A 56552-nucleotide genomic window follows, 5' to 3' on the forward strand; every position below is an offset into this window, starting at 1 on the left:
TGGCCCCATCCATGGCGCCAACGGTCCTGCCCACCCACACCGCCCCACCTCTGACAGTTGGCCGGTGGCTGTTGGTGGGTGCCGACCGTTGGTCGGCACATCTGTCAGATATCGAGTGAATTCATCCACGCATGGCGTGGCTCTACTGGGACGACTCCGACAGGCTGTTGGTAGGGGTCGACCGTTGGTCGACACATCTGTCAGACATCGATATCCGACCCCGTGCCGACCAACGGTCGGCACCTACCATCAGCAGCAGGTTCCATCAGCAGCAGGTTCCGACAGCTCGCGAGAAACTGTCGAAGGCGGGGTGGGTCCGGTTGAGGGGGTGTGAGCGCCATGGATGGCGCGACCAAGCCCCCATGGACGGGTTCACGGCGTCCCCCTCGACCGGACCCACCCCGCCATCCCACGGATAGCCCGCTGTTGCTGTTGCTTCGGCTTCGGCTTCGGCAGGTGCAGGGCGCAGCCCTGCCGAAGACTACTCCGCCTCGCGCTGGACCTGGCGCCAGAGCTCGGCCGCGAGCGCGCGCACCGCATCATCCGCATCCGGGCGATGCAGCAGCCCGATCTCGTAGTTGTCCACCACCGGCAGGCCACGCTCGCCATCGATGACCCGGTGCTCGCGGCCCACCGCGCGCCGCGGCAGCAGGCTGATGCCGATGCCATCGGCGACTGCGCCCTGGATGCCACTCAGCGAGGAACTGGTGAACGCGATGCGCCAGCGCAGGCCCAGGGCCTCCACCGCCTGGATCATCTCGTCGCGGTACAGGCCGCGTGGCGGGAAGGTCACCAGGGGCAATGGATCCTGCAGCAGGCTGCTGCTGCGCAGGCTGTCGATCCAGTGCATCGGCTCGCGCCGGCAATGCACCGCCTGGCGGCTGTTGCGGCGCTGCTTGACCAGCACCAGGTCCAACTCGCCGTGGTCGAAGCCATGCGCCAGATCGCGGCTCAGGCCGCTGCTGATCTCCAGCTTTACCTGCGGGTGGCGGCGGCTGAAGGCGGCCAGCATGCGCGTGGTCTGCGCGTTGACGAAATCCTCCGGCACGCCGATGCGCACCGCGGTTTCCACTGTGGCGCCAGCCAGGGCCTGGGCCATTTCCTCGTTCAGGTCGAGCATGCGCCGTGCGTAGCCCAGCAGGGTGTGCCCCGCATCGGTGGGGTGCACGTCGCGGTGGCCGCGCTCGAGCAGGCGGTGCCCGGCCAGCTCCTCCAGCCGCCGGACCTTCTGGCTGACCGTGGACTGGGTGGAATGCAGGCGGGTGGCGGCGGTGGTGAAACTGCCGCAGTCGGCCACCATCACCAGCGCACGCAGCAGGTCCAGTTCGAACAGCGTTCTATTCGATTTGGCACTGTCTTGCATTTGAACATTTCACTTCTGGATGCACGTGGCGACTTCTACCATGCAGGGCAGGGGGCGGCAAGCATGGCGCCCCGTTGCACCGGAGAACCGCAGATGCGAATCCATCGTCGCCGTCGCTGGCCCCGTCCGCTGGGCCGCCTGTTGCTGCTGTGCCTGCTGGCGGTGGTGGTGCCGGCCTGTTCTGCGACCGCCGGCCCGGCCGATGTGCGACTGCGTGATGCCGCCACGCGCGGTGATGCCGATGCCGTGCGTGTGGCGCTGGAAGACGGTGCCGACCTGGAGTCGCGCGATGGGCAGGGCCGCACCGCACTGCTGTTGGCGACCCACGGCAACAACCTCGATGCGGCGCGCGAACTGATCGAAGCCGGTGCCGACGTCAACGCCAAGGATGCGCTGCAGGACAGTGCCTATCTGTATGCCGGCGCGCGCGGCCTGGATGACATCCTCGCGCTGACCCTCGCCCACGGTGCGGATGTGCGCAGCACCAACCGCTACGGCGGCACTGCCTTGATTCCCGCCGCCGAGCGCGGCCATGTCGCTACGGTCCGCACGCTGCTGCGTGCAGGCGCGGCGGTGGACCATGTCAACCGCCTGCACTGGACCGCGCTGCTGGAAGCGATCCTGCTGGGCGACGGTGGTCCGCGCCATGTGCAGATCGTGCAGTTGCTGCTCGACGCCGGTGCGAATCCCGAACTGGCCGATGGCGATGGCGTGACGCCGCTGGCGCATGCACGCCAGCGTGGCTACACGCAGATGGAAACCCTGCTGCGCCGCGCCGGCGCCCGCCGCTGAACCCCGCACCCCTTCCACCCCGCGCGCCACGCGCGCCCACCAGGATGCTGTCCATGTTCCGTTCCCGTCCGTTGTCCCTCGCGATCCTTCTTGCCGTCGCGCCGCTGTCGGTGTCTGCCGCCGAGCGCGCCGACCTGCTGATCCGCAACGCCACCGTGGTTGATGTCGAGCACGCACGCAGCGTGCCGGGGCAGAGCGTGGTGATCCGTGGCGATGACATCGTCGCGGTGGGCCCCGATGCGCAGCTGCGCAGCCAGTGGACCGCCAGCCGCCAGGTCGACGCCAAGGGCAAGTACCTCATCCCCGGCCTGTGGGACATGCACGTGCACTTCGGCGGCGGCCCTGCGTTGATCGAAGAGAACAAGGCGCTGCTGCCGCTGTACATCGCGCACGGCATCACCACCGTGCGTGACTGCTCCGGCGACCTGCCCGAGCAGGTACTGCAGTGGCGTGGCGAGATCGCCAACGGCACGCTGTTCGGGCCGCGGCTGCTCAGCTCGGGCGCGAAGATCGAAGGCATCAAGCCGGTCTGGAAGGGCACGATCGAAGTGGGCAGCGAGGCGGACGTCGACCAGGCGATCGTCCGCCTGCAGCACGACAAGGTCGATTTCGTGAAGATCACCGACAGCACGCTGAAGCCGGAACTGTTCCTGTACTCGGCCAGTGCCGCGCGCAAGGCGGGTTTCAAGGCATCCGGCCATATCCCGATGGCGCTGACCGTGGAGCAGGCCGTCGACGCCGGCCTCGCTTCGATCGAACATCTCGATTACGCGTTCAAGGCCGGCAGCAAGGATGAAGCGCAGATCGCCGCTGATTTCGGTGCGGGCCGCATCGATCGCGCCGAGGCCAACCGCCGCCTGGATGCCAGCTTCGACCACGATACGGCGATGCACGCCTACCGCGACTTCGCCAAGCGCGGCGTGTTCGTCACCCCGACCCTCAATGGTGGCCGCATCCTCGATTTCCTCGACCAGGATGACCACGCCAACGATCCATACCTGGCCTACATCGGCCCGGGCCTGCGCGCGACCTACCAGTGGCGCGTGGACCGCGCGGCCAAGGCCAGCCCGGCGCAGATCGAGGCACGCCATGCGCAGTACCACCAGGTGGCATCGGTGCTGCCGCTGCTGCAGGAAGCGGGCGTGACGATCATTGCCGGTACCGATGCCGGTTTCCTCAACTCGTACAACTTCCCGGGCATTGCCCTGCACCAGGAACTGCAGTTGTTCGTGAAGGAAGGCCTGAGCGCGCCGCAGGCACTCTCGGCCGCCACCCGTTCCGGCCCGGCCTGGTTCGGGCAGATGGATCGCTATGGTGGCGTGGCCACCGGCAAGGCAGCCGATCTGGTGCTGCTGACCGCCAACCCGCTGCAGGACATCGCCGCGACGGAGAAGATCGACAGCGTGATCCTGCGCGGCACCGTGTATGACCGTGCGGCGCTGGACAAGATGCTGGCCGGCACCAAGGCCAAGGTGGCGGCGTGGAATGCCGAGGCCGCGAAGCAGGAATGACCCTTCCGGGGTTCAGCGCGCTGCCGGCCGCATGCCGTGCAGCTGCGGCAGCGCTTCCTTCATCGCGTCGATGAAGGCGCGCAGCCGCAGGGGCTGCTGGCGCGCGGCCGGGAAGACCAGATGCACCGGCAGCGGTGGAGCCTGCCACTGCGGCAGCAGCTGCACCAGGCGGCCTTCGGCCAGATCCTCAGCCACCAGCCATGCCGAAACGACCGCCGCGCCCAGGCCGGCCACGGCCGCACGCTGCACCACGAACAGGTTGTCAGTGAGCAGGCGAGGCGCGATCGACAGCGTGTGCGCGCGCCCCTGCGCGTCGTGCAGCAGCAGGCGTTCGCGGTAGTAGGTGGCCAGTGCGATCCATGGCAGGGCCTGCGCCTGTTCGGGGGTGCGGATGCGCGACGGATCGGCCAGGGTGGGCGCGGCCACCACGATACGCGGCACCTCGGCCAGCGGCAGGGCCACCATGCGCGGCTCGTCCACCGGGCCGACGCGCACGGCGCAATCGATGCCGTCGGCGACGAAGTCCGGACGATGGTCTTCGAGTATCCATTCCAGGCTCAGCTGAGGATGCTGGGCGAGGAAGTCCAGCATGGTCGGCAGCAGCTGCGCCTGGCCGAACGCGTGCGGCACCATCACCCGCAGGCGCCCGCGCAGGACCTGCGCTTCGCCATGCAGCTCGGCCTGCAGCGCTTCCCATTCGTCGATGACCCGCTGCGCGTGGCGCTGGCAACGCTGGCCGTCCTCGGTCAGCTGCAGGCCGTGGGTGGAGCGCTGCAGCAGGCGCAGGCCCAGTTGCCGTTCCAGTGCCTGCAGGCGCCGGCTCACCGTGGGCTGGGTGGTGCCCAGCTGGGTGGCAGCGGCCGAGAGGCTGCCGGCATCGACGATGCGCAGGAAGGTTCTCAGCAGATCAAGGCGGTCGGCGCCGGCGGGCAGGTCGTTCATGCGTGTGGCGTATAAATGATATGTGGATGAGCCTACTACAGACGCGCGGCGAATATCGGCAGGCTATGCACCATTCCTCCCCCGGAGTTCCCGAATGTCCACCTCCTCTGTTTCCGTGACCGCCACGCCGACGGCCGCTCCTTCGGCCCCGTTGGTACTGGCGATGGCCGCCGGCGCCGGTTTCTCGGTCGCATCGCTGTACTACAGCCAGCCGATGCTGGGCCTGATCGCCCAGGACCTGGGTGCCAGCGAGCGTGGCGTCGGCCTGGTGCCGACCCTGACCCAGCTTGGCTATGCGCTGGGCATCCTGCTGCTGGCCCCGCTGGGTGACCGCTTCGATCGTCGCCACCTGATCCTGCTGAAGTCGGTGCTGCTGTCCGTGGCGCTGGCCGCTGCCGCGTGGGCCGGGCAACTGCCGGGGCTGCTGGTGGCCAGCCTGCTGGTGGGCCTGATGGCCACGCTGGCCCAGGACATCGTGCCGGCGGCTGCGGTGCTGGCCCCGGACGCGCACCGCGGGCAGATCGTCGGCCGGGTGATGACCGGGCTGCTGCTGGGCATCCTGTTGTCGCGCGTGGTCAGTGGCGTGGTGGCCGAAGCCTGGGGCTGGCGCACGCAGTTCGTGCTGGCTGCGGTGTCGGTGGCAGCGATGGGCGCGGTGATGGCCAAGGCGCTGCCGCGCTTCGCACCGACCAGCACGCTGCGCTATCCCGCGCTGCTGGGGTCGCTGCTGCAGTTGTGGCGCGAGCAGCCGCAGTTGCGACGCGCGGTGGCCAGCCAGTCGCTGCTGGCGGTGGGTTTCAGTGCGTTCTGGTCGACCCTGGCGCTGATGCTGCACGCGACGCTGGGGCTGGGCAGCGCCGCGGCCGGTGCGTTCGGTATTGCCGGTGCGGCGGGTGCGTTGGCGGCACCGTTCGCCGGTCGTTACGCCGACCGGCTGGGCAGCCATGCGGTGGCGCGCCTGGCGATTGCCGTGGCGCTGGTGGGGTTTGGCCTGCTGCTGGCCGACAGCTGGCTGCCGGCTGCGGCGCTGCTGCCGCTGCTGGTGGTGAGCGCGCTGCTGTTCGACTTCGGTTTCCAGTCGGCGCTGGTGGCGCACCAGACCCTGGTCTATGGCCTGGTGCCGCCGGCGCGCAGCCGCCTCAACGCGCTGTTGTTCACGGGCATGTTCATCGGCATGGCCGCGGGTGGCGCGCTGGGCAGCCTTGCGCTGGCGCAGTGGGGTTGGCACGGCGTGGCGTGGCTGGCGGTGGTGTGCGCGGGCAGCAGCCTGCTGGTGCGGTTGAGGTAGTTCTTTTTGCAGGGCTTGCAGCCCTGCACCTGCCTAAAGCCACAGCAACGTCAAAGGCCGGCTATCCGTGGGATGGCGGGGTGGGTCCGGTTGAGGGGGACGCTGCAAGTACGTCCATGTAAGCTCGGTCGCGCCATCCATGGCGCTCACACCCCCTCAACCGGACCCACCCCGCCTTCGACAGTTCTCCGCGATCTGTCGGAACCTGCTGCTGATGGATACTGCTGCTGCTGATGGTGGTGGGTGCCGACCGTTGGTCGGCACGGGGTCGGATATTGATGTCTGAAAGATGTGTCGACCAACGGTCGACACCTACCAACAGCCGGCCGGGGTAGATCCACGCCATGCGTGGATGCGTTCATTCGATATCTGACAGATGTGCCGACCAACGGTCGGCACCTACCAACCGCCGCGTGAACCTGTCGAAGGCGGGGCACTGTGGGTTTGCGGGGTGTGAGCCGCATGGATGCGGCGACCAAGCCCCCATGGATGGGTTTACGGCGTCCCCGCACACCCACAGTGCCCCGCCATCCCGCGGAATGCCGCTCTGGCTTTTGACGTTGACGTTGATTCTGCAGGTGCAGGGCTGCAAGCCCTGCAGAAAACCCCCGCCTTCAATCGTGGCCGGTGTCATCCAGGCTGATGATCCCGCGACGCAACGCCTGCGTCACCGCATGCGTGCGATCACCGACGCCCAGCTTGTCCATCAAGCTCTTCATGTGCGCCTTCACCGTCTGCTCGGATATCTGCATCCGCTCGCCAATGCGCTTGTTCGACAGGCCGCCGGCCACGTGCCGCAGTACCTCCGTCTCGCGCGGCGACAGCCGGTCCTCCACCACGTGCGCGGCGATGCTCGCTGCCACGGCCGGTGGAATCGCGGCGCGCCGGCCGCCAGCCACCGTGCGGATCGTGTCCACCAGCTCGTGGCGCAGCATGTCCTTGAGCAGGTAGGCGCTGGCACCGGCCTGCAGCGCACGTACTGCGCGCACATCGCCGCGGTAGGTGGTCAGCACGATGATGCGTGCGCGCGGATCCAGCGCACGGATCCGCACGATCGCTTCCACGCCGTCCAGGCGCGGCATCTGCAGGTCCATCAGCACCACGTCCGGCTGCAGTTCCTGGTAGCGCGCGATCGCTTCTTCGCCATCGGCGGCTTCACCCAGCAGGCGCAGGTCCGGTTGCGCGCCGAGCAGGGCGGCCAGGCCGTCGCGCAGCAGGGGGTGGTCATCGACCACCAGCACGCCGATCAGAGAAGGGGATTCAGTCATCGCGTTTTCTGCTCCAGGGCCAGCGCCAACGCGGCGGCCGGCGGTGATACAGGCGCCGTGCGGGAACCGCCAGCGCCACTTCGGTGCCCAGTCCCGGGCGGGTCCACAGCTGCAGTTCGGCACCCAGGCGCTGTGCGCGTTCGCGCATGCCCTGCAGGCCCCAGTGGCCATGGCCGGCATCGTCGTCGGCGATGCCCACGCCGTCATCGCGCACGTGCAGCAGGAAACAACGGCTGCCGTAGGACAGTTCCACTTCGATGGCGCTGGCCTCGGCATGGCGCAGTGCGTTGCGGATCGCTTCGCGGCCGATCAGGAACACCTCTTCCACCGCGTCGGGTTGCAGTTGCGGCGGTGTGCCCTCCACGGTCAGCCGCAGCGGGTTGGTGCCCTGGCCGGCGTATTCGGCGTGCACGTCGGCCAGCGCGGTGGCCAGGTCACGGCCGGCGAACGGACCATCCCGCAGGGCGTTGACCCGTTCGCGCCCTTCGGCGAGGTTGCGCTCGGCCAGTTGCATTGCCGATTCCAGCTGGGTGCGCACGCTGTCCGGCGTCTGCGCCGATTGGCTGATGGCGTGCAGGCGCAGGATCAGCCCCTGGCTGCCTTGCAGCAGGGTGTCGTGCAGGTCGCGCGCAATGCGTTCGCGCTCTCCATGGCGTTCCTGCAGGCGGGCACGGAACAGCGCGGCCAGCTGGCCGCTGCGGATGCGCACGGCCACCACCAGCGCCGCCAGCACCAGCGCAGCGCACAGCAGCTTGAACCAGACTGTCTGCACGAAGGTGGCGGCGATGCTGAAGGTGCGGCTGGCCGGCACCGTACTCCAGACGCCGTCCTCGTTGGCGGCTTCCACATCGAAGCGGTAACTGCCGGGGGCCAGGTTGGTGTAGTAGGCACGGGTGCTGCTGCCGGCGTCCTGCCAGCCCTCGTCCACGCCGGTCAGCCGGTAGCGGTAGCGGTTGCGTTCGGGGCGGGCCAGCGACAGCGCCACATAGTCGATCTGCAGCTGGGTGGTGCCGGCTGGCAGGCGCAGTCCTTCCTGCAGTGGTGCCTGAGTGGCGCCGTACAGCACATCGCCGATGCGGACGCCGGGTGCCAAGGTGTTGCGGTGCGCGGCGTTGGTGTCCAGCCATGCCAAGCCCTGGTTGGTGGCCAGCCACAGCAGGCCGTCGGCGGCCTGGACGGCGGTAGGGATCGGGCCGCTCTGCAGGGCGATGCCAGGCATGCCGTCCACGGCATCGAACAGCCGCGGTGCTACCGGTTGATGGCTGCGCACGGCATCGCGCAGGGCCGTGCGGTCCAGTCGCACAAGCCCGCGGCTGCCATTGAGCCAGAGCCGCCCATGTGCATCGGCCACCATGCCGGTGATGCCTTCCAGCACGCCCGCCATATCCGTGCGCACCTCGCTGAAGGGGGTCTCGCCGATGCGCGCGGCCAGCCCGGCTTCGCCGGCCACCAGCAGCATGTCCTGGTCCTGCAGCAGGGCGGTCACCGGCCCGACGGCGAGGCCCTGGCGCGCATCGAAGGTCGCCACGCCGCTGGCATCCATGCGCCGCAGGCGCCCATCGGCATAGCCCAGCAGCAGGGCACCAGCGCTGCCCATCGCCATCGTCGAACATGCCTGCTCGGGCAGGCGCGCCTGGCGGTACCACTGCGCATGCTGGTAGTGCAGGACGCCACGCTCGCCGACACAGGCCCAGGCTTCCTCGTCGTTGGGGAACAGCACCGCCTGCAGGGATTGACCGGTGTACGGGGCTGGCGACGGAATGCGGGTCGCGTGACCGTTGACGGTGCGGACCAGGTTGATCCAGTCGAACTGCCACAGCGGTGTCGGCGCCTGGCGCGCGGCCTCCTGCAGCTGCGCGGCGCGCTCGCCCAGCAGTGAGCGGCGCAGGTCGTAGGGTTTCAGATCCTCGCCATAGCCGTACACGCGCCCGTCGCTGGCACGTACCAGCGAGCGGTAGGGATCGGTGGGGCCGGCCGCCAGGGCCTGCACGCTGCGCGCGCGGAAGCGGTTGAGGCCGAGGTTGGTGCCGACCCAGAGATTGCCTTCGCGGTCGAGGAGGACCGGCACCGCCGACGTCGCAGTCAGGCCCTGCGGCGTATCGAAGCGCTCCATGTGCGTGGCCTGGTCACCTTCGAAAGTGACCCTTGCTACGCCGCCGTGCGGGCTCATGGTGGCCCACAGCGCGCCATCGGCAGTGAACTGCAGGCGCGCTGCGACCAGCTCGGGCAGGCGCCGCGCCTCGCGCTCGGCGGCAGGCAGCAGGCCCTGCGCGTTGGCCAGTGGCGAGGTACCGCGGTTGCGGTCGGCCAGCCAGATCTCGCCGCGCGGGCTTTCCGCCAGCGAGGCCATCTGCGAGACGGCAATCCCGGTGTCCTCGAACGTGCTGGCATCGGCTGGCCGTCGCCAGACCTTCAGGTCGGCCAGCACCCAGAACGTGCCGTGGCGGTCATGCAGCAGCCACTGCACGCGGCGCTCGGGAACGCCGCTGCCAAGGGGTAATGCACGCCAGTGCACGCCATCGAACCAGCGCAGGCCACCGTTGATGGCCGCCCACAGGTGGCCATCGCGGTCACGGCTGAAGTGCGGCACCACGCCCGTTGGCACGCCCTGGCCACGGCCGAAGCTGTGCAGGTGCGCCGCGGAGAGCTGGCTGATGCCGGCCTGGAAGTAGCCGATCCACAGGCTGTCGTCGGCATCCAGGGCCAGGCTGACCATGTTGGTGGACGGGAACGCGGAACCGGCCGGTGCGGACTGTCGCTCGAAGCGACGGCCGTCGAAGCGGTACAACCCCGAACCGGTCGCAAGCCACAGCATGCCCTGGTGGTCCTGGGCGATGTCCCAGATATCGCCGGGCGCCCCTTGGCCCACCCGCCATGCCGTGTGCTGGTAGCCGGGCATGCCGTTGGCCACGGCCGGGCGCTGCTCGGCGAAGGCGGGCAGGGCGATCAGCAGCAGGCACGTCAGCAGCGCCGGCAGGCGACGCAGGAAGGGGAAGGGGCGGCCACGCATGGGCAGCATTCTGGCAGGTGCGGGTCAGGCCAGGGTGACCCGAACGGGGTAGGCGCGATGGCCGCCGGATCAGCTATCACGCCGGCAATGGAGTGATGGAGGCTGAGGATGCAGCGGCTGTTCGTGATGTTCCCCGATCGCGGGCCCGGGCTGGGCCTGCTCTGGCTGCGCCTGTGCCTGGCCGGTGCATTGTGCGCGCCAGGCCTGCATGACGGCGGGCTGGTGGTGCTGTGCGCGCTCGGCGTGGCACTGCTGGTACTGGGCTGGCTGACCCCGCTGTCGGCCGGGCTGGCCTGTGCCGGGCTGTGGCTGCAGGGCGCGGCATTGCCGCTGCTGGCGCTGCCGCTGGCCTTGCTGCTGCTGGGGCCGGGCGCCTATTCGCTGGATGCGCGGCAGATCGGCCGGCGCCGGCTGGGCCGGCGGCCTCCCCCGAATGGGTGAGTGGCAGCCACGACCGACGGGGGTACGGCGCCAGCGCCGTCCACCGCACCATGGGACACCCCGTCGCGGTGCTCTGTCATGGCCGAAGCTACACCGCCCGTCGTCCTTGCCGCCGCGCTGGCGCCGCACCAGGCTGCCGCCCTGCAGCGCGCACTGCATTACATCGATGCGCACCTGTCGCAGCCGCTGCGGGTGACCGAGCTGGCCGAAGTTGCGTGCGTGAGCCGTTTCCACCTGGTGCGGCTGTTCCGCACCGGCACCGGTGCGAGCCCGCTGCGCTATCTGCGCCGCCGCCGCATCGAACGCGCGCGGCAGCTGCTGCCGGCCGCGGACCAGCCGATGTCCCGCCTGGCCCAGCACCTGGGCTTCTTCGACCAGAGCCATTTCGTCCGCAGCTTCCGTGCCGAGACCGGGTGCAGCCCCGGCCAGTACCTCGCCGGTGACGCCGCGCTGCACCTGCCCGCTGCCCATCCCTCTTCTGTTGCCCCGCCCACTACTGGAACCCACCCATGACCACCGCTACCGCCACGCCTGCCAAGGGCCTGCTTTCCCCGACCGACCACGCCCTGGTGCTGATCGACTTCCAGTCGCAGATGGCGTTCGCCACCCACACCATCGATATCTCCGCGCTGCGCAACAACGTGTCGCTGATCAGCAAGGGGGCCAAGGGCTTCAACGTGCCGGTGGTGCTGACCACGGTTGCCGAGCAGTCGTTCTCCGGCCCGATGTTCCCGGAACTGCCGCAGATCTTCCCCGGCCAGGCCGTGTTCGACCGCACCTCGATGAATACCTGGGAAGACCAGCCGGTGATCGATGAGATCAACCGCATCGGCAAGCAGCGCCTGGTGCTGGCGGGCCTGTGGACCAGCGTGTGCATCGTCGGCCCGACCCTGTCGGCGCTGGAGCAGGGCTTCGAGGTCTACGTGATCACCGATGCCTGCGGTGATGTCAGTGACGAAGCACATGAGCGTGCCATCACCCGCATGGTGCAGGCCGGCGCGCGCCCGATCACCAGCGTGCAGTACCTGCTGGAGCTGCAGCGCGACTGGGCACGCGGCGAGACCTATGGCCTGACCACCGGCATCGCCCGCGACCACGCCGGTGGCTATGGCATCGGCATCCAGTACGCCAAGACCATGTTCGGCGCGCAGGAAGGCGGCCACTGAACATGGACAGCGGGCACGGCCTGGACCTTGCCCTGCTGATCCTGCGCGTGGCAGCGGGAGGTTTCCTGCTGCCACATGCGCTGGGCAAATTGTTCGGCTGGTTCGGTGGCCCTGGCCTGGCCGGGTTTGCCGGAGAACTGCGTGGCTTCGGCCTGCCAGCGGTGGCCCCGCTGCCGCTGTTGCTGGCCTTGCTGCAGGTCGCGTCCGGGCTGGCTGTGCTGCTGGGCTGGCAGACCCGTGGCGCGGCGCTGCTCGCGGCCGCGTTCATTGCCTTCACCGCGCTGCTGGCCCTGCCCAAGGGCTGGTTCTGGATGCGCGGCGGCACCGAATACCCGTTGATGTGGACGCTGGCACTGCTGGCGATCGCCTTGGCCGGTCCGGGCGCCTGGGCGCTCGATGGCCTGGCACGTGCTGGAGACATTGCATGAGTTCTTCCCCCCTCGACCCTGGCCGACGCAACGTCGTGCTGGCCAGCGGCGCCGCGATGGCGCTGGGGCTGGCCGGCGGTGCCGCTGCGGCCATCGATTCCATACCGAAGGAGCGTCGCATGAGCACGCTGGTCATCAGAAACGCCCGCATCACCACCCTTGACCCGCAGCAGCCGCATGCGCAGGCGTTGGCCGTGCAGAACGGCCGCATTGCCGCTGTCGGCAGCGACGAGCAGATCATGCGCGAGTGGGGCAACGAGGCCACCATCCTCGACGCGCAGGGCCGCCGCATTGTGCCGGGTCTCAATGACAGCCACACCCACCTGATCCGCGGTGGCCTGAACTACAACCTGGAGCTGCGCTGGGACGGCCTGCGCTCGCTGGCCGATGCCATGGCCATGCTGAAGGCCCAGGTCGACCGCACCCCGGCACCGCAATGGGTGCGCGTGGTCGGTGGTTTCACTGCCGCACAGTTCACCGAGAAGCGCCTGCCGACGCTGCAGGAGCTCAACGACATCGCACCGGACACGCCGGTGTTCCTGCTGCACCTGTACGACCGCGCGCTGCTCAACCGCGCGGCGCTGCGTGCCTGTGGCTACACCAAGGAAACACCGGACCCGCCGGGCGGCCAGATCGTGCGTGACTCGCTGGGCAACCCGACCGGCCTGCTGCTGGCCAAGCCCAACGCGCTCATCCTGTACGCAACCCTGGCCAAGGGTCCGCGCCTGCCGATCGAGTACCAGGCCAATTCCACCCGTCACTTCATGCGCGAGCTGAACCGGCTGGGCATCACTTCGGTGATCGACGCTGGCGGCGGCTTCCAGAATTACCCCGAGGACTACCAGGTCATCGAACAGCTGCACCGCGATGACCAGCTGACCGTGCGCATCGCCTACAACCTGTTCACCCAGAACAAGGGCAACGAGGTCAACGATTTCCGCGGATGGAGCGAAATCCTGCAGCCGCGCCAGGGCGATGACCTGCTGCGCCACAACGGCGCAGGCGAAATGCTGGTGTTCTCGGCGGCCGACTTCGAGCTGTTCAGCGAGCCACGCCCGGAACTGCCGCCGGAGCTGGAGCCGGAACTGCACGATGTGGTCAAGCTGCTGGTCGAGAAGCGCTGGCCGTTCCGCATCCACGCGACCTATGACGAGAGCATCACCCGCATCCTGGATGTGTACGAGCAGGTGAACCGCGAGGTGCCGTTCGATGGCCTGCACTGGTTCATCGACCACGCCGAAACCATCACCCCGCGCAACATCGAGCGCATCCGTGCGCTGGGCGGCGGCATCGCCGTGCAGCACCGCATGGCCTACCAGGGCGAGGCGTTCGTCGAGCGCTACGGCGTGCAGGCCGCGCGGCACACGCCGCCGGTCAAGCGCATGCTGGCCGAAGGCGTGCCGGTCGGTGCCGGTACCGATGCCACCCGCGTGGCCAGCTACAACCCCTGGGTAGCGCTGTCCTGGCTGGTGACCGGACGTACCGTCGGTGGCCTGGCGCTGTATGGCGACGAGAACCTGCTGGAGCGCGAACAGGCCCTGCGCCTGTGGACGCAGGGCAGTGCCTGGTTCTCCGGCGACGAAGCCGTGAAGGGCACGCTGAAGCAAGGCCAGCTGGCCGACTTCATCCTGCTGTCGGCCGATTTCTTCCGTGTCGATGACGCGCAGATCGCCGACATCACCAGCCTGCTGACCGTGGTCGGTGGCCGCATCGTGCATGCCGATGGTGACTACGCTGGCCTGGCCCCGCAGCTGCCGCCGGCGATGCCGGACTGGTCGCCGGTCAACAGATTCGGTGGCTACCATGTCGGCGGCACCGCCACCGGCCTGGCCGCCGCCCACCGTCATCACCACGGCGTGGCCTGCAGCACCCACGGCGCGCACGGCCATGCCGCAGAGCACGCCGCCCCCACCGATGACCTGACCGCGTTCTGGGGTTCGATGGGATGCTCATGTTTCGCGTTCTGAACCACGCCGGTGCCGCGGGCACGGTGGACGCATCGATCGTTGGAGCAAGTCCATGGTGAACGCAAGCCCGTCGCAGGCACCCGCACAGACTGCCGGTGCCTGGTCCCCGCTGAAGATCCGCATGTTCCGCGCCCTGTGGCTGGCCATCCTGGCCAGCAACATCGGCACGTGGGTCAATGATGTTGCCGCCGCCTGGGTGATGGCCGAACGCACCGGTTCGCCGCTGATGGTGGCCCTGGTGCAGTCGGCCACCACGGTGCCCATCGTGCTGCTGGCGCTGGTTGCCGGCACGCTGGCCGACATCGTCGACCGCCGCAGGTACCTGTTGTTCACCCAGGGCTGGATGCTGCTGGTGGCGGCGGTGATGGCAGCGCTGACCGCCAGCGGCCACCTGAGCCCGAACCTGCTGGTGGTGCTGACCTTCTGCATGGGCTGCGGCGCGGCGATGGCGATGCCCGCACAGGCCGCCATCGTCTCCGAGCTGGTGCCGCAACCGATGCTGGCCTCGGCGGTGGCGCTGAACTCGATCGGCATCAACATCGCGCGGTCGATCGGACCGGCCATCGGCGGCGTCATCGTGGCGCAGCTGGGCGCGGTCTGGGCATTCGGCTTCAATGCCATCAAGTTCGCGGCGATGTTGTTCGTGGTGTGGGGCTGGAAGCGCGACCCGAAGGCCTCGAGCCTGCCGCCTGAAGGGTTCGGCGCGGGCCTGAAGGCCGGCCTGCGCTATGCCAGCCGTGCCGGGCGCCTGCAGGCAGTGCTGATCAAATCGGTTGGCTTCTTCTTCTTTGCTGCAGCGATGAACGCGATGCTGCCGGTGGTGGTCCGTGGCCAGATGCACGGCGGGGCAGGGCAGTACGGCATCCTGTTGGGCTGCATCGGCATTGGTGCAGTGGGCGGCGCGCTGCTGCTGCCCAAGCTGCGTGCGAAGCTCGACCGCGACCTGCTGGTGCTGTTGGCGACCCTGGCGCTGGCGGCAAGCCTGGTCGGCCTGGCGTTGACCCGCAGCTGGTACGTGCTGCCGCTGGTGATGCTGGTCAATGGCTTTGCCTGGATCACCGTGCTGTCCTCGCTGCAGATTGCTGCGCAGACTGCGGTGCCGGCATGGGTGCGCGCGCGTGCATTGGCCCTTTACATCATGGTGTTCTCGGCCGGCATGGCTGCCGGTGGCCTGAGCTGGGGCGCGCTGGCGCAGCGCACCTCGCCGGAGCTTGCGCTGCTGGTGGCTGCTGCGGGTGCAGTGATCGGTGGCCTGCTGGTCTGGCGCGTGCGCATTGCCGGTACCGAGGAACTGAACCTGCGCCCGGCCGGGCACTGGCCCGCACCCGAGCTGTCGGTGCCGGTGTCGCATGACCGTGGACCGGTGCTGGTGACGGTGGAGTACCGCATCGATGCCGCCGACCGCGCTGCCTTCCTCGCACAGATGCGCGCGCTGGGTACGATCCGCCGCCGCGATGGCGCAGTGGTCTGGGGCGTGGTGGAGGATGTGGCGACGCCGGGCATCCACCTGGAGTATTTCGTGACTGCCTCGTGGCTGGAGCACCTGCGCCAGCACGAACGCATCACCGCCGATGACAAGGCGATCCAGGAAGTGCTGCGCGACCTGCATCGCGGCGAACGTGCGCCGGTGGTGCGGCACTTCGTGGGCGGGCATGACCCGCTGCCGGCAGCCGGCGTTCCGCACCACCACAGCGACATCTGAAGGGTAGCGCCGGGCCGTGCCCGGCGGATTCGGTGTTCGGCCGCCGGGCATGGCCCGGCGCTACCATGCATCAGCGGCGGCGCCATTGCAGCGCCGCCGCCACGCGTCACTTGCGCGCGAACGCCAGCAGGTCGGCGTTGAACTGGTCGGCGTGGGTGATGGTCAGGCCGTGCGGGGCGCCGGCGTAGACCTTCAGTTCGGCATCCTTGATGATCTGCGAGGACAGCTTGGCCGAGGCATCGAACGGCACGATCTGGTCGTCATCACCATGCACGACCAGGGCCGGCACGTCGATCTTCTTCAGGTCTTCGGTGTAATCCACTTCCGAGAATTCGTGCACGCAGTCGTACTGGCCCTTGACGCCGCCCAGCATGCCCTGCAGCCAGAACGAATCACGCATGCCCTGGGTGACGCTGTTGCCATCGCGGTTGGCGCCGAAGAACGGCGTGGTCAGGTCCTTGAAGAACTGCGAACGGTCACCGCCGGTGCCCTGGCGGATGCCGTCGAAGACGTCCAGCGGGGTGCCGGCCGGGTTGGCATCGGTCTTCAGCATCAGCGGCGGCACGGCGCCGACCAGCACCACCTTGGCCACGCGCTTGCTGCCGTGGCGGCCGATGTAGTGCGCCACTTCGCCACCGCCAGTGGAGTGGCCGACCAGGATCGCGTCCTTGAGGTCGAGGGCTTCGATCACCGCCGCCAGGTCATCGGCGTAGGTGTCCATGTTGTTGCCGTCCCAGGTCTGGCTGGAGCGGCCGTGGCTGCGGCGGTCATGGGCGATGACGCGGTAGCCGTTCTGGCCCATGAACAGCATCTGCGGGTCCCACGCGTCGGACGACAGCGGCCAGCCATGCGCGAACACGATCGGCTGGCCGGTGCCCCAGTCCTTGTAGAAGATGCGGGCGCCGTCTTTGACGGTTACGAAGTTGCTCATTGCAGGTTCCTTTGGCGGTAGGGGAAAGACACCGGCGGTCGCGCTGCCGGCGTACCGGCAGTACAGCGCAGGATCCACCGCGTGGCTTGCACGCCTGTGTCCGATGGATGGCAGGCGGTCACAGGCCGCGATGACGCGCTTCGCTCTGGTGGAACCGGGGCGATGCTGGCCACGATGTCCGCCAGGCCAGGGAGGAGGCGGCATGCAGAGAGCGCTGTCGGTGATGATCGTGGGGTGGCTGCTGTCCGGTGCGGTGCAGGCCCAGACCCATGTCTACAAATGCGTGGACGGGCCGCACCCGGTCTACCAGCAGACGCCCTGCCAGGGGCGTGCGGAATGGCGCTGGGACGTGCCGGCGGAGGCGGCGCAGCCGCGTGGCAGTGGCGAGGTGGCACCGTCGCGTGTGGCACGGCCGACGCGGTCTGGCCGTGCGCCCGGTAGAACCACGCGTGGCCGCAGTAGCCGCAGCGAAGGTGCGCTGATCACGCTGGAACGCGATCCCGCCGGCTGTCAGCAGGCGCGTCGCGAGCAGGCGCGGAGGATGACGCGGGCGCGTCGGCTGGATTACCAGCAGCGGCGGCAGTTGGATGACGCGCTGCGCCTGGCCTGCCAGCAGCCCTGAAACAACAACGGCACCCGAAGGTGCCGTTGCGTGCGTGCAGTGCCGGTGACTCAGTTGCCGTCGCTGGCGGCCGCCGGTGCGCCCGAAGCGCCGGCCTTCGGCAGGCTCAGTTCCGGGTTGCCCTGTTCGGCCTGCAGGATCTGGATACGGCGCTGCAGGGCATCCAGCTGGTTGTTGGTGCTCTGCACGTCCGTGCTCAGGCTGACCGCCTGCTGCTGGGCCTGCTGCAGGGAGGCGCTGACCTGGGCCGACTGCGCCTGCTGCTGCTCCATTTCCAGCTGCAGGGTGCGCAGGCGCTCTTCGTTGTAGGACACCAGGCGCTCGGTGTAGCGCTTGCCTGCTTCAAGGCGGGTGGTGTCGATGTAGACCTGGGCCAGCTGCTCGGTCTGCTGCACGAAGGTGCGGTAGACGCGTTCGGCGTTGTCGACCGCATCGGTCTTGATGACGCGCCAGAAGTTCTTTTCCTGGAACAGCGCCACGTAGTAGGTCAGGGTGCTGGCATTGAACAGCAGGCTGGCGCCGTAGTTGCCGTTGTAGGTGGTGCGCAGCTCGGTGAGCTGGTTCGCATCCATCAACTGCTTGAGTTCGTCAACCGTATTGCGCACCACCGGCCCGCTGCGGACCGGTTCGGCCGCCGCTTCGCGATCGCCGCGTGCTGCCAGTGCCGGCGGTGCCACCACGATCATGGCCATGGCCAGCAGTGCCGCGCCGCGCGGATACCGGGCGAAGACGGTGCCCCCTGAAGTTTCTCGCATGTCTAGACCATCCACGAACGAAGTGTGGTTGAAAAGAATGTGGTTCCCCGCCGCGAGTCTAGCATGGGTGCAGCAGCCGCCAACCGCACCGGACAGGGGTCAGTACACCAGCTGGGCGGCATTGCACTGGATCGACTGCATGCTGACGTCGGTACGGCCAAGTTCCAGGCCCAGCAGGTCGGCCAGGACCTGGGTCAGCAGTGCGCCGACGCTGTTGAGCACGGGCTTGAGCGCGGACAGGATCGGCGTAAGCACGGTGCACAGCAGGCCCGAGCAGCTGACCGCGTTGCCGGGCCCGGTGACCCCATCGCCGCCGGTGGGGTCGATGAAACCGCCGGGCTTGGTCTGGATGTAGGAGGCCAGGTTGTCGCGCACGCAGTTGTTGTAGCTGACCAGGTTGGTGATGAGGCTGTCGCAGCGGTTGATCAGCAGGCCGCCCAGCAGCGCGCCGAGGGCACCATCGAGCAGGCCCAGGCCCTGGCCGGTGACCGCCGTGCGGTAGCCGGTCCACACCGATCCGTCTTCCCAGCACGTGGTGAGGCCCAGCACGCAGAGCCGGGGCACGCCTTTGGTGACGGTCCAGTCGCCCAGGGGGGCGAGGTTCTGCGCCGGACTGCCATCGCGCAGCAGTGGGATGACGTTGTCGACGTTGTAGCGGCTGTTTGGAGCATGCGCAGCCGCCAAGTAGCGTTCGGCCAGGGCGGTGGCAGCCTGCTTGGGGTCGCTCTTCGGGCCGCTGAGCATGCCGGACAGCACGCGCAGCAGCTCATTGACCAGGCTGGACACCGTATCGCCCACTGCCAGCGGATTGATGCGCGTGGAAGCGGTCTGGCCCGCGGCCAGGGTCAGGTTCTGGCTGTCGGTCAACGCTGGCAGGGTGATCCTGGTGTTGATGAGTGGCTGGCCGAGCAGGGTCAGCAGCTGCGCGTTCTGCAGCGTGGCGTCGCACACGTTGTTCTTCGAGAAGACATCGGCCGCGTTGACGTTGCCGACGCAGGCCCGCAGCACCGACGAGTCCACCTTGACCGTGGCGGTGGGCGGCGTGGCGCCGCACTGGATCGACGACAGCGTGCCCATCGCATTGGTCACGTCCACGTGCAGCGGCAGGTGCAGGCGCGTGCCCAGCAGCGACAGCAGCGCGCCGACCGCAGGCACGCGGTTGCTGTCGACGTCCACCATCAGCCGCACCTGGGGGTTGTACGCACGCGCGCCGACGCCACCGATGGCGATCGACGGTGGCTCGATCACGCCGGCCTTGACGTCGATGCCGAGCAGGTTGAGCCCGCGCACCTGCACGCCATTGTTGTCGTTGGCGATGGAAATGCCGGTGTTGAGCAGATCCAGCACGTTGATCTTCGATTCCAGCGCACTGCCGATGCTGCCATCCGGCGCGATCACCTCGGCGAACAGGCCGCCGCCGCCGTTCTGGCTGCCCAGGGTGATGTTGGCCTGGTTGATGTCCAGCCCGGTCGACACCAGGCTGCCAAGCGCACGCAGCTGCGCGGCCACGGCACTGTCGCGGCCAAGCACGACGGCGGTGGCATCGACCAGCTGCGCCAGCGAGATCTTGTTGACCGACAACAGGCGGTTGAAGTCGGCCACGCTCAAGTTGGCCTCCACCGGGATGCCCAGTGCCTTCAGCAGGCCCGACGGCGTGACGCTCACCTGGGCCAGGCCGTCGTAGGACAGCACGGTGGCGTTGCTCACATCCAGGCCGACCAGGCGCAGGGTGGCCATCAACGGCGAGTTGCCGTTGGTGCGCAGCAGCTGCGATCCGACGCTGAACACCGCCGACGGTGCCGTGCGCTTTGCCACGGCCTGGGCGCTGACCGTGGGCAGCTGTGCGTGGGCGCCGAAGAACGGCAGCACGCTGCGTTGCGCCACCACCTTCACCGCATTGCGCGGATTCTCCACGCTGACGGTACCGATGAAGTGATCGGCAGTGGCATGGTTGGCATTCCAGTTGCCGCAGCGCACGTCCAGTTGGCCGCCAAACCGGTTCTCCTGCAGCGCGTTCTGCCGCGCGGCGGCATTGTCGCTGTTGCCGGAGGTGCACAGGTCCAGGCGCTGCGCGCCTGCCAGCGCGGCCAGGTCGGCCACCTTCTGCGCGTCCCGCTTGGCCCAGAGCAGGTAGCCCACTTCGACCAGGCCGAGCATCGTCACCAGCCCGGCCATCACCAGCATCATGGTGACCGACATGCCACCGCGCTGGTGGAAGGTGAGGGTGCGTGGCGGACGGCGCATGGTCGAGTCCTCAGCGGCTGGAGCCGGACGTGCCCGAGCCGCGCGTCACGTCGGTTTCGAAGAAGTCCGGGATTTCGTGTTCGAAGCTCTTGAGGTAGCGCGCATAGCTGGCCGTGGCCTGGTCGCCGAGCATCGGCAGGCGGGCGCCCGCCTGGGTGCCGGACGCCTGCAGCTGGAACAGGTGGCGCACGGTGGCGCCGTTGCCGGACAGAGCCAGCGCGGCGGTGCTGCTGGTGGCAACCGGCGCGGCCTGCGCGCTGGCGGTGCTGGCTGCCGACGCAACTGCGGGCGCGGTCAGATCGACGGTGGGCAGGGGCTCAGCTGCTGCTGGCGTGTGCACGGGCGCCGGCGGCGCTGGCGCTGGCGCCGCCACGGCGGGCAGCGGGCCGCCCATCATCTGCCCGGTAAGCGGCGGCTGCGGCGACTGCGCGTTGCTTGCCGATGCCCAGAGAAGGCAGCTGGCGGCCAGGGCCATGCGGGGGCGGGGCAGGAAAGTGGAGGCGGTCATGGCGTGTTCCCGGTGGGGTGGTCGGCGCTGCCGAAGCGTTCAAGCATGGAAGGGGCGAGGCGTGGGACATGCCGGTCATCGCGTTCGCTGCGTGGGGTTTCAGCGGCGATCCGGCCCGGCACGGCAACGCGGGTGGGCATGCTGCTGCGCGCGGCTGCGACGGGCGCGGTGGCCTGCGTGCTGCGCGCGGCGTCGCGTTGCTGCCAGCGCGTGCGTATCTGCTGCGCCTGTTCACTGATGTTGCGCTGTACGTCCGGGCTGAGCTGTGCCTGCGCCGCAAGGCGCTCGGCGGTGGCGGCATCACCGCGCAGCACGGCCCACAGCGCCAGGTTGGCGGTGGCCTTGGCATTGCCCGGCTGCAGCTCCAGTGCCTTGGCCAGTGGTTCGCGCGCCTGGTCCAGCTGGCCGGCACGCAGGCGTGCGTAGCCCAGGTCACCGAGGTAGTCGGTGTTCAATGGCTGCAGGCGGGTGGCCCGTGCCAACGCCTGTTCGCTGGCGGCATCATCGTTGCGGCGCGCGGCGATCAGCCCCAGGCCGTGCGCGGCCGCGGCCGCCTGTGGGCCGGAATCCAGGCTGCGGTAGATGTCGGCAGCGGCGTCGGCCTGGCCCGTTTCGCGCAGGGCATCGGCCTGCAGCAGGCGCAGCGCGGGCGCATCGCCGAAGCGCTGGCGATAGGCATCCACGTGGGCCAGCGAGGCGAACCATGCACCCTGCTGCTGCATGCGTGCGATCAGTTCGAGGTAGGTGTTGCGGCTGTCCTGCGGCGCCGGCGTGGGTTCGGCCAGGCTCGGCGCCTGCCGGTAGGCCGGCGTGGTCGAGGCGCAACCGGCCAGCGCGGCCAGGGCACACAGCAGGTAGGCAGGGCGAAGTGCGGGCATGGTGTTCATCCCATCTTGGTCAAGGTATTGGCCAGCGCCACCAGCGCAGGACCGGCCAGCACCAGCATCAGCGCCGGCAGCAGGGTCAGCATCATCACCACGGTCATCTTCACCGAGAGCTTTCCGACCTTTTCCTTCAGCGTGTTGCGGCGCTGCTCGCGCAGGCGGACGCTGAACTGGCGCAGCGGTTCCTGCACGGCGCCGCCATGCGCGTGCACCTGCAGGATCAGCTGCACGAGGCTGGACAGGTCATCGTCGCCATAGACGTCGCTGAGGCGGCGCAGCGACTGTGCGCGCGTGCGGCCCAGCGAATAAGCGGTGTTGGCTTCATGGATCTCGCCGCCCAGCACCGGGAGTGCATCGCGCAGCTTCTCGCCCAGCGTCTGCAGGCTCTGGTCCATGCTGAAGCCCACGCCCTGCAGCAGGCGCAGCAGGTCGATCAGCAGCGGCAGTTCGTTGGATACCGCGCGGCGCCGGCGCGCCACCCAGCTGGACAGTGCGAACTTGGGCAGCAGCAGGCCCGCAGCCAGTGCACCGATGACCACCATGAAGCGTGACGCCCCGGTGGCATCACTCAGTGCCAGTGCAGCCACCAGTACCAGCACGGCCAGCAGCAGCCGCAGCGCGAGATAGATGGCGGTGCCGCGCCGCGTGTTCCAGCCGGCCAGATCCAGCAGCAGCCGGTCTTCGCTGGCCAGCAGGGCGGCCTCCAGGCGGCCGCCGGTGAACAGTTGGCCGAGCTGCTGCAGCCAGCCCAGGGAATCGCGTGCCGGCGCGGTGTCTGGCGGCGCAGCGTCACGCGGGCGCAGGGCGGTCTGCAGGGTGGCACTGGTGCGTGCTTCACGGCTGCCGCGCACCCAGCCGCCCAGGCCGAGCAGGGCCACGCCCGCGGCCAGCACCAGCAGGGCCAGCATCCACCAGGTCGCGGCGCTCATTGCAGGTCTCCCGGGAACAGGCGTGCGTTCATAGCGAGCGCGCCAGGCGATACAGCAGGAAGCCACCGACCAGTTCCAGGCCGAGGGCGATCAACAGCACCTTGTGGCCCAGCGGGTCGTGCAGCACGGGCTGGAAGAAGTCGGGGCTGCTGATGGCCATCAGCACCGCGCTGATGGGTGGCAGCAGGCCCAGCACCCAGGCCGACATGCGGGTTTCCGAGGTGGTGGCGGCCAGTTCCTGCTGTGCCTGTTCCAGGTCACGCATGAAGTCGCCCATGCGCTGCAGGATCTGGTCGGAGCGGCCACCAATGCGCACGCTGACGCCGATCACCACGGCGAGCACCTTCAGCACATCCATCTGGTAGGGCTGGGCGGCCATGCCCAGCGCCCGGTCCAGGTCCATGCCGCTGCGCGCATAGCGCACGGTGGTGTCGAGCATGTCGCGCAACGGCGCGGTGGTCTGTACCGATGCGGTCTGGAACGCCATCTGCAGGCTGTTGCCCAGCGCGGTCAGCCGCACCAGGTTGTCGAGGAAATCGGGCAGCTGGTGCAGCAGGCGCGCCCGCAGCCGCGTGGTACGGCGGACGATCCACAGTGCGCAGGCAAGCAGGTACAGGCCCAGGGTGAGTGGGAACATCCACAGCGTGCCCAGGCGCAGTACAGCCACGGCAGACAGCGCGATGCCGGGCACGACCAGCAGCAGCGGCAGCTTCCAGCCCGGGCTGAGCCCGGCGCGCTGCAGGAAGGGATCCCAGGGCAGGCTGCGCTTGGCGGCTGCCGGTGCCCCCCGGCTCGGGTCGCTGGCCACAGGGGGCGCGTTGCCGCCGCGGCCCAACTGCTGCTCGGCATGCTGCAGGGAGGCCTGGCGCTGTTCGCGGCCGTGCGCGGCGCCCCACAGCCACACGGCGGCGGCCAGCAGCACGGCGACGATGCTCAGCAGCAGGAGTGCGCCGATGCCCATGCTCAGAAGTCTCCGTACAGCGATTCGCGCAGCAGCTGGCGGAAAGGCTCCAGCTTGCGCGAATGCGGCTGGAAGCCGAGGCCGATCCAGCGGTTGACCTCGGCCCCGCTCGCGTCCACCTGCACCTCGTGGCGGAACATTTCCTGGGTGGTGATCAGGTTGTCGCTGACGCCGGTGATTTCGGTGATCGATACCAGCACGCGGCGGCCACTGCCCAGTCGTGCGATCTGCACGATGAAGTCGATCGCGCTGGCGATCTGCCGGCGCAGGCTGTCCTCGCTGCCCTGGAAGCCGGCAAAACCGGCCAGCATCTCGATGCGGTAGAGGCAGTCACGCGGCGAGTTGGCGTGGATGGTGGCCATCGAGCCGTCGTGGCCGGTGTTCATGGCCTGCAGCATCTCCAGCACTTCCGCGCCACGTACTTCGCCCACCACGATGCGGTCCGGGCGCATGCGCAGGCTGTTGCGGACCAGGTCGCGGATGCCGACGGCACCATGTCCATCGGCGCCCCCCACGCGGCTTTCCAGGCGCACCACGTGCGGATGGTTGAGCGACAGCTCGGCGGTGTCCTCCACGGTGATGACGCGCTCGGTTTCCGGCACGTAGCTGGTCAGTGCGTTCAGCAGCGAGGTCTTCCCCGAGCTGGTGCCGCCGGAGACCAGGATGTTGCAGCGGCCCAGCACCATGGCCTTGATGAGCGCCTGCATCGGTGCGTCGAAGGTGCCCTTGGCCAGCAGCTCGTCGGGGGTGAAGGGATCCTTGCGGAACTTGCGGATGGACACCATCGGCCCGTCCACGGCCAGCGGCGAGATGATGGCGTTGAGCCGGCCGCCGTTGGGCAGGCGCGCGTCCACCATCGGATTGGAGTCGTCCAGGCGGCGCCCGATCGGGGCGAGGATGCGGCGCAGGATGCGCAGCAGGTGGGTATCGTCGGTGAAGCGCTGGGTCGCGCGGCGGAGCACGCCGCCCTGCGAGACGTGCACGTCCTTGAAGCCGTTGATCAGGATGTCCTCGATCGTCGGATCGTGCAGCAGGTCATCCAGCGGACCGAAACCGGTGAGCTCCTTCACCAGCCCCTGGGCAACAGCCTGCATCTCCTCTTCGTTGATCGGGATGCGCCATTCCTGGATGAAGCTGACGGTCTGCACCTGCACCCAGCGTGCGATGGTGTCCGGCGCCCACGAATCGATGTCGATCCGCTCGTCCTCGATGCTGTTGAGCAGATGCTCATGCGCGGCCGATAGCACCTTCTGGTACTGCTCGGTCTGCACGAACGGTGGGCTGGCCGGTGCGCTTTCAGGCAGCACGGCACGCGCCATGGCGTTGGGAAACAGGGTCACTTTGTCTTCCATGGCGTTCCACCCAGGGCAAGGGCAAGTCTTTCCCGCAGGCCGGGCGGCAGGGCCGGGCCGGCGGCCGGGTCCAGTCGCGCCACCAGCGGGGCGAGGGCGCGCAGGTACGGATCGCGCGGGGCATCCTGCAGCAGCAGGTGGCCGTGGCTGGCCGCGGCCCGCACGCGTGGGCGCTCGGGCAGGGTGGCCAGCAGGGGCAGTTCGAAGCGTCGTGCGATCTGTTCCGGGGTCAGGCCGCTGTGTTCGTCATGGCGGTTGACCACCAGCTGCAGCCGGCTTTCGCGTTCGCGCTGCCCGCTCAGGTGCTTGAGGGCGTGGTCGAGCGACACCAGGGTGGCGATGGCGGTATCGGCGACCAGCCAGATCTCATCGGCCTGTTCCAGCAGCAGCGGCGGCAGTTGGCGCAGCGGGCAGCCGCCGGCATCGCACAGCACGCTGGTGAACACCCCGCGCAGGCGCTGCAGCAGGGCGCCCGGGTCGGACGGCGGCACGGCATCGCTGCCGCTGGCACGGTCGAGCAGGACCAGGCCACTGGTGTGCCGGGCCATCGCCGTGCGCGCCAGCGTGGCGTCGATGCGGCTGGCGTTGCGCAGTGCATCCTCGTAGTGGAAGCGGCTGTCCAGGTTGAGGTACAGCGCGAGGTCGCCCGCCGGCTGCGCCAGTTCCATCAGCAGGCCATCGGTTCCGGCGGCATCGTCGGCGTCGCCACGCTGCTGCTGCGCGAGCACGGCCAGATGGGCCGCCAGCGTGCTGGTGCCGACGCCGGCGCGCACGCCCAGCAGCAGGATGAACCGCGCCCGGTGCGACGGCTGTGCAGCGGCTGCGGCACGCGGCGAAAGTGCACGGCGCAGTGCGGCTTCGATGCCGGCGTTGTCACTGTCCAGGTCGAGCACGTCGCGCAGGCCGGCACGCAGGGCCATCACCACGCCTTCCACCTGGCTGTTGCCGGTCGCCCCCACCGCCACCAGGTTCAGGTCGGGCTGGGTCTGCTGCAGTTGCGCGGCCAGCACCATGGACGAGGCCGCATATTCGGGACGGAAGTCGAGCAGGACCAGGCCATTGGCACCGCGCTGCAGGTCCTGCGCGGAGGTGGGCTGCGCGCTGTCCTGCCAGTGCAGCACTGCCGATGCCGGCAGCCGTGCCGCCAGCCGGGGCAGCAGTTCACGATCGACGCCGTACAGGACCAGGTTCATCGGTGGTCCCGAGGCATGCAATGGCTGGGCGGTGGCGTAGGGCATGGGCGTGGGGTCCGCAGCATCGGGTCAGCGCGAGAATCCGGGTACCGGGTCCTGGCTGACCGGACCCAGCAGCCACGCACCCCACTCGGGCAGGTGCGGGCGGGACTCGCGGTCGCCAGGCAGTGGCAGTTCGGTGTTGCGGGCCAGCGGCTGCACCAGGCGCGGGGTGACGATGATCACCAGCTCCTTGTCCTGGCGCTTGTAGTCCAGGTTGCGGAAGAACGAGCCGATGATCGGCAGGTCACCGAGCATCGGGATCTTGTTCACCGTGGAAGCGACGGTGGAACTGACCAGGCCGCCGATGACGAAGCTCTCGCCGTCGCCCAGCTCGACCGTGGTATCGGCACGGCGCGTGCTGATGGAGGGAATCTGCACGCCGTTGAGGGCGATCGCGTTGGTGTAGTCCAGGTCACTCGCTTCCGGTGCGACCTTCAGCGCGATGCGGTTGGCCGACAGCACGGTGGGGGTGACGGTGAGGCCGATGCCGAACGGCTTGTAGGTGACGGTGGTCGTGCCCAGGCCCTGCGGCTCGAGGATCGGCAGCTCGCCGCCGGCCAGGAAGCTCGCGCTCTGGCCGGACAGGGCGACCAGGGTCGGCTCGGCCAGCACGCGTGCCATGCCGTTGCTCTGCAGCAGGTCGACGTCGGCATTCCACAACCCGTTGGTGGAGCCGAACACCAGCCGGAATGCCGAGGAAATGGGTGATTCGGCTTCGTTGCTGCTGTTGCCTTCCTGCATGCCGGGCAGAATGCCGGTGTTGCCCGGCAGGATGCCGCCGGGGCGGGCGAAGCCATAGGCAAAGCCGCCGTTGCGGTTCTGGAAGCTGATGCCGATCTGCTTCAGCGCGGTCTTGTTGAACTCGACCACCTTCACTTCCACCTGCACCACGCCGCCACTGGCGATGGTGGAGGCGTCGGCCAGCATGCCTTCCTTGCCCAGCGCCATGGCAGCGGTCTTCTGCTCCTGCATGTGGGACAGCATGCTGTCGCTGCTTCCCTGCAGCAGGCCCTGCTGGTCCTGCTGGGTGAACACCAGGCCGTTGCGTCCGGCATCGGCGGCACCCTGCACGGCGCTTTGCACGCGGACCTGCAGCCGCTGCGGCTCGCTCTGCTTGCGGTGCCACAGCAGCAGGGTGGTGGTGCCGGGCGCCTTGCCCACCAGCAATGCCTGGCGCTGGCCGCGCAGCATCACCACATCGGCCACGCCCGGATCGGCGATGGCCACCCGTTCCAGGTCGGCCGGCAGGGTCCACGGTCGCTGTTCGCGGGCCTGCAGCACCAGCTCATCTGCCGCCACGCCCGTGCCGGGCGCCAGCAGCACCAGCAGCAGGGCCAGCCAGCGTTGGCGGGCGGTCGGGCGAGGATGCGAGCGATGTACGGTCATGGAAGGTCTCGGGGGCAGGTCAAAGGGAACCGCGGGGGGCTGCACTGTCGCCACGGATGATCTCGATGCCGGCCGGGCGCGCGGCTGCACGACGCGGTGCGGCCGCGCGCGGCGCTGCGTCGGCCACCGGCCGCGGTCGCGCGGAAGCGCCTGCCAGGCCGTCGCCGTCGATGCCGGCATAGGCGCTGTTTTCGGGGCGCTGCAGTGCCTGCTGCTGTTCGGTGTCCAGGCCGCGCAGCGGATCCAGCACGCCGCGTGCCTGCGGGAACAGGGCGACGTCGGGCAGGCCCGCGTCGGCCGGGTTGCGCAGCGCCAGGTAGAGCTTGCCCTGCTGGGCGCCCAGCAACAGGCGGTTGGCCTCGTCCACCGGCACTGCCAGCACCGCGCTGCGCGCCGGTTGGGCGGCATCGTTGTGGCTGCTGGCGCTCGAGCTGCCGGTAATGTCGGCGGCGCGCGGGTCGTCGCCCTGCGCACTGCCGCCGTTGTCAGCGCTGGCCTGGCCCGGGTCCACGGCGATGTCCTGCTGGCCGTAGCTCAACACCCGCAGGCGGGACAGCAGCAGGCGGGTCTGGGCCAGTTCCGGCTGGCCGTTCGCGCTGTTGCTGGTGCTGCGCAGGTTGAGGAACACATCGACGAAATCGCCGGGCAGGATGCGGTTGCCCGCGCCCACCAGCTCATCGACCGGCACCGCCAGTGCGCGCTCGCCGGGACGAAGCTGCAGCGAGAAACCCTGGGCAAGCAGGCTGCGGTTGACCGTAGTGCCCTCGGCGATGTCCTGCACCGGCACCTTGCCCAGCACCGAGGCCAGGTCGGACGACGCGCCGGGCTCGGCCGCAGTGCGCTGGGCCAGGCGCACGCCATCGGCGCGGATCGGCTCGCCGGCCGGCAGGCGGGCCACGGCTTCCACCACGGTGACGGTGCGCGCATCGCTGGTGGAGGCGGCCATGGGCGCGGTCGCCGTGGTGGCGGGCTTGCGGCCCACCATGAATGCCACCACGGCAAGCAGCAGGGCCAGGGCGATCAGTGCGATGGCGGCGATGCGGGTCAACTTGAGCATGGAACCATCTCCTGAAACCGGTCGTCAGTTGCTGCCGAGGTCGAGCTGGGCGACCGCGACGCTGCGGATGGGGGCCTTCATCACCCAGCCGTACAGCGTGCCGGTGCCAGGAAGGAAGGGGTGGCTGGAATAGTCGTAGCTGACCGTGACGGTCACGCACTGCGCGCTGGCCAGGCCGCTGCAGGCGGCAGGCGGCGATACCACGATGGCGCCGGCGCCGCTGCCCGTGCTGCTGGCCGAGCCGCAATCGGGATCCTGGCCCGAGAACTGCAGCAGCCACTGCATCGAGCGGCGCGCGGCCGAGCACGCGGCGACGCGGCGCTCGGCGGTGCTGCCGAAACGCAGCGATGCGCGCGCACCCTCGGCCGATGCGGTGGCCAGGGTCTGCTGCGCGGCCATGATCATCACGCCCGAGAAAGTGAGCATCAGCAGCGGGATGAAGCCGAGCATCATCATCAGCGCGTACTCGACGGTGATGACGCCGCGTTGGCGATGGCGTCCGATCATCCTCATGGCATGACTCCCTCGGTCGAGGCCAGGACCCAGCCGATGGCGGCGAAGGCCAGATAGGCGGCGTAGGGGATGCCCTTGCGTCCCTGGCGGGCGAGGTGCATGTCCTGGATGGCCGGGCGCGCCTGCCAGTGCGCGCTCAGCCGCGCGCAGTGCAGGTGCAGGCGTGGCGGCACCCAGGGCGCTACCCGTCGTGCGCTGATCACCAGTACCGAATGCAGGCCTGCCACCAGGCTTGCGGCGATCCAGATCGGCAGCAGGGCGTTCCAGCCCAGCAGCAGGCCCAGCACGGCGAAGAACTTGACGTCACCGGCGCCCATCCAGCCGAGCGCGTAGAAGGGCAGCAGCGATGCCAGCCCCAGCGCGGCGCCCAGCAGGTGCCCCCACCATGGCAGGTGCGGGCCGGAAAACTGGCCGGCGATGATCAACGGGAGGGCAAGCGCGCACGCTCCGGCCAGCCAGGCGTTGGGGACACGGCGAGCATACAGATCGCTGATCGCGATGCGCAGGCTCAATCCCATGGCCAGCAGCCCCAGTAGCGTCATCCCACACCCTCAGCGTCCTTCAATGGACAAGTACGTGAAACTGAAACCGCCATCGAGGTTGCGCGGAGGCAACCCACGATGGCATGGCGGCTCACTCCGCAGCGGTTGTGGCGTTCTCGGCGGTCTTGGTGAGCGCGGTAAACAGCGAAGTAAAGAACGAGGTGATCTGTTCCTTGCCGACCACGACCAGGATGCCGGCGATGACCGCCGCCAACAGGCCATATTCCAGCGCGGTCACGCCGTCTTCTTCGTTGAGGAATCTGCGGATGGATGCGTTCATGACGGTTGTCTCCCTATACCAGTCAGGTTTAGCTGTATTACCCGGTTTGAATGGGCGCCCGGCTCCGCCGGGTCCATCCATGGACCCCCGCCTTCCTGGCAGGGGGACAGGGCGGGACATTCCCCTCCCTGTTTATTCGTCGTGATCCAGAACCCGGGGAGCAGCTGCCACGCGACCACCATGGCGCGGCGTCCGGCCGCGGGTCGAGTGTCTGCTGGTGGCGTGCTTTCGCATGTTTCCCCCTGGGTGAGGCCGCTGTCGCCTGGCCGGATCACCATGGCTTCGACTCTTGCCCGAATGGCGCGGTGCCGCAAGCCCAATCAATATGCAAATTCGGCACAAAGCCATTTTCACGTGAAGAAAAGCGGCCGTTTGCGTGAAGAAAAAACGTTGCCCGACAAATCCGTTCATTTGGATCGAGAAAATCGCCGGGAGGCGTTGCCGCATGCGAATTCCGTGCCATTCGGCGGCCTGTTTGGAAACAGGAAGAATTAATGGTTAACTTAATGCGTCACTGTTTACGGGCGCTGATTTACACGCAATACTCAGGTGCATTCGACAAGCAAGCGTGGCAGCCGACCTGCATTGATAGCCGGGACGGTGAATGGACTACGGCGCGCGCCCTGTCAGGCAGTGGGGGCGGCGGATACGGACTCATGGGGGACGACACTGTCATGGAAGGTGGGGTGGGCGATATCGAAGGCGGCCAGCTCGACGACGGCGAACTGCGGTCGATCGACCTGGCGACGCTGAGCGGTGTGCTTCGCGTCTGCGATGTGGAGCTGCTGCTGCTCGACGGCAACGGCCCCAGGGCTGCCTTCTCTTCGCGCGTGCACGACGAAGCGCTGTTCTGCAGCATCACCTGCGGCTTCCATTGCCGCGGGCGCTTCATGCTGCCCCCGGACTGGGCGATGCTCGGGTTCGTGCATGCCACCGATGAGGTGCAGAGCTGGTGCCACGGCGTGCCGATGGTGGCGGGCATGTCATTCACCGTGCTGCCGGAAGGCATCAGTGAATTCACGCTCAGCGCCGGCACCCGGATCACGGCCATGCTGCTGCCGGTGGCGCGGGTGCAGCGCAAGCTCACCGAACTGAGCCTGCGCAGCACGCCGCCGGCCGGGCAGGCCCTGAGCCTGGTGCAGCTGCCCGTCGACAGCCAGGCGCTGGCCAACCACTACCTGCAGCTGCACGCGCAGCTGGGGCAGGGCACCGCCCTGCAGCCGGAAGAGACCGACCGCCTGCTGCATGAACACATCCAGGCGCTGCTGGCGGCGGGGCCCGGCGATCGGCCCGGCTTCACCCGGGCGCGGCGGACGCACTACCTGATCGCGCAGCGGGCCGAGAACTTCATGCGGCTCAACCTGCGGCGCAACATATACATGAATGAAATCTGCGATGCGGCCGGCGTCAGCGAGCGCGGCCTGCGCTATGCGTTCGAGGACCTGTTCGGCGTGTCGCCCAACCGCTACCTGTCGATGCTGCGGTTGTGCGCGGCGTGCCGCAGCCTGTCGATGGCCGATTCCAGCCGCCGCTCGGTCAAGGCCATCGCGCTCAGCTGCGGCCTGTGGGATCTGTCCCGGTTTGCCGACAACTACCGCAAGGTGTTCGGCGAACTGCCACGCGACACCCTGATGCGTTCGCCCGCGCAGATCGGCCAACCGGCCTGAAACCAGCGCGCTGCCGAATCTGCATATCCGCCTGCCGAATCCGCCCGTGGCTTTGCCGGAATGCGCGATTGCCGTGCCGGAATGAAGTGCCCCGCCAACGTTGAAACCGCTGAAATGTCAGTCACGTGCCGACCGGCATGCCCACTGGATTTCAAGTCGTTCGTCAACGGGGGAAGTGCTCATGAACCGCATTTACCGGCGTGTATGGAACCGCCAGCTCAATGCTCTTGTCGTGGCCTCGGAACTGGCCACCGGCGATGGCGGGGCAACCACGCTCCGCGATCCGCAATCGAAACTGCTGGTGCCCAGCGCACTGGCCCTGGCACTGCTCAGTGTCCTCGCCAGCGGCACAGCGGCCGCCAGTGAAGCCAACCAGTCACTGCGTGACCTGCAGGCACTGGCGGCCAAATACACCCAGACCATGCCGGTGAAGGTCGATGCCGAAGTGGCACTGGCCGCCGCCGCACGCCAGGCGCAGACCAGCCCGGCCATCAGCACCGATGCGCGCATCGGGCTGCAGCTGAGCACCACCGGCCTGCCAGTGGTACGCGATGTGCTGCCGGCCACGGTCAAGGTTTCACTGGGCGCTGGCAAGGCGCCGCAGCAGGTGGCCGCGCCGGGCGTGGCGGCCGATGTGCGTGCGTCGGTCGGGCTGGGCAGCAGCACCCGCGTCGAAGCCGCCGTCGCGGCGCAGCTGGCCCCGCAGGCGCAGGCACCGCTCGCCGTGGCCACCACGGCCGCCGCCAAGGCCCAGGTGGGCGTGGCGGGCACGCCGGTTGCGGCTCTCGATACCAAGGCCACCATCGCCGCAAACGTGGCGGCAACGCCGACCACGTCGCTGTCCGGCCTGAAGGCCGCAGTCGATGGCCAGGTCGATGCAAAGCTGGCGCTGGCCGGCCATGCCATCGAAGGGCAGGGCAAGGTGGGCGCTGCGGCGTCGGCCACGCTGCCGGCCAAGGAGGAGCTGCCGGGCGACACCGACGATCGTGCACTGACTGCCGGGCTCGATGGCACCGTCGCCGGCAAGGTGCGCGTGCTGGGCCCGGATGGCGAGGCGGTCATCGCCGACCGCAACCTGAAACTGGCTGGCAGCACGGTGGTGGGCGCGCAGACCAGTTCGCTGGGCCTGGGTGGCCTGCTCACCGGCGTCGGCAGTGCGCTGAACGGTGTCGGCGGTGCCGTCGGCAGCCTGGTCAACGGCGATCTCAACGGCACGGTCGGCAACCTGGGCGGTGCCGTGGGCGGCCTGCTCGGCAACACGCTCGATGGCCTGGGCCTGACTCAGCCTTCAGCGATTCCGCCGGACAGCCCGAAGGCGCCCGCAGCAGCTGATCCGAATGCTGGCCTGATCATCGGCACCGGCGGCCTGGTCGGTGGTGTCAGCGCGTTGATCGGCCCGACCACCGCCAGCCTGTTCGGCGGCACCGGCTACCTCTCCAACGGCAACCTGAAGGTCAGCACCGCCAACGTGATGCAGACCTATTCCGCGGTCAACGTGCTGGGCATTCCGCTGGTCAACGCCACACCGGTCGGCACCACCCTCAACGGCCTGGGCGGTGCAGTCACCGGTGGCAATTCCCACCTCACGCTGATCGGCGGCGTCACCTCGGACAGCTACATCTACAACATCAACAACGGCAACCCGGGTGGGCTGCTCGGCCTGCTGCTGCCGGGCCAGTCGCCGGACTGGGCCGCCAAGTGCCTGGACATCGGCCTGGCCGATATCTCCTGCTGGGCGGTCAATCCGGCGCAGGATTACCAGGTGCTGATGGGTGACGGCGCCTTCGCCAACGGTTCCAGGGAAGTGGTGATCGGCGCCAACGCACGCCACGAACTGCCCAAGGTCGATGCCAGCGTCGCCTTCCCCGGCAACGGTACCAACGATCCGACCAACCCCACCGGCGTGCCCACCGCCGACTACGCCGCGCGCATGGGACATTCGGTGATCGTCGGCGACAGCGCCTCCGGCACCGCCAACGGGCAGACCCTGCTCGGTGCCGAGGCCACCTCCGACAAGGCCAACTCGGTAGCACTGGGCTACCGCTCGGCTGCACTGCGCGGCGCGCAGGCCAGCTACAGCGCATACGGCCTGACCGCAGCGCAGGTGTCGGCCGGTGAAGTGTCGGTGGGCAGCGCCGACGGCGGCGAGCGGCAGATCACCAACCTGGCCGCGGGTAGTGCCAACACCGACGCGGTCAACGTCGCCCAGTTGAGGGGCGCGATCAGCCAGATCGATGCACTGGGCGACGTCGCCGTGACCTACGACCTGGACGCCAACGGCGACCCGGACTACCGCCGTGTCACGCTGGGCAATGGCACCGGCACCACCACCCTGGGCAACCTGGCGGCAGGTGCGATCAGCGCCACCAGCACCGAAGCGGTCAACGGCAGCCAGCTGTTCACCAGCAACGATGCGATCACGCGCTTCTTCGGTGGCCGCACGGCCTTCGATCCGGCCACCGGTGCCTTCACTGCACCGCTGTTCGAGATCAGCACCATCTCCGCAGACGGCGCGATCGCGCAGGGCGCGTACGAAAACGCCACCGATGCCTTCGACGCCGTCGATGGCTCGCTGGTGAACCTCAACACGCAGATCAACGACATCCGCAACGGCGGCACCAAGTACCTGCGGGTGAATTCCACCGGCGTGGAAGCCGTGGCCACGGGCAGCGACTCCATCGCCGTCGGCAGCAACGCGCAGGCCACTGCCGCCAACAGCATCGCCGTCGGCGCAGGCAGCCTGGCCGACCGTGACAACACCGTCTCCGTCGGCGCCGCCGGTGCCGAGCGCCAGATCGCCCACGTCGCCGCAGCGACCGAGGCGACCGATGCGGTCAACCTGGGCCAGCTGCAGGCATCGGAGGAGGGCGCGCTGCGCTACGACCTCAACGCCGATGGCAGCGTGGACTACGCCAGCGCCACGCTGGGCCAGGGCGGCACCGCCACCACTCTGCGCAACCTGGGCCCGGGCGAAGTCAGCGCGCTCAGCAGCGAAGCCATCAATGGCGCCCAGCTGTTTGCCGCCAACCAGACCGTGGCCACCCACCTGGGCGGCGGTTCGACGGTGGATGGCAACGGCGTGGTCACCGCGCCGACCTACAACATCAACAATGTCGCCGCCAACGGCACCATCAGCCAGGGCACCTACAACGACGTGGGCAGTGCCTTCGATGCGGTGAGCACTTCGCTGGCCAACGTGGTCGACCAGACCGACGACCTGGACAAGCGCGCCGTGAAGTACGATGTGGATGGCAACGGCGACCTGATGGATTCGGTCACCCTCAGCGGTACCGGTGGCGCTGCGGTGACGCTGACGAACGTGGCCGCCGGCAGCATCCAGGCCGGCAGCAGCGATGCCATCACCGGCGACCAGCTGTTCGCCACCCACGCCACCATCGCCAGCTACTTCGGCGGCAGCACCACCTACGACGGCTCCACCTCGCAGTGGACCGCACCGTCCTTCAGCATTTCCAGCATCGCCACCGACGGCAGCATCTCGCTCAACGACTACAGCAACGTCACCGCCGCCTTCTCGGCGGTCGACGGTTCGCTGCGCACGCTCAACCAGCGCATCCTCAACGGCAGCGCCAGTCCCTACCTGGCGGTCAATTCGGCTGCCGCCGCAGCGACCGCGACCGGCGACGAGGCGGTGGCGGTGGGGCCGCAGGCCAGTGCGGCCGGTGCCTCCAGCGTGGCCGTCGGCAACGGCGCCAGCGCCAGCGCCGACAACAGCGTGGCCCTGGGCAGTGGTTCGGTCGCCAGCGTCGGTGCACAGACCGGTTACACCGGCGCCTACGGCGAAGCCGGGGCCAGCAACTCGGCCGGTGAAGTCTCGGTGGGCAGCAGTGGTGCCGAGCGCAAGATCACCAACGTGGCCGACGGTTCTGATGACCACGACGCCACCAACGTGGGCCAGCTGAACAACGGCGTGAACTACGCCATCGACCAGTCCAAGGCCTACACCGACCAGAAGATCCAGAACATCACCAACGTGGCGGGCAGCTTCCGCGCCAACAACAGCAACAACCTGGCCGACCCGGCCGCGACCGGCGCCAACTCCGCCGCCGGTGGTGCCGGTTCCACCGCCGCCGGGGCCAACTCCACCGCGCTGGGCAATGGCGCGCAGGCGCAGGCCGACAACTCGGTGGCACTGGGCGCCGGCTCCGTCGCCAACCGCGCCAACACGGTGTCGGTGGGCGCTGCCGGTGCCGAACGCCAGGTGGTCAACGTGGCCGACGGCACCCAGGCCACCGATGCGGTCAACGTGCGCCAGCTGCAGGCATCGCAGCAGGGCACGCTGCGCTACGACACCACCGTCAACGGCGACACCAACTTCAACAGCGTCACCCTCGGCAGCACCACCAGCGGCCCGACCACCGTGCGCAACGTAGCCGCCGGTACCGCCGGCACCGATGCGGTCAACGTCGACCAGCTGAGGGCCGGCATGTCGCAGACCCTGGACTGGTCCAAGGCCTACACCGACGAGCGCATGGGCGGCTTCGAGCGCGAACTGCGCAAGACCGACAACCGCGCTTCGGCCGGCATCGCCTCGGCCATGGCCACCGCCGCACTGCCGCAGCCCAGTGAAGCGGGTCGCAGCATGGCCTCGTTCGCGGCGGGCAGCTACAACGGCGAATCGGGCATGGCGCTGGGCATTTCCGGTGTCTCCGAAGGCGGCCGCTGGATCTACAAGTTCAGCGGTTCCACCAACACCCGTGGCGAAGCCGGCGTAGCCGTCGGCGCCGGCATCCAGTGGTAAGCGCGCGGGCCGGGCTGCGCGACAGCCCGGCCCTGCCCACCACATCGACAGGGGGAATCCCAATGACGTTCCAACGCACCTCGCGCCCCGGCCCGTTCGCCGCGTCGCTCATCCTGGTCCTGGTCGCCGGCCTGCTGGCCGGTTGCCGCAGCACCGCACCCGCCGGGGAATCGCCGCCTGCAGACACCCTGGTCAGCTTCCCCGATGCCAGCAAGGCATCACTGAAGGAAGGCACCTATCCCGACGTGGCCGACCTGCGCCGCTTCGCCCCTGGCATGAGCAAGCGCCAGCTGTACGCACTGCTGGGCACGCCGCACTTCAATGAAGGCATGTGGGGCGTGCGCAGGTGGAATTACCTGTTCAACTTCCGCACCGCACAGGGCACGGAATACTTCACGTGCCAGTTCCAGGTGGAATTCGACGGCAAGGGCATCGCCCAGGCCGGGCACTGGAAGCCGCAGGCCTGCGCGGCCGTGCTTGACCCGCCGCCGCCGCCGCCGGTTGCAGCCGCGCCTGCGCCGCTGCCGGCCCAGCCGCTGCGCCTGTCCGCCGATGCGTTGTTCGGCTTCGACAGCGACGTGCTGAGCCAGGAAGGCCAGACGGTGGTGCAGGGCGTGCTCGCGCAGGTGCGTGAAGCCAGCCAGGTGCAGTCGATCCAGGTGGTCGGCTACACCGATCGTATCGGCGGCGCCGACTACAACCAGCGGCTGTCGCAGCGGCGTGCCGAGTCGGTGCGGGTGGCACTGGTGCAGGGCGGGGTACCTGCACAGGCCATCAGCGCGGAAGGACGCGGCGCCGCCGACCCCCTCGTGGAGTGCACGCAGCGAAGCCAGCGCGAGCTGATCGCCTGCCTGGCGCCGAACCGCCGCGTACAGATCGCCGGTACCGCCCGGCTCGACTGAGCGCCCCGCCGGCCCTGCCGGCGCCCGTGTTTCCCCCCTGATCCGCCGGCTGGCGTGGATGCGTCTCCCCCGTCATCTCCGCTTGCCGGCGGGCCAGGTCTTTCCATGGTGCACGCGATGAATGCCCAATTCCTGCCCTTGTCCATGAAGACGGAAACCACAGTCAGCGTGTATGGCCAGCTTGGCAACCATTCGGTGGTGCGCCTTCCCGGCCGGCGCCTTCCCGGCCTGATCCTGCAGGCCGACACCGTGGCCGGGTTCCTCACCCAGCTGCAGGACGCGCAGGCCTGCCTGCGCAGCGGGCGCGCGCAACGTGCCGATGCAGAGATGGACATGCTGATCGACACGCTGCAGCAGTGGTACGCGCTGATCGAATCACGCCTGGCCGACGCCGGCGAGGCGCTGTAGCGGCCGCAGGTTCCGCCATCCACGCATGGCGTGGATCTACTGAATCAACCGGATCCGTGGCAGTAGATCCACGCCATGCGTGGATGAACGTCAATCGCTGTCTTCGACGCGCTCGCCCATCAACTCGCGCTGGCGCTTGTCCAGCTCTTCGGCGTAGCGCTTGCGCACGAACGCTTCGGAGACCACCCCCAGCACCTGGCCATCACTGGCCACCACCGCCAGTTCGTCGGCCTGGGTCTGGTCGAAGCGCTGCATCACCGCCACCACGTTGGCGTTGGCGGCCAGCGCAACGTCGCGGTTCTCGGCATAGTCGCCCACCACCGCATCGGGCTTCACGCCATCGCCGTACATGCGCGGAATCTGCACGATGCCGGCGTAGTGGCCTTCGCTGTCCACCAGGATCACGCGGCCGCCCGAACCCAGCGGGAAGCGCTGGCGGAACGAAGCCGTATCCAGATCGGCCGGTGCGGTGGCCACGCCCTTGCGCATCATCCGCCCGGCATTGAGGTTCTGCACCCAGCCCACGTCGCGCGCGCTCTTGATGGTTTCCCCGCGCAGGTGCATGCGCCAGGTGGAGAACGAATAGCCGAACCACTGCCGCACCAGCGTGCTGGACACCAGCACCGCGCTCATCACCACGCTGGTCAGCAGGAAGTCGTGGGTGCCTTCCAGCACCAGCATGGCCATGGTCATCGGCGCGCCGACCACGGCGGCCGCCAGCGCGGCCATGCCGGCCAGAGCAGCCGAAGTGGCATCGATCACCGGCACGCCGGTGGCCATCGCCAGCAGGCCGGCAAACAGCGCGCCGACCAGCGTGCCCATGAACAGCGAGGCGAAGAACAGGCCACCGCGGAAGCCGAAGCCCAGCGAGATGCCCGAGGCCAGGCACTTGAGCGTCAGCAGCGCACCGATCCAGATCAGCGGCAGGTGGGTGGTCAGGTCCAGATGCAGCGCGCCGTGGCCGGAAGACAGCACCTGCGGGCTGGCCATCGCCAGCGGAATCAGCAGCAGGCCGCCGAGTACCGGGCGGCCCCACAGCGGCAGCGGGCTGCGCTTGACCGTGCCTTCGATCGAAGCGATCAGGCGCATCACCAGGATGCCGACCATGGCGCAGCAGCAGCCGAGCAGGCCGTAGATGGCGTAGTCGGCGGCGCGCACGTCGATGGTGGATGCGGCCGGCAGCAGATAGGCGTCGATGCCGGCCTGGTCGGCCACGAAGGCACCGGCCAGTGCAGCCACGGCCACCGGCGCCAGGGCGGCGGGCGTGTAGGCACCGATCACGATCTCGAACGCGTAGAACGCGCCAGCCAGGGGCGCACCGAAGGCGGCGGCGATGGCACCGGCCGAACCGGCACCGACCAGGATGCGCACGTCATTGCGGCGCAGGCGCATCACCCGGCCCAGCTGCGAGCCGCTGCCGGCGCCCATCTGCGTGTACGACGCCTCCAGACCCACCGATGCGCCGCAGCCGTTGGAGATCAGGGTCTGGGTCAGCACGATCAGGTTGTCGCGCATCGACATGCGGCCGCCGTGCAGGGCGTTGGCCTCCACGGCATCGAGCAGCGGGCGCTTGAGGCGGGTGGCGGCCAGCGCGACCAGTCCGACCAGCAGGCCGCCCAGCGGCAGCACCAGCAGGGCGGTCCACGGCAGCGAGGGCAGGGAGCTCAGGCGGATGCCTTCATCCAGGCCGTACAGCGCGGCCTGCAGCCAGCGCGCGATGCCCGATTGCAGCAGGGTCAGGCCGCCGGCGAGCAGGCCGACCACCAGGGCGAGGGCGATGAACCACAGGTCGCTGCCGCGCAGGCGCAGGCGCAGGCCCTGGAAGGCCAGATGCAGGCGGGATGGCGAAGCGTGGGAGGACATGGTGGCGGCATGATACGCCGCCACCGTGATCGCTGCCCTCACCGCATCGGGCGGCTACGGGCTCAGAAGCGGTAGCGCCCCTGCACGTAGAAGGTGCGCGGCGCGGCCACCATGCGCCCGGCGTTGCCGTCGACATTGCGGGTGTACCAGCGCTTGTCGGCCAGGTTGTTCACGCCCAGCGCGATCTCGCTGTCAGCCAGCCCCGGCACCTGCCAGGCCACCTGCGCGTTCAACAGGCGTACGCCCGGCACCCGGCCCACGCGCGCATCGGCGCTCTCGGCCCAGGTGTTGGCGGCATCGGAGAACTGCCCGCTCTGGTGGGTGCTGGAGACGTTGAAGGTCCAGGCGGCGAGGGCGTAGCGGGCGCCGATGCTGTCGGTGTCACGCGAGTAGAAGGGGACGTCCAGGCCGCGGTTGTCGCCGGACTGCTGGATCGCCTTGGTCCAGGTGTAGTTCGCGTACAGCTCGAGCCCGGCCAGTGCGCTGTCCTCGGCGAAACGGTACTCCAGCGCGCTCTCCACGCCCTTGTGGTCGGTGGCGCCGATGTTCTGGAAGGTGGGCGGGGTGATGCCCGGCACCTGCTGGATCTGGTTGTCGAAGCGCATCTTGAACACGGTCACTTCCGCGCGCAGGGCGCCGTCCTGCCAGCGCGCGCCCAGCTCGGTGGTCTTGGCCACTTCCGGGTTCAGCGGGTTGCTGGCGGTCTGCGAATTCAGCTGGATGTTCTGCACCGGCCCGAACGAGGTGGTGTAGTTGCCGAACACGGTCAGCTGCGGGGTCAGCAGGTAGGCGATGTTGATCGACGGCAGCGCCTTGTCGTTGCGGCTGCTGAAGGTGGTGCCGCCGCCGGCCTGGCGGCGGTCCATGTCGATCCACTCCATGCGCACGCCCGGGGTGATGCGCCACTGGCCCACGGCGATGCGGTCGTCGACGTAGAAGGCGTGCGCATCGGTGGCGTTGTCGAAGCGGGTGATGGCGCTTTCCACGCCGGTGCGGCGGACCACGGTGTAGCTGCGGTCGTTGCCGCGCTCGCGCAGGAAGCGGTAGCCGGCGGTGATGTCATGCACCGTGCTGCCCCAGCGCAGGCGCTGGGTGTAGCGCGGCTCGATGCCCAGCACGCGGTAGTCGCGCGGCTGCACGGTCAGCTGGGTGTTGGCAGCGTTGATGAGCGAGCTGGCGCGGTTGCTTTCGTTGTAATACGCCAGCACTTCGAATTCGCTGTTGGCCGACAGGGTATTGGTGTAGCCCAGGTCGATGCCGGTGCGGTGGCCTTTCCAGAAATCGGTGGGACGGGTGTTCTGGAACGGATCGGCCTCGTACTGGGCGCGGGTCAGGCCGCCCGGGGTCAGCGAGCGCACATCGTAGTACGACAGTTTCGCGCGCAGCTCCTGCTGCTCATCGATGGCATAGGCGAACTTCAGCGCGAGGTCGTCGAAGCGGTCATCGCTGCCCTGGCGCCAGCCGCGGCCGTCTTGGTCCGAGTACAGCAGGGCCATGCCCAGGCCGTTGTCACTGGTGCCGCCGAGGAAGGCGTTGTACTGGGTGCTGTCACCACCGCCGTGGTCGTAGGCGGTGTAGCGCACGCCGGCTTCGCCGTGCAGGCCGGCCTCGGTGGGGATGGCGCGGGTGCTGAAATTGATGATGCCGCCGACGTTCTGCGGCCCGTAGCGCACCGCGCCGCCGCCGCGCACCACGTCGATGGACTCGATGTTGGACAGGCTGGTCGGGGCAAACGAGAGCTGCGGCTGGCCGTAGGGCGCCACTGCCAGCGGCACGCCGTCCAGCAGCACGGTCGAGCGCGGCGAGTAGCGGCCGGTCAGGCCACGCACGCCGATGTTGAGCGACACCGAGCTGCCCGCCGTGCCCGAGTTGTCGGTGACCTGCACGCCGGGAATGCGGCGCATGGCATCGCCGATGCTGGCTGCGCCGCTGGCGTCGATGCGCTGGCGGTCGACCACGGTGCGGGCACCGGCGAAGCTTTTCACGCTGTCGTGCAGGCCGGTGCCCAGCCAGCTGCCGGAAACCTGGATGCTGTCCAGGGTGGTGGCGCTGTCCTGCGCAAAGGCGGTGGCGGACAGGCACAGGGTCAGGGCGGCGGCCAGGGGCAGGCGGGCCGGGGGCAGGATTCGGAAGGGCATGGAGGCGGGTGCGGAAGGGTCGTAAATGAGAATTATTGCTGATTCCATTCGCCAATGGAATGCGTCTTTCGGGGGTGGCGCGGACGTGGCCTGAATGGCCCGGTGGTAAAATGGAAAATTGTTTCCTGACTGCCGAGATCTGCCATGTCCACTGCCGCTTTCTATCCCGTCGGAACCCCTGGCCAGCCGTGGGGCACGGCGGAACGGGAGCAGTGGCGCGGCCGCCAGCAGCGCCTGCGCCGCTATGACCAGGAAGTGCTGCCGCGCATCGAAGCGCTGGCCGGCCGCTTCGAGAAGGTGGCCTATGGCCAGCTCGACTATGCCGGTGAGACCTACACCCTGTTCGCCCTGCGCAGCCACGACTGGAATCCGGCCCTGCCGGCGGCGCTGGTCACCGGTGGCGTGCACGGCTACGAGACCAGCGGCGTGATGGGGGCGCTGGATTTCCTGGAACAGCACGCGGCCGACTACGCCGGCAAGGCCAATCTGCTGGTGGCGCCGTGCGTGAACCCGTGGGGCTTCGAGCGCATCAACCGCTGGAACTACGATGCGATCGACCCGAACCGCAATTTCCGCGCTGATGGCCCGGCCCGTGAATCGACCGCCGTCATCGCGCTGATCGCCCCGTACAAGGGGCAGTTCGTGCTGCACATCGACCTGCACGAGACCACCGACAGCGACGAGAGCGAGTTCCGCCCGGCGCTGGCTGCGCGCGATGGCAAGCCGTTCGAACCGGGCCTGATTCCCGATGGCTTCTATCTGGTCGATGACAGTGAGAACCCGCAGCCGGCGTTCCAGCAGGCGGTGATCGCCGCGGTCGAGCAGGTGACCCATATCGCTCCGGCCGACGAAAAGAACGAGATCATCGGTTCGCCGGTGGTCGCGCACGGCGTCATCGAGTACCCGCTGGTGAAGCTGGCGCTGTGCGCGGGCATTACCGGTGCGAAGTACACCACCACCACCGAGGTCTACCCGGACAGCCCGCGGGCGACGCCGGAGCAGTGCAACGACGCGCAGGTGGCGGCGGTGCGCTCGGCGCTGGATTACGCGCTGGCCCACCGTTGACCGGTTGAAATCCTTCGCATCCACGCACGGCGTGGATCTACTGATGGGGAGGGCCGGCCGCTGGCCGGCAATCGCGGGACAACCTCCTCGCGATCAGCCCAATGCGTCGGCCCACCACAACGCGGCCGGCCCCGGCGGGCTGTCGCGGCGGCGCACCAGGTCGCTGTGGATGCGCCGCGGCCAGCCGGGCAGGCGCAGCTCCAGCAGCCTCCCGCGGTCGTAGCGTTGCACCAGTGCCCGCGGCAGTTCAGCCCAGCCGATGCCGTCCTCGGCCATCTCCATCACCATCAGGTAGTCCGAGGCCGTCCACACCCGGCCAGCGGCGGCGCGTGCATGATCGGCCTGCGCGCTCAGCCGCACCTGCCGGTGCCGGGCCAACTGCTGCGAGGCGCGCGTGCCGGTCCGTGCCAGCGGATGCTCGAGGGCCACGTAGATCGCCAGCTCGCTGTGGTGGGCCAGCGGCTGCGCCAGCAGCGCATCGGGATAGCGCTCCTGTCGTGGCAGCAGGCCCAGGTCGGCGCGCGCGCTGGCAACGATCTCCAGCACATCGTGGCCTTCGGCATCCAGCCATTCCAGCTCCACCTCGGGAAACCCCTCAGCAAAACGCTGCAGCACGCGTTGCGCCGGGTCGAGCTGGTAGACATCGGAGAACACCACGGTCAGCCGCGGCTCGACGGGCGCGGCCAGGCGTACGCTCAACTGCTGCAGGCGCTGGTCGGCGGCGAGGATCTCCTGCGCGTGGCCGAGCACCTCGCGCCCGGCCTCGGTCAGCTGCGGGTAGCGCGCGCTGCGGTCGAACAGGGCCACGCCCAGGTCGGCTTCCAGATGGGCGATGGCGGTGCTGACGGTGGACTGGGTCTTGCGCAGGCGACGCGCCGCTGCGGAGAACGAGCCAAGTGCAGCGGCCTCGACGAAGGCCTGCAGGGATTCGGGAGAGTAGGGCATCGATCCATCGCTCCTGTCGATGGAATCCATCTTGGGGTCAACGTAAAAGGCGATGATACTGCCTCCCGTGCCTACCACCTTCCTGCGGCAGGCAGCGCGCTTCCACGCACGGCGTGGATCTACCCTCCGGCTCCGGCGCGGCCACAAGGAGTTCCCCATGTCCCGCATTGTTCCCGCCCGTGGCGCGCTGGTCGCCTGGGCCTGCCTGACCGTGGCGATCGTCGCCGAAGTGGTCGGCACGTCGTTCATGGCCCACGCCGCCCGCGATGGCGGCTGGGTCGGCTATGCGGTGATGGCGGCCGCACTGGCCCTGTCGTATTACTTCCTGGCGTTGTCGGTGCGCCGCATCGCGGTGGGCGTGGCCTATGCCGTGTGGGAAGGCCTGGGCCTGACCCTGCTGACCGTGGTTGGTGTGTGGGTGTTCGGCGAGCACCTGTCGCTGCAGCAGCTGGCCGGCCTGGGGCTGGCGGTGGTCGGCATCGTCTGCGTCACCCTGGGGGAGGCGCACGCATGAACATGACCGCACTGTTTTTCGTGATCTGCTCGGCCCTGATCGACGTGGCCGCCAACATGATGGTGGCCCGATCCGATGGCTTCCGCCGCTGGCACTGGGGTGCCGGGGCCATCGTGCTGGTCTGGATCGCCTTCGCGATGCTGGGCCAGGCAGTGCGCCACATCGACCTCGCCACGGCCTATGCGTTGTGGGGCGCCATCGGTGTGATCGGCACGGCCACCTGCGGCCGCCTGCTGTTCGGCAACCGGCTGCGCCCCATCGGCTGGGTGGGCATCGCCCTGGTCACCGCTGCGGTCCTGCTGCTCAGCACCGCCTGAGCGGCGGCGATTGCGGCGCGCGGTGGTGTAGCTGACACTGCAGGCATCCCGCAATCGAGTGCCCGCCATGTTCAGCCACATCACCGTCGGTTCCAACGATCTTGCGGTCTCGCGCCGCTTCTACGATGCCTTGTTCGCCGCCATGGGCGGGCGCCCGGGCATGACCGACGAAGACGGCAAGCTGGTCTACATCAAGGAGGGGCGGATGTTCATCGTCACCCCGCCCATCGATGGCCAGCCGGCCTGCCACGCCAACGGCGGCACCATTGGTTTTGCGCTGCAGTCCCCGCAGGCGGTGCACGCCTGGCAGGATGCCGGCGTGGCCCAGGGCGGCAGCGCCATTGAAGCGCCGGCCGGTGTGCGCCACAAGGCGGGGCGCCAGTTGTACCTGGCCTACCTGCGCGATCCGGATGGCAACAAGCTGTGCGGTGTACACGTGATGGGCTGAGCGGCGCGCCGCGCGCGCGATAACACGCCGCACCTGTCCGCGGGCTGTCGTTGCAACCCCGCACTTCATCCTGCGTCCACTGCCGTTCATGCAGACTCGGTCGGCTAATCCCTGATCGACCGGAGATGGCTGCCGATGGAAGCACTGGAGCCTCAACACACCCCGGTGCGCACTCTCCGGCCCGTCTTCGCCTTCGCGGCGATCGTTGTCGTTGCCTTCGCACTGTTCGTCAGCCTGTTCCCGCTGGGGGCCGGCCGCCTGCTGCTGAAGGCGCAGGACTGGGCCGCACTCAACGTCGGCTGGTACTACCTGCTGGCGATGACCCTCTACCTGGTGTTCGTGGTGGGCGTGGCGCTGTCCAAGTACGGCGGCATCAAGCTCGGCGCCGACCACGACGAGCCGGAATTCAGCTATCTCTCGTGGGCCGGCATGCTGTTCGCCGCCGGCATCAGCATCACCCTGTTCTTCTTCTGCGTTTCCGAGCCGCTCACCCATTACCTGCAGCCGCCGCAGGGCGATGCCGCTGCTGGCGAGGCAGGCGCGCGGCAGGCCATGCAGCTGCTGTTCCTGCACTGGGGCCTGCATGGCTGGGGCGTGTTCGCGCTGGCGGCCATGGCGATGGCCTACTTCGCCTATCGCCACAACCTGCCGCTGGCGCTGCGCTCGGCGCTGTACCCGCTCATCGGCAAGCGCATCAACGGCCCCATCGGCTACACCGTGGATGCACTGGGCATCGTCGCCACCGTGTTCGGCATCGGTGCCGACATGGGTTTCGGCGTGCTGCACCTCAACGCCGGCCTGACCCACCTGTTCAACGTGCCGCACTCCAACCTGGTGCAGATCCTGCTGGTGGCCAGCATGATGGGCGCCGCCGTGGCGGTGGCCGTGTCCGGGGTGGAGAAGGGCGTGCGCTGGATGGCCAACATCAACATGCTGCTGGCCATCGCGCTGGTGCTGTTCATGCTGTGCGCCGGCCCCACCCAGTACCTGCTCAGCACGCTCATGCAGAACCTGGGCGATTACCTGGGCAGCGTGGTCGGCAAGAGCTTCGACGTGTACGCCTATGGCGGCCGCCCGCAGTGGCTCGGTGGCTGGACGGTGTTCTACTGGGCCTGGTGGATCGGCTGGGCGCCGTTCGTGGGCCTGTTCATCGCGCGCATCTCGCGTGGCCGCACCATCCGCGAATTCGTGTTCGGCGTGCTGCTGATACCGCTCGGTTTCACCCTGGCGTGGCTGTCGATCTTCGGCAACAGTGCGCTGGACCAGGTGCTGCACCATGGCCAGCAGCAGCTGGCACAGCTGGCGGTGGATGATCCGCCCACGGTGCTGTACGCGCTGCTGGATGGCTACCCATGGAGCCGGGTGGTGATTGCGGTGACCGTGCTGGTGAGCTTCATCTTCTTCGTGACCTCGGCCGATTCGGGCGCTGTGGTGCTGTCCACGCTGTCCTCGCACGGCGGTGCGCCCGAGGACGACGGCCCGCGCTGGCTGCGCGTGTTCTGGGGTACCGTCATCGCGGTGCTCACCGCAGGCCTGCTGCTGGCCGGCAGCATCGATGCGCTGAAATCGGCGGTGGTGCTGGCATCGCTGCCGTTCTCGGCGGTGCTGCTGCTGATGATGTGGGGCCTGACCCGCGCCTTCAGTGACGAATCGCACCGCGAACGCGCGCAGCAGTTCCGGCCATCACCGCTGATCGGCGATGACCGCCACCACCAGGGCTGGCGCCAGCGCCTGAGCCAGGCCATGCACTTCCCGGTGCGCGACCAGGTCTACCGCTTCATGGACGATACGGTGAAGCCGGCGATGGAAGCGGTGGCCGAGCAGCTGCGCGGGCAGGGCTGGGATGTGGCCACGCGCTTCGAGGCGGGCGACATGGAACTGTCGGTCAACCACGGCGAGCAGCAGGATTTCCTGTACCGGGTGATCCTCAGCGGCTACCTGACCCCGTCCTTCGCCGCCCAGCAGCTGCGCAACCAGCGCTACTACCGCGCCGAAGTGCATCTGTTCGAAGGCAGCCAGGATTACGACCTGGTGGGCTACAGCCGCAAGCAGATCATCAACGACATCATCAGCCAGTACGAACGGCACCTGCAGTTCCTGCATCTGAGCCGTTGATGGGTGGGTGCGGACCGTTGGTCCGCACCTCCGTGTAGAGCCGAGCCCACGCTCGGCTCCACCCTCGAGCGATCAGACCCGCAGCAGCACCTTGCCGCCGCGCCCCGGCTGCGCGCTTGCGGTGGCCGCGGCCTGGATGTCGTCCAGCGCGAAGATGCCGTCCACCGGCAGGGTCAGCTCGCCGCTGGCCGCGCGCTGCAGCAGTTCGCCCACCAGCCGGCGCTTGTCTTCCACCGGCATCGCCTGGCTGACCTTGCTGCCCCAGAAGCCCTTCACCGTGGCTTCCTTGTAGATCAGCCCGCTGGCGGGAATGCGCATCGCCTCGCCACTCATCACGCCGAACGAGACCAGGGTGCCGTGCAGGCCGAGCAGCTCCACCAGGTCGGCGCTGGCATCGCCACCGATGGAATCGACCGCAGCGGCTGCCTGTGCCTCGCCCGTGGCCGCGCGCACGCGGTCCTTCCAGCCGTCCTGCGACGTGTCGAATACGTGGTCGATGCCGAGTGCCTGCAGCTGCGCGACCGCCTTGGCATTGCGCACCAGGTTGGCCACGTTGACCCCGCGCGCGCGCGCCAGCATCGCCAGCGACTTGCCGACGGCGCCGTTGGCGGTGTTCTGCACGATCCACTGGCCGGCCTCGACGTGCAGGAATTCCAGCAGCATCAGGGCGCTCAGCGGCATTGCGATCAACTGTGCCGCGGTTTCATCGGCGATGGCGTCCGGCATCGGGATGACCATGCGCGCCGGCGCGATGAACGCTTCGGCCCAGGTGGCATGCACCGACGCAGCGGCGACACGCTGGCCGACCTGCAGGCCCTGAACGCCTTCGCCGAGAGCATCGACCACGCCCAGTGCTTCGCTGCCGCCTACTGCCGGCAAGGTCGGCTTGTAGCCATACAGGCCGCGCACGGTCAGCAGATCGTGGTTGTGGATGGAGGCAAGCGTGGTGCGGATGCGTACCTCGCCGGGGCCGGGCTCGGGCAGGGCGACATCGGCGATGGCAAGGACGGTGGCGGGATCGCCGAAGGCGGTGTACTGGGCAGCACGCATGGGGGACTTCCGGTTGAAAAGGAGGTTGTAACCAACTGGGGATGGCGGCGCCGTGGACAAGGCGCCGGTGGTGCAACACGGCATCCTGCGACGGATCGTCGCGGCATGTCGTGATTACCGCATCTTGTGTTGACGGCTCGATTCATCCCCACTATGTTGTGGCCGTCACCCCCGGTCAGCCGCCGCCGCCGGACATGCAGCAAACGTCCCGCGGCCCGCCCCTGAAGGCTTGCCGTGTCGACGCGGCCGCCATCGTGCGGACACAGGTCGCCCCCACGGCCCGGATACCGGCCGCAGGCGCAGGCTATCGCCGACGACCTCGTGTTCCCGCGCTTTGGCATACATCCCCGATCGCCCCGTGCGCCGGTATCGCGTGCAGGGCCGCCATGGCATCGACCGCCACCGCGCGTGCGAGCCTGGAGTTCCACCACCATGACCGACAACACCTACCGCACGGCCGATCTGGCCGGCGCCGGCGACGCTTTGCGCGCTGCGGGCGAGCACGTGCCGACCTGGATCACCAAGGAAGCGGGCAACCGCCGGCTGCCGTTCGACGCCGGACGCCTGCAGCGCAGCATCGACAGCGTGCACGCCGAGTTCCCGCAGCTGGACGTGGGCGACTACCGCCGCGTGGTGCAGGCGATGGTCGAGCGCAAGCCGAGCATCAGCGCCGATGACCTGGTGGACCTGCTGATCCGCGAGGCCGAATCGCGCGTGGACCTGGTGGCGCCGGAGTGGGAGCAGTTTGCCGCGCGGCTGTACCTGCGTCGGCTGTACAAGCGCGCCAGCCGCAACCGCTTCTACGATGTCAGCCTGAAATACGGTTCCTACGTGGGCCTGCAGGAAAGCCTGGCCGACCGCGGCGTGTACAGCAACGACATCCTGCGCTGCTATTCGAAGGACGAACTGCAGCAGGCCGGCCAGATGATCGAGCCCGAGCGCGACCGCCTGTTCGCCTACAACGGCCTGTACCTGCTGGCCACGCGCTACCTGGCCAGCGACCGCAGCCGCGAGGTGTACGAACTGCCGCAGGAGCGCTGGCTGACCATCGCGCTGTACCTGATGCAGGACGAGAAGCCCAGGGAGCGTCGCATGCAGCTGGTGGGCGAGGCGTACTGGGCGCTGTCAAACCTGTACATGACGGTGGCCACGCCGACCCTGGCCAACGCCGGCAAGGTCGGCGGGCAGCTGTCCAGCTGCTTCATCGATACGGTGGATGACAGCCTGCAGGGCATCTATGACTCCAACACCGACATCGCCCGCGTGTCCAAGCACGGTGGCGGCGTGGGTGCCTACCTCGGCTATGTGCGCAGCAGCGGCGCGCCGATCCGCGGCGTGCCCAATTCCTCCGGCGGCGTGGTGCCGTGGATCAAGCAGCTCAACAACACCGCCGTGTCGGTCGACCAGCTGGGCCAGCGCAAGGGCGCGGTGGCGGTGTATCTGGACATCTGGCATCGCGACATCGAGGCCTTCCTCGATCTGCGCCTGAACAATGGCGACCAGCGGCTGCGCGCGCATGATGTGTTCACTGCGGTCTGCGTGCCTGATCTGTTCATGGAGGCGGTGGAGCGTCGGGCCGATTGGTACCTGTTCGACCCGCACGAGGTGAAGCAGGCCAAGGGTTGGTACCTGCAGGACTTCTACGATGAGACGCGGGGTGCCGGCAGCTTCCGCGACCGCTACGCCGAACTGGTGAGCGACGAACGCATCAGCCGCCGCACGGTGCGTGCCATCGATCTGTTCAAGCGGATCATGGTCAGCCAGCTGGAGACCGGCAACCCGTTCCTGTTCTACCGCGATGAAGTGAACCGCAAGAACCCGAACAAGCACGCGGGCATGGTCTATTCCAGCAACCTGTGCACCGAGATCCTGCAGAACATGAGCCCGACGCGGATGATCCAGGAGATCGTCAGCGGCGACCAGATCGTCACCACGCGCCGCGCCGGCGATTTCGTGGTCTGCAACCTGTCCTCGATCAACCTCGGGCGGGCCATCACCGCACCGGACGATCTGCTGGCCAAGGATGTGCTGGAGCGGCTGATTCCCATCCAGGTGCGCATGCTCGACAACGTCATCGACCTCAATGCACTGCCGGTGCCGCAGGCCACCATCACCAACCGCAAGTACCGCGCCATCGGGCTGGGCACCTTCGGCTGGCATCACCTGCTCGCGCAGCAGGGCATCCAGTGGGAGACGGCAGAGGCCGAGACGCTGTCGGACACGCTGTTCGAGCGCATCAACTTCCTGACCATCCAGGCCAGCCTGCAGCTGGCGCGCGAAAAGGGCAGCTACCCGATGTTCGCTGGCAGCGACTGGCAGACCGGTGCCTATTTCCGTGACCGCCGCTACGAAGGCGCCGCCTGGGACAGCCTGGCCCGCGACGTGGCCACGCATGGCCTGCGCAACGGCTGGCTGCTGGCGGTGGCGCCGAACATGAGTACCGCGCAGATCGCCGGATCCACCGCGTCGATCGACCCGATCTACAGCGCGTTCTACTACGAGGAAAAGAAGGACTTCCGCCGGCCCGTGGCCGCGCCGGGGTTGTCGCTGGAGACGTGGCCCTACTATGAGAAGGGCGCCTACAAGGTCGACCAGTTCGCCAGCGTGCGGCAGAACGCCCGCCGCCAGCGCCACGTCGACCAGGCCATCAGCTTCAACCTGTACGTGCCCAGCACCATCCGCGCCAGCACGCTGCTGGAGCTGCACCTGAGCGCGTGGCGCGAGGGCCTGAAAACCACCTACTACGTGCGCTCCAACGACATCGACATCAGCGAATGCGAGTGGTGCTCCAGCTGATCGCTGGGACTGCTGTAGAGCCGAGCCCATGCTCGGCTCAAGCGCATCGCAGCCGAGCGTGGGCTCGGCTCTACACATGCAACGCATGCAATCCGAAGGCAGACGACCATGGCAACCCCCCTCGACCGCATCAAGATCCTCGAACCGCGCCATCCCAACCGCAGCACCGGCATCATCAACGGCCGCACCAGTGGCATCCTCAACTGGAACGACATTCCGTACCCGTCGTTCTATCGGGCCTACAAGGAGCTGTCGACCAACTTCTGGATCCCCGACGAGGTGGACATGAAGCTGGACGCGCGCCAGTACGGCGAGCTGTCCGGGCGCGAGAAGAATGCCTATGACTCGATCATCGGCCTGCTGGCCACGCTCGATTCGCCGCAGACCCGCTTCATCTACAACGTGGCCGAGTACATCACCGACCCGGCCGCCCATGCCAACGCGGCGATCATCGGCCAGCAGGAAGTGATCCACAACGAGAGCTACAGCTACGTGCTGGCCTCGATCACCGACCTGCCCAACCAGAACCGCGTGTTCGAACTGGCGCGTACCCATCCGACCATCATCAAGCGCAACGCGCCGATCATGGGGGCGTATGACGATTTCATGCGCGAGAAGACCGCCGAGACCCTGCTGAAGTCGCTGATCCAGTCGTCGATCCTGGAAGGCATCAACTTCTATTCCGGCTTTGCGTACTTCTACAACATGGTCCGGCAGAACCGCATGACCGGCACCGGCAAGATCATCAGCTTCATCAACCGCGACGAGCTGGCCCACACCAAGTTCATCAGTGAGCTGATCCGCGCCATCATCGGCGAGAACCCGGAGCTGCAGACCAACGAGCTGACGGCGTATGTGCACCAGGCCTTCGAGCACGCCATCGAGCTGGAAACCCAGTGGTCATCGGAAGTGCTGGACGGCATCGACGGCATCGACGTCGAGGAGATGACCCGCTACGTGAAGTACCGCGCCAACAAGATGGCCGGCATGCTGGGCATCGAGCGCCTGTACAGCGACACCACCGACAACGTGATGCCGTGGATCAAGGCCTACGCAGACAACTTCACCGAAACCAAGACCGACTTCTTCGAGATGCGCAATGCAAGTTACAAGAAGACCAACGTCGACAACGGCTTCGACGACCTCTGAGCCGGGCGCGGCGCTGCGCATCCTGCTGGTGGTGGCCTCGCTGAGCGGCAACACCCGCGAGCTGGGCCGGCACATCCAGGCGCGCTGCCAGGCGGCCGGGCATGTGGTGCACTGGCAGGAGGCCGATGACCTGCGCGCCGCCGCGCCGCTGGCCGCCGATGAAGCCGACCTGGTGCTGCTGGGCTGCTGGACCGACAACGCCGGGCGGACGCCCTCGGAGATGAAGGCCTGGGTGGCTGGCATCGCCGAGCGCGGCCAGCGCCCACGCCAGCTGGCGGTGTTCGGGACCGGCGAAACGCAGTGGGGGCAGGAGTACTACTGCGGCGCCGTGCACCGGTTGATCCGTTACTTCAACAGCAGCTACCCGCCGCTGGAAATCGAACAGATGCCGCATGGCGAACGCCACGCCGCGGCCATCGATGCCTGGACCGATACGGTCCTGGCCCACTACAGGAGCACCTGCGATGCAGATCATCGACGCCACCACGCCTGAGCAGTTCCAGCAGCTGCTGGCCGAGCACCCGCGGGTGCTGGTGGATTTCCACAAGGACCAGTGCCCGGGGTGCCGGATGCTGGAGATGTCGCTGCACCGCGTGGCCAACAGCGTGGCAGGGCAGGGCACGACGCTGCTGCGCGTGCAGCTGGAGGTGCTGGGCGAAGCGTTCTTTCGCGAACTGGGGCTGCGGCAGACGCCGACGCTGTCGTTGTTCCGCGATGGTGACGAGCGCCAGCGCCTGCCAGGATTCCAGTCGCCGCAGCAGATAGAAGCCGCGATCGCGATGCATCTGTAGAGCCGAGCCCATGCTCGGTTGCCTGTCGCGCGGTGCGTGATGAGGCGCCATCCACGCATGGCGTGGATCTACTGGGGCCACGCTCCCTTTCGTTACGCGCCGGCGAAGGTATCCACCAGCAGCTTCACGTTCAACATGACGATCACCACGGCGATCACCCAGGCGATGCTGCCCAGCCAGCGCGGGGCCACCAGCGCGCCCATCGTGGCCTTGTCGGTCACGAGCCGTACCAGCGGAATGATTGCAAACGGCAGCTGCATCGACAGCACCACCTGGCTCAGCACCAGCAGCTTCACCGCGCCCTGGTCCCCGAACAGCAGGATCACCACCACCACGGGGATGATCGCCAGCGCCCGGGTGATCAACCGGCGCAGCCACGGGGGCAGGCGCAGGTGCAGGAACCCTTCCATCACGATCTGACCGGCCAGGGTGGCGGTCACCGTGGAATTCAGGCCTGAAGCGAGCAGGGCCACCGCGAACAGGGTCGAGGCCAGGCCTACGCCCAGCATCGGTGCCAGCAGCTGATGCGCCTGCTCGATGTCCTCCACGTCGAACCGGCCGTTGGCATGGAAGACGGCAGCCGCCAGGATCAGGATGCTGGCATTGATGAACAGGGCCAGGGTCAGCGCGATGGTGCTGTCAGTCACCGCCCAGCGCAGTGCGCTGCGACGCCCTTCATCGGTGCGTGGATACGCGCGCGTCTGCACGATGGACGAGTGCAGATAGAGGTTGTGGGGCATCACCGTGGCACCAATGATGCCGATGGCGATGTACAGCGCATGCGGATCGGTGACCACCTGCGTGCGCGGGATGAAGCCGCCCAGCACCTCCATCACCGGCGGCGCGGCCAGTGCGATCTGCACCAGGAAGCAGCCGAAGATGATCATCAGCAGGGCGATGACGAAGGCTTCCAGGGCGCGGAAGCCGCGGTTCATCAGCAGCAGCACCAGCAGCGTGTCCAGTGCGGTGATCACCGCGCCCCACAGCAGTGGCAGGTCGAACAGCAGCTTCAGTGCGATGGCGGTGCCGATCACCTCGGCCAGGTCGCAGGCGATGATCGCCGCTTCGCACAGGCCCCACAGCGCGAGGTTTACTGGTTTGGGATAGCGCGCGCGGCAGGCCTGGGCCAGGTCCATGCCGGTGGCGATGCCCAGCCGCGCCGACAAGGCCTGCAGGATCACTGCCATCAGGTTGGAGATGAGGATGACCGACAGCAGCAGGTAGCCGAAGCGCGAGCCGCCGGCCAGGTCGGTGGCCCAGTTGCCCGGGTCCATGTAGCCGACCGAGACCATGTAGCCGGGGCCGATGAAGGCCAGCAGGCGGAACCACCAGTGGCCCTTTTCGGGTACGGCCACCGAGGCGTTGAGCGCGCCGAGACTGGCTGCAGGGGCGGCCGGGGAGTCGGTGGGCGCGACGGTATTCATGGCTGCAATATAGCCACTGCTATATCCATTAGCAATGTGAAACAATCGTCTTTGCTGCGTCACTGGTCCAGAATTCAGGTTCAGATCCGGAATACCTCGGCAGGACAGGCACACGCGTGGGCAAGACAGGCGCTTCGACATCGGCAAAGACCCCCCCCTTGATCGAGGCCGAGCGCCAGGTCGAGAGCTTCCGGCAGGTGCGCGAGGCACACCGGATGGAGCTGGTCGAGGACTACGTGGAGCTGATCTCCGACCTGCTGGCCGATGGCGGCGAGGCGCGCCAGGTCGACATCGCTACCCGCCTGGGTGTGGCGCAGCCGACGGTAGCGAAGATGCTGCGGCGCCTGGCCCGTGATGGCTGGGTGGTGCAGCGGCCGTACCGGGGCGTGTTCCTGACCCCGGAAGGCGAGGCGCTGGCCCATGCCAGCCGCGAGCGGCACCAGACCGTGGAGCGCTTCCTGCTGGCGCTGGGCGTCGACCCGGACACGGCGCGACGCGATGCCGAGGGCATCGAACACCATGTGAGCGAGCAGACCCTGGCGCTGTTTGAAGCGTTCGTGCGCAAGGCCGAGGGCGGGGCGGGCTGAGGTTTTGGCAGAGGCGGTAGTGCCGGCCGCTGGCCGGCACAGTAGATCCACGCCGTGCGTGGATGAATTCATTCGGTATCTGACAGATTTCATCCACGCATGGCGTGGATCTACCTGCCGCGGCGGAACGCGGCCGGGCTGCGGGCGCCGACGATGATCATGCGGATCATCGTGGAAATCTGTTCGACCAGCTCCGGGTCTTTCTCCGGCGGCTGGTCCATCGCGGTGGCGCCCATGGCAAACACCAGGCGGGTGATGGCGGTGGCCACCAGTTCCGGCTTGTAGAGCTTGGCGCCGTCCAGCGCGGCCAGGCGCACCAGGTCGTGCTGCAGCTCTTCTTCGAAATAGTGCAGTTCGCGTTCAACCGCGTGCTTGAAATCATCCGAGCCCACCGCGCCTTCGCGCAGCAGCACGTGCAGCAGCTTGTCGTCTGCGCGCAGCTGCTCCATGAAGGTTTCCACCGATACGCGCACGACGCTGGTCGCACTGGACGTGGCGCGCTGGCGCGCTTCACCGATGATCGTGCGCAGTGAGCGGCCGGCCACGTCGATAAGCGCCACGGCCAGTTCGTCCATGTCGCGGAACTGCCGGTAGAAGCTGTTCGGGGCAATGCCCGCTTCGCGCGCGACTTCGCGCAGGCTCAGCGTGGACAGGCTGCGGTGCGGGCCGATCAGTTTCAGCGCGGCGGCCAACAGATCCTCGCGGCTCACCGTACGGCGGGCCGGGCTGTTGGCATCTTCGGGCGGCGACAGAACTGTGGCGGCGGCCATGGCACTTCCGGAGGGGCAAGGCTGAATCATACCCAATCCGGAGCAATATACACATGTATACACAGGTGTATGTGCGGCCGTATAGTGCGCCCATGAGCGCTGTGATCCGTCCCTCCCTGTTTTCCCCGTACCGCTGGCTGTCGCCGTCGCTGTTCGATTTCTGGGCGGGCCAGCTGAATCCGTTGTGGACCCTGCGCGAGCCCCTGGCCCGCCTGGTCCGGCGCGAGCCGGCCGGCGAGGGCGCCGCCACCCTGGTCCTGCGCTGCAACCGGCACTGGGCCGGCATGCGCGCCGGCCAGCACATCACCCTGGGCGTGGAGCTTGAAGGGCGCGTGTTGCGCCGCAGCTACAGCCCGACCGCGCTGGGTCGCCGTGAGCTGGCCATCACCGTCAAGGCGGTCGAGGGCGGCGCCATCAGCCAGCATCTGGTCCACCACGCCAAGCCGGGCGATCTGTTCCGCCTGGATGCGGCCTTTGGTGACTTCCACATGCCCGCCGCTGCCCCGGTGCTGCTGCTGGCCGCCGGCAGCGGCATCACGCCCATGCGCAGCCTGCTGCGCGAGGCCTGCCGCCGCCCGCTGGCCGCGCCGGTGGACCTGTTCTACTGGGAACGCAACGCCGCCGCGTTCCAGTTCCGTGAGGAACTGCAGGCGCTGGCCGCGGCCACCCCGAACCTGCGCGTGCACCTGCTGACCACCCGCGAAGGCGAGGTGCCGGCCGCGCGCGTCACCACCCATTCGCTGGCCGTGCCCGGCGACGACACCCCG

General features: G+C 68.4%; 50 protein-coding genes (1 of these 50 running past the window's edge). 26 read left to right on the forward strand and 24 right to left on the reverse strand.

Features of this window, described 5'->3' with window-relative positions:
* Positions 1–481: 481 nt before the first annotated feature.
* Positions 482–1363: a LysR substrate-binding domain-containing protein gene (locus tag QMZ26_RS10485; protein WP_283221413.1), complete on the reverse strand. Its 882-nt coding sequence runs from the start codon at positions 1361–1363 to the stop codon at positions 482–484.
* Between the two features lie 93 nt (positions 1364–1456).
* Here QMZ26_RS10485 and QMZ26_RS10490 point away from each other — a divergent pair, with 93 nt between their 5' ends.
* Together QMZ26_RS10490 and QMZ26_RS10495 are read left to right on the forward strand one after the other, a co-directional pair.
* Positions 1457–2155, forward strand: coding sequence for an ankyrin repeat domain-containing protein (locus tag QMZ26_RS10490; RefSeq protein WP_283221414.1), 699 nt, complete (start codon positions 1457–1459; stop codon positions 2153–2155).
* A gap of 53 nt (positions 2156–2208) precedes the next feature.
* Positions 2209–3666: an amidohydrolase family protein gene (locus QMZ26_RS10495; protein WP_283221415.1), complete on the forward strand. Its 1458-nt coding sequence runs from the start codon at positions 2209–2211 to the stop codon at positions 3664–3666.
* Between the two features lie 12 nt (positions 3667–3678).
* Here QMZ26_RS10495 and QMZ26_RS10500 read toward each other — a convergent pair whose 3' ends face one another.
* A complete protein-coding gene (locus QMZ26_RS10500) occupies positions 3679–4608 on the reverse strand; it encodes a LysR family transcriptional regulator (protein WP_283221416.1) in 930 nt (309 codons plus the stop codon).
* Positions 4609–4702: 94 nt separating this feature from the next.
* Between QMZ26_RS10500 and QMZ26_RS10505 the strand changes: the two genes are divergently transcribed.
* Positions 4703–5896 (forward strand): MFS transporter, encoded by a 1194-nt coding sequence (locus tag QMZ26_RS10505; RefSeq protein WP_108759708.1) that lies wholly within the window; start codon positions 4703–4705, stop codon positions 5894–5896.
* A gap of 614 nt (positions 5897–6510) precedes the next feature.
* Here QMZ26_RS10505 and QMZ26_RS10510 read toward each other — a convergent pair.
* A complete protein-coding gene (locus tag QMZ26_RS10510; RefSeq protein WP_200733623.1) occupies positions 6511–7164 on the reverse strand; it encodes a response regulator transcription factor in 654 nt (217 codons plus the stop codon).
* On the reverse strand, positions 7157–10183 hold the full coding sequence (locus tag QMZ26_RS10515) for a sensor histidine kinase (protein ID WP_283221417.1): 3027 nt from the start codon (positions 10181–10183) through the stop codon (positions 7157–7159). Before QMZ26_RS10515 ends, QMZ26_RS10510 begins: the two co-directional genes overlap by 8 nt.
* A 99-nt stretch (positions 10184–10282) precedes the next feature.
* On the opposite strand from QMZ26_RS10515, the gene QMZ26_RS10520 reads away from it, so the two are divergent.
* The 6 genes from QMZ26_RS10520 to QMZ26_RS10545 all read left to right on the forward strand — a co-directional run bounded on the left by QMZ26_RS10520 (position 10283) and on the right by QMZ26_RS10545 (position 15878).
* Positions 10283–10615 (forward strand): hypothetical protein, encoded by a 333-nt coding sequence (locus QMZ26_RS10520; RefSeq protein ID WP_283221418.1) that lies wholly within the window; start codon positions 10283–10285, stop codon positions 10613–10615.
* 78 nt (positions 10616–10693) lie between these two features.
* Positions 10694–11128 carry an AraC family transcriptional regulator gene (locus tag QMZ26_RS10525; protein WP_283221419.1) on the forward strand — a complete coding sequence of 145 codons (435 nt, stop codon included), beginning with the start codon at positions 10694–10696 and terminating at the stop codon, positions 11126–11128.
* Positions 11125–11781, forward strand: coding sequence for a hydrolase (locus QMZ26_RS10530; protein WP_079222173.1), 657 nt, complete (start codon positions 11125–11127; stop codon positions 11779–11781). The genes QMZ26_RS10525 and QMZ26_RS10530 overlap by 4 nt, the downstream gene beginning before the upstream one ends.
* Before the next feature lie 2 nt (positions 11782–11783).
* On the forward strand, positions 11784–12209 hold the full coding sequence (locus QMZ26_RS10535) for a DoxX family membrane protein (RefSeq protein ID WP_079222172.1): 426 nt from the start codon (positions 11784–11786) through the stop codon (positions 12207–12209).
* Between the two features lie 119 nt (positions 12210–12328).
* On the forward strand, positions 12329–14176 hold the full coding sequence (locus tag QMZ26_RS10540) for an amidohydrolase (protein ID WP_283221467.1): 1848 nt from the start codon (positions 12329–12331) through the stop codon (positions 14174–14176).
* A 52-nt stretch (positions 14177–14228) separates the two neighbouring features.
* Positions 14229–15878 (forward strand): MFS transporter, encoded by a 1650-nt coding sequence (locus QMZ26_RS10545; protein WP_283221420.1) that lies wholly within the window; start codon positions 14229–14231, stop codon positions 15876–15878.
* 106 nt (positions 15879–15984) lie between these two features.
* Here the strand turns inward: QMZ26_RS10545 and QMZ26_RS10550 are convergent, their stop codons facing one another.
* On the reverse strand, positions 15985–16809 hold the full coding sequence (locus QMZ26_RS10550) for an alpha/beta hydrolase (protein WP_108759715.1): 825 nt from the start codon (positions 16807–16809) through the stop codon (positions 15985–15987).
* A gap of 202 nt (positions 16810–17011) precedes the next feature.
* Here QMZ26_RS10550 and QMZ26_RS10555 point away from each other — a divergent pair, with 202 nt between their 5' ends.
* Positions 17012–17431, forward strand: a complete 420-nt coding sequence (locus QMZ26_RS10555; protein ID WP_283221421.1) for a hypothetical protein — start codon at positions 17012–17014, stop codon at positions 17429–17431.
* A gap of 50 nt (positions 17432–17481) precedes the next feature.
* Here the strand turns inward: QMZ26_RS10555 and QMZ26_RS10560 are convergent, their stop codons facing one another.
* The 13 genes from QMZ26_RS10560 to QMZ26_RS10620 all read right to left on the reverse strand — a co-directional run bounded on the left by QMZ26_RS10560 (position 17482) and on the right by QMZ26_RS10620 (position 30077).
* Entirely contained in the window at positions 17482–18186 is a 705-nt protein-coding gene (locus tag QMZ26_RS10560; RefSeq protein WP_079222167.1) for a DUF2968 domain-containing protein, read from the reverse strand.
* Positions 18187–18285: 99 nt separating this feature from the next.
* Positions 18286–20430: a TadG family pilus assembly protein gene (locus QMZ26_RS10565; RefSeq protein ID WP_283221422.1), complete on the reverse strand. Its 2145-nt coding sequence runs from the start codon at positions 20428–20430 to the stop codon at positions 18286–18288.
* Positions 20431–20440: 10 nt separating this feature from the next.
* Positions 20441–20938: a DUF3613 domain-containing protein gene (locus QMZ26_RS10570; protein ID WP_283221423.1), complete on the reverse strand. Its 498-nt coding sequence runs from the start codon at positions 20936–20938 to the stop codon at positions 20441–20443.
* On the reverse strand, positions 20935–21816 hold the full coding sequence (locus QMZ26_RS10575; RefSeq protein ID WP_283221424.1) for a Flp pilus assembly protein TadD: 882 nt from the start codon (positions 21814–21816) through the stop codon (positions 20935–20937). The genes QMZ26_RS10570 and QMZ26_RS10575 overlap by 4 nt, the downstream gene beginning before the upstream one ends.
* 5 nt (positions 21817–21821) lie before the next feature.
* A complete protein-coding gene (locus QMZ26_RS10580) occupies positions 21822–22751 on the reverse strand; it encodes a type II secretion system F family protein (protein WP_079222164.1) in 930 nt (309 codons plus the stop codon).
* A 28-nt stretch (positions 22752–22779) separates the two neighbouring features.
* Positions 22780–23712 (reverse strand): type II secretion system F family protein, encoded by a 933-nt coding sequence (locus tag QMZ26_RS10585; RefSeq protein ID WP_283221425.1) that lies wholly within the window; start codon positions 23710–23712, stop codon positions 22780–22782.
* Positions 23713–23714: 2 nt separating this feature from the next.
* Positions 23715–25064 (reverse strand): CpaF family protein, encoded by a 1350-nt coding sequence (locus QMZ26_RS10590; protein WP_283221426.1) that lies wholly within the window; start codon positions 25062–25064, stop codon positions 23715–23717.
* Entirely contained in the window at positions 25049–26302 is a 1254-nt protein-coding gene (locus tag QMZ26_RS10595) for a fimbrial protein (RefSeq protein WP_200733635.1), read from the reverse strand. The genes QMZ26_RS10590 and QMZ26_RS10595 overlap by 16 nt, the downstream gene beginning before the upstream one ends.
* A gap of 24 nt (positions 26303–26326) precedes the next feature.
* Positions 26327–27685, reverse strand: coding sequence for a type II and III secretion system protein family protein (locus QMZ26_RS10600; protein WP_079222160.1), 1359 nt, complete (start codon positions 27683–27685; stop codon positions 26327–26329).
* A gap of 19 nt (positions 27686–27704) precedes the next feature.
* Complete coding sequence (cpaB, locus tag QMZ26_RS10605; protein WP_283221427.1) at positions 27705–28742, reverse strand: Flp pilus assembly protein CpaB; 1038 nt, start codon at positions 28740–28742, stop codon at positions 27705–27707.
* Positions 28743–28766: 24 nt separating this feature from the next.
* Complete coding sequence (locus QMZ26_RS10610; RefSeq protein ID WP_079222158.1) at positions 28767–29255, reverse strand: TadE/TadG family type IV pilus assembly protein; 489 nt, start codon at positions 29253–29255, stop codon at positions 28767–28769.
* Entirely contained in the window at positions 29252–29797 is a 546-nt protein-coding gene (locus QMZ26_RS10615; protein WP_283221428.1) for a prepilin peptidase, read from the reverse strand. Before QMZ26_RS10615 ends, QMZ26_RS10610 begins: the two co-directional genes overlap by 4 nt.
* A 91-nt stretch (positions 29798–29888) precedes the next feature.
* The gene (locus tag QMZ26_RS10620; RefSeq protein WP_200733639.1) at positions 29889–30077 is read right to left on the reverse strand and encodes a Flp family type IVb pilin; all 189 of its coding nucleotides are present in this window, start codon (positions 30075–30077) and stop codon (positions 29889–29891) included.
* Positions 30078–30353: 276 nt separating this feature from the next.
* On the opposite strand from QMZ26_RS10620, the gene QMZ26_RS10625 reads away from it, so the two are divergent.
* The 5 genes from QMZ26_RS10625 to QMZ26_RS10645 all read left to right on the forward strand — a co-directional run bounded on the left by QMZ26_RS10625 (position 30354) and on the right by QMZ26_RS10645 (position 37813).
* Positions 30354–30572: a hypothetical protein gene (locus QMZ26_RS10625; RefSeq protein ID WP_159095356.1), complete on the forward strand. Its 219-nt coding sequence runs from the start codon at positions 30354–30356 to the stop codon at positions 30570–30572.
* Between the two features lie 161 nt (positions 30573–30733).
* Positions 30734–31744, forward strand: coding sequence for an AraC family transcriptional regulator (locus QMZ26_RS10630; RefSeq protein WP_079222155.1), 1011 nt, complete (start codon positions 30734–30736; stop codon positions 31742–31744).
* 181 nt (positions 31745–31925) lie between these two features.
* Entirely contained in the window at positions 31926–36503 is a 4578-nt protein-coding gene (locus QMZ26_RS10635) for a YadA-like family protein (RefSeq protein WP_283221429.1), read from the forward strand.
* Between the two features lie 62 nt (positions 36504–36565).
* Positions 36566–37405 carry an OmpA family protein gene (locus QMZ26_RS10640; protein ID WP_283221430.1) on the forward strand — a complete coding sequence of 280 codons (840 nt, stop codon included), beginning with the start codon at positions 36566–36568 and terminating at the stop codon, positions 37403–37405.
* Positions 37406–37522: 117 nt separating this feature from the next.
* Positions 37523–37813 carry a hypothetical protein gene (locus QMZ26_RS10645; RefSeq protein WP_237772068.1) on the forward strand — a complete coding sequence of 97 codons (291 nt, stop codon included), beginning with the start codon at positions 37523–37525 and terminating at the stop codon, positions 37811–37813.
* Between the two features lie 90 nt (positions 37814–37903).
* On the opposite strand, the gene QMZ26_RS10650 is transcribed toward QMZ26_RS10645, so the two are convergent.
* Positions 37904–39676, reverse strand: coding sequence for a chloride channel protein (locus QMZ26_RS10650; RefSeq protein WP_079222151.1), 1773 nt, complete (start codon positions 39674–39676; stop codon positions 37904–37906).
* Positions 39677–39738: 62 nt separating this feature from the next.
* Positions 39739–41814 carry a TonB-dependent siderophore receptor gene (locus QMZ26_RS10655; RefSeq protein ID WP_283221431.1) on the reverse strand — a complete coding sequence of 692 codons (2076 nt, stop codon included), beginning with the start codon at positions 41812–41814 and terminating at the stop codon, positions 39739–39741.
* 144 nt (positions 41815–41958) lie between these two features.
* Between QMZ26_RS10655 and QMZ26_RS10660 the strand changes: the two genes are divergently transcribed.
* Positions 41959–42879: a M14 family metallocarboxypeptidase gene (locus tag QMZ26_RS10660; RefSeq protein WP_200732026.1), complete on the forward strand. Its 921-nt coding sequence runs from the start codon at positions 41959–41961 to the stop codon at positions 42877–42879.
* Positions 42880–42972: 93 nt separating this feature from the next.
* Here QMZ26_RS10660 and QMZ26_RS10665 read toward each other — a convergent pair whose 3' ends face one another.
* Positions 42973–43824, reverse strand: a complete 852-nt coding sequence (locus QMZ26_RS10665; protein WP_283221432.1) for a LysR family transcriptional regulator — start codon at positions 43822–43824, stop codon at positions 42973–42975.
* Positions 43825–43981: 157 nt separating this feature from the next.
* Between QMZ26_RS10665 and QMZ26_RS10670 the strand changes: the two genes are divergently transcribed.
* From QMZ26_RS10670 to betT, 4 genes are all read left to right on the forward strand, one after another.
* A complete protein-coding gene (locus tag QMZ26_RS10670) occupies positions 43982–44338 on the forward strand; it encodes an SMR family transporter (RefSeq protein ID WP_079222147.1) in 357 nt (118 codons plus the stop codon).
* Positions 44335–44655, forward strand: a complete 321-nt coding sequence (locus tag QMZ26_RS10675) for a multidrug efflux SMR transporter (protein ID WP_200732028.1) — start codon at positions 44335–44337, stop codon at positions 44653–44655. The genes QMZ26_RS10670 and QMZ26_RS10675 overlap by 4 nt, the downstream gene beginning before the upstream one ends.
* A gap of 67 nt (positions 44656–44722) precedes the next feature.
* Positions 44723–45103: a VOC family protein gene (locus QMZ26_RS10680; protein ID WP_079222145.1), complete on the forward strand. Its 381-nt coding sequence runs from the start codon at positions 44723–44725 to the stop codon at positions 45101–45103.
* Positions 45104–45238: 135 nt separating this feature from the next.
* Positions 45239–47218, forward strand: a complete 1980-nt coding sequence (betT, locus tag QMZ26_RS10685) for a choline BCCT transporter BetT (RefSeq protein ID WP_079222144.1) — start codon at positions 45239–45241, stop codon at positions 47216–47218.
* A 72-nt stretch (positions 47219–47290) separates the two neighbouring features.
* Here the strand turns inward: betT and QMZ26_RS10690 are convergent, their stop codons facing one another.
* Complete coding sequence (locus QMZ26_RS10690; RefSeq protein ID WP_108759736.1) at positions 47291–48268, reverse strand: zinc-binding dehydrogenase; 978 nt, start codon at positions 48266–48268, stop codon at positions 47291–47293.
* Between the two features lie 432 nt (positions 48269–48700).
* On the opposite strand from QMZ26_RS10690, the gene QMZ26_RS10695 reads away from it, so the two are divergent.
* From QMZ26_RS10695 to QMZ26_RS10710, 4 genes are all read left to right on the forward strand, one after another.
* Positions 48701–51064 (forward strand): ribonucleoside-diphosphate reductase subunit alpha, encoded by a 2364-nt coding sequence (locus QMZ26_RS10695; RefSeq protein ID WP_283221434.1) that lies wholly within the window; start codon positions 48701–48703, stop codon positions 51062–51064.
* Between the two features lie 108 nt (positions 51065–51172).
* A complete protein-coding gene (locus tag QMZ26_RS10700; protein WP_079222141.1) occupies positions 51173–52213 on the forward strand; it encodes a ribonucleotide-diphosphate reductase subunit beta in 1041 nt (346 codons plus the stop codon).
* Positions 52214–52226: 13 nt separating this feature from the next.
* Positions 52227–52706 (forward strand): flavodoxin, encoded by a 480-nt coding sequence (locus QMZ26_RS10705; protein ID WP_237772098.1) that lies wholly within the window; start codon positions 52227–52229, stop codon positions 52704–52706.
* Complete coding sequence (locus tag QMZ26_RS10710; RefSeq protein ID WP_079222139.1) at positions 52678–53004, forward strand: thioredoxin family protein; 327 nt, start codon at positions 52678–52680, stop codon at positions 53002–53004. Before QMZ26_RS10705 ends, QMZ26_RS10710 begins: the two co-directional genes overlap by 29 nt.
* A 92-nt stretch (positions 53005–53096) precedes the next feature.
* Here QMZ26_RS10710 and QMZ26_RS10715 read toward each other — a convergent pair whose 3' ends face one another.
* Entirely contained in the window at positions 53097–54428 is a 1332-nt protein-coding gene (locus QMZ26_RS10715) for an Nramp family divalent metal transporter (RefSeq protein WP_283221435.1), read from the reverse strand.
* A gap of 116 nt (positions 54429–54544) precedes the next feature.
* Between QMZ26_RS10715 and mntR the strand changes: the two genes are divergently transcribed.
* Complete coding sequence (gene mntR, locus QMZ26_RS10720) at positions 54545–55015, forward strand: manganese-binding transcriptional regulator MntR (RefSeq protein ID WP_283221436.1); 471 nt, start codon at positions 54545–54547, stop codon at positions 55013–55015.
* A 110-nt stretch (positions 55016–55125) separates the two neighbouring features.
* Here the strand turns inward: mntR and fabR are convergent, their stop codons facing one another.
* A complete protein-coding gene (gene fabR, locus QMZ26_RS10725) occupies positions 55126–55785 on the reverse strand; it encodes an HTH-type transcriptional repressor FabR (RefSeq protein WP_079222136.1) in 660 nt (219 codons plus the stop codon).
* A 92-nt stretch (positions 55786–55877) separates the two neighbouring features.
* Between fabR and QMZ26_RS10730 the strand changes: the two genes are divergently transcribed.
* Positions 55878–56552, forward strand: partial view of a ferredoxin reductase gene (locus tag QMZ26_RS10730; RefSeq protein WP_234458271.1) — the 5' portion only. 396 nt of this gene lie beyond the right edge of the window; 675 of the gene's 1071 nt are visible here — the first part of the coding sequence; it begins with the start codon at positions 55878–55880; its stop codon lies beyond the right edge, outside the window.

Origin of the sequence: Stenotrophomonas sp. PFBMAA-4 (assembly GCF_030053215.1) — a bacterium.
Taxonomy (GTDB): Bacteria; Pseudomonadota; Gammaproteobacteria; order Xanthomonadales; family Xanthomonadaceae; genus Stenotrophomonas.

Coding starts and splice junctions, on each gene's coding strand:
- QMZ26_RS10640 (WP_283221430.1), top strand. CDS start 36,566: ATGACGTTCCAACGCACCTCGCGCCCCGGCCCGTTCGCCGCGTCGCTC.
- QMZ26_RS10660 (WP_200732026.1), top strand. CDS start 41,959: ATGTCCACTGCCGCTTTCTATCCCGTCGGAACCCCTGGCCAGCCGTGG.
- QMZ26_RS10655 (WP_283221431.1), bottom strand. CDS start 41,814: ATGCCCTTCCGAATCCTGCCCCCGGCCCGCCTGCCCCTGGCCGCCGCC.
- QMZ26_RS10550 (WP_108759715.1), bottom strand. CDS start 16,809: ATGAGCAACTTCGTAACCGTCAAAGACGGCGCCCGCATCTTCTACAAG.
- QMZ26_RS10560 (WP_079222167.1), bottom strand. CDS start 18,186: ATGCGAGAAACTTCAGGGGGCACCGTCTTCGCCCGGTATCCGCGCGGC.
- QMZ26_RS10670 (WP_079222147.1), top strand. CDS start 43,982: ATGTCCCGCATTGTTCCCGCCCGTGGCGCGCTGGTCGCCTGGGCCTGC.
- QMZ26_RS10715 (WP_283221435.1), bottom strand. CDS start 54,428: ATGAATACCGTCGCGCCCACCGACTCCCCGGCCGCCCCTGCAGCCAGT.
- QMZ26_RS10680 (WP_079222145.1), top strand. CDS start 44,723: ATGTTCAGCCACATCACCGTCGGTTCCAACGATCTTGCGGTCTCGCGC.
- betT (WP_079222144.1), top strand. CDS start 45,239: ATGGAAGCACTGGAGCCTCAACACACCCCGGTGCGCACTCTCCGGCCC.
- QMZ26_RS10650 (WP_079222151.1), bottom strand. CDS start 39,676: ATGTCCTCCCACGCTTCGCCATCCCGCCTGCATCTGGCCTTCCAGGGC.
- QMZ26_RS10495 (WP_283221415.1), top strand. CDS start 2,209: ATGTTCCGTTCCCGTCCGTTGTCCCTCGCGATCCTTCTTGCCGTCGCG.
- QMZ26_RS10710 (WP_079222139.1), top strand. CDS start 52,678: ATGCAGATCATCGACGCCACCACGCCTGAGCAGTTCCAGCAGCTGCTG.
- QMZ26_RS10520 (WP_283221418.1), top strand. CDS start 10,283: ATGCAGCGGCTGTTCGTGATGTTCCCCGATCGCGGGCCCGGGCTGGGC.
- QMZ26_RS10545 (WP_283221420.1), top strand. CDS start 14,229: ATGGTGAACGCAAGCCCGTCGCAGGCACCCGCACAGACTGCCGGTGCC.
- QMZ26_RS10525 (WP_283221419.1), top strand. CDS start 10,694: ATGGCCGAAGCTACACCGCCCGTCGTCCTTGCCGCCGCGCTGGCGCCG.
- QMZ26_RS10485 (WP_283221413.1), bottom strand. CDS start 1,363: ATGCAAGACAGTGCCAAATCGAATAGAACGCTGTTCGAACTGGACCTG.
- QMZ26_RS10615 (WP_283221428.1), bottom strand. CDS start 29,797: ATGACGCTACTGGGGCTGCTGGCCATGGGATTGAGCCTGCGCATCGCG.
- QMZ26_RS10610 (WP_079222158.1), bottom strand. CDS start 29,255: ATGAGGATGATCGGACGCCATCGCCAACGCGGCGTCATCACCGTCGAG.
- QMZ26_RS10600 (WP_079222160.1), bottom strand. CDS start 27,685: ATGACCGTACATCGCTCGCATCCTCGCCCGACCGCCCGCCAACGCTGG.
- QMZ26_RS10490 (WP_283221414.1), top strand. CDS start 1,457: ATGCGAATCCATCGTCGCCGTCGCTGGCCCCGTCCGCTGGGCCGCCTG.
- QMZ26_RS10505 (WP_108759708.1), top strand. CDS start 4,703: ATGTCCACCTCCTCTGTTTCCGTGACCGCCACGCCGACGGCCGCTCCT.
- QMZ26_RS10515 (WP_283221417.1), bottom strand. CDS start 10,183: ATGCTGCCCATGCGTGGCCGCCCCTTCCCCTTCCTGCGTCGCCTGCCG.
- QMZ26_RS10530 (WP_079222173.1), top strand. CDS start 11,125: ATGACCACCGCTACCGCCACGCCTGCCAAGGGCCTGCTTTCCCCGACC.
- QMZ26_RS10695 (WP_283221434.1), top strand. CDS start 48,701: ATGACCGACAACACCTACCGCACGGCCGATCTGGCCGGCGCCGGCGAC.
- QMZ26_RS10675 (WP_200732028.1), top strand. CDS start 44,335: ATGAACATGACCGCACTGTTTTTCGTGATCTGCTCGGCCCTGATCGAC.
- QMZ26_RS10540 (WP_283221467.1), top strand. CDS start 12,329: ATGAGCACGCTGGTCATCAGAAACGCCCGCATCACCACCCTTGACCCG.
- QMZ26_RS10645 (WP_237772068.1), top strand. CDS start 37,523: ATGAATGCCCAATTCCTGCCCTTGTCCATGAAGACGGAAACCACAGTC.
- fabR (WP_079222136.1), bottom strand. CDS start 55,785: ATGGCCGCCGCCACAGTTCTGTCGCCGCCCGAAGATGCCAACAGCCCG.
- cpaB (WP_283221427.1), bottom strand. CDS start 28,742: ATGCTCAAGTTGACCCGCATCGCCGCCATCGCACTGATCGCCCTGGCC.
- QMZ26_RS10630 (WP_079222155.1), top strand. CDS start 30,734: ATGGGGGACGACACTGTCATGGAAGGTGGGGTGGGCGATATCGAAGGC.
- QMZ26_RS10700 (WP_079222141.1), top strand. CDS start 51,173: ATGGCAACCCCCCTCGACCGCATCAAGATCCTCGAACCGCGCCATCCC.
- QMZ26_RS10665 (WP_283221432.1), bottom strand. CDS start 43,824: ATGCCCTACTCTCCCGAATCCCTGCAGGCCTTCGTCGAGGCCGCTGCA.
- QMZ26_RS10585 (WP_283221425.1), bottom strand. CDS start 23,712: ATGGGCATCGGCGCACTCCTGCTGCTGAGCATCGTCGCCGTGCTGCTG.
- QMZ26_RS10500 (WP_283221416.1), bottom strand. CDS start 4,608: ATGAACGACCTGCCCGCCGGCGCCGACCGCCTTGATCTGCTGAGAACC.
- QMZ26_RS10535 (WP_079222172.1), top strand. CDS start 11,784: ATGGACAGCGGGCACGGCCTGGACCTTGCCCTGCTGATCCTGCGCGTG.
- QMZ26_RS10635 (WP_283221429.1), top strand. CDS start 31,926: ATGAACCGCATTTACCGGCGTGTATGGAACCGCCAGCTCAATGCTCTT.
- QMZ26_RS10575 (WP_283221424.1), bottom strand. CDS start 21,816: ATGCCCGCACTTCGCCCTGCCTACCTGCTGTGTGCCCTGGCCGCGCTG.
- QMZ26_RS10620 (WP_200733639.1), bottom strand. CDS start 30,077: ATGAACGCATCCATCCGCAGATTCCTCAACGAAGAAGACGGCGTGACC.
- QMZ26_RS10570 (WP_283221423.1), bottom strand. CDS start 20,938: ATGACCGCCTCCACTTTCCTGCCCCGCCCCCGCATGGCCCTGGCCGCC.
- QMZ26_RS10595 (WP_200733635.1), bottom strand. CDS start 26,302: ATGCCCTACGCCACCGCCCAGCCATTGCATGCCTCGGGACCACCGATG.
- QMZ26_RS10590 (WP_283221426.1), bottom strand. CDS start 25,064: ATGGAAGACAAAGTGACCCTGTTTCCCAACGCCATGGCGCGTGCCGTG.
- QMZ26_RS10555 (WP_283221421.1), top strand. CDS start 17,012: ATGCAGAGAGCGCTGTCGGTGATGATCGTGGGGTGGCTGCTGTCCGGT.
- QMZ26_RS10565 (WP_283221422.1), bottom strand. CDS start 20,430: ATGCGCCGTCCGCCACGCACCCTCACCTTCCACCAGCGCGGTGGCATG.
- QMZ26_RS10625 (WP_159095356.1), top strand. CDS start 30,354: ATGGCTTCGACTCTTGCCCGAATGGCGCGGTGCCGCAAGCCCAATCAA.
- QMZ26_RS10510 (WP_200733623.1), bottom strand. CDS start 7,164: ATGACTGAATCCCCTTCTCTGATCGGCGTGCTGGTGGTCGATGACCAC.
- QMZ26_RS10690 (WP_108759736.1), bottom strand. CDS start 48,268: ATGCGTGCTGCCCAGTACACCGCCTTCGGCGATCCCGCCACCGTCCTT.
- QMZ26_RS10580 (WP_079222164.1), bottom strand. CDS start 22,751: ATGAGCGCCGCGACCTGGTGGATGCTGGCCCTGCTGGTGCTGGCCGCG.